At 71.7% G+C, this 56,900-nt stretch carries 54 protein-coding genes (2 of these 54 cut by a window edge); 43 read left to right on the top strand and 11 right to left on the bottom strand.

Features of this window, described 5'->3' with window-relative positions; all coding sequences use genetic code 11:
• From ABZ192_RS18560 to prcA, 3 genes are all read left to right on the top strand, one after another.
• Positions 1-9: the end of a ubiquitin-like protein Pup gene (locus ABZ192_RS18560; protein WP_010045349.1), read on the top strand. Its footprint begins 210 nt before the window's first position; the window shows 9 of its 219 coding nt (coding positions 211-219); its start codon lies off the left edge, out of view; the stop codon is at positions 7-9.
• 335 nt (positions 10-344) lie between these two features.
• Entirely contained in the window at positions 345-1,190 is an 846-nt protein-coding gene (prcB, locus tag ABZ192_RS18565; RefSeq protein ID WP_086564245.1) for a proteasome subunit beta, read from the top strand.
• Between the two features lie 69 nt (positions 1,191-1,259).
• The gene (gene prcA, locus ABZ192_RS18570) at positions 1,260-2,036 is read left to right on the top strand and encodes a proteasome subunit alpha (RefSeq protein ID WP_356925543.1); all 777 of its coding nucleotides are present in this window, start codon (positions 1,260-1,262) and stop codon (positions 2,034-2,036) included.
• Positions 2,037-2,480: 444 nt separating this feature from the next.
• Here the strand turns inward: prcA and ABZ192_RS18575 are convergent, their stop codons facing one another.
• Positions 2,481-3,497, bottom strand: coding sequence for a LacI family DNA-binding transcriptional regulator (locus tag ABZ192_RS18575; protein WP_356925544.1), 1,017 nt, complete (start codon positions 3,495-3,497; stop codon positions 2,481-2,483).
• An 88-nt stretch (positions 3,498-3,585) separates the two neighbouring features.
• Here ABZ192_RS18575 and ABZ192_RS18580 point away from each other — a divergent pair, with 88 nt between their 5' ends.
• From ABZ192_RS18580 to ABZ192_RS18660, 17 genes are all read left to right on the top strand, one after another.
• Positions 3,586-4,845, top strand: a complete 1,260-nt coding sequence (locus ABZ192_RS18580; protein WP_356925545.1) for an MFS transporter — start codon at positions 3,586-3,588, stop codon at positions 4,843-4,845.
• Positions 4,846-4,854: 9 nt separating this feature from the next.
• A complete protein-coding gene (pafA, locus tag ABZ192_RS18585; protein WP_119101884.1) occupies positions 4,855-6,216 on the top strand; it encodes a Pup--protein ligase in 1,362 nt (453 codons plus the stop codon).
• A 194-nt stretch (positions 6,217-6,410) separates the two neighbouring features.
• Positions 6,411-7,391 (top strand): FKBP-type peptidyl-prolyl cis-trans isomerase, encoded by a 981-nt coding sequence (locus ABZ192_RS18590; RefSeq protein WP_356925546.1) that lies wholly within the window; start codon positions 6,411-6,413, stop codon positions 7,389-7,391.
• Between the two features lie 55 nt (positions 7,392-7,446).
• Positions 7,447-7,818 (top strand): FKBP-type peptidyl-prolyl cis-trans isomerase, encoded by a 372-nt coding sequence (locus tag ABZ192_RS18595; protein WP_356041543.1) that lies wholly within the window; start codon positions 7,447-7,449, stop codon positions 7,816-7,818.
• Between the two features lie 129 nt (positions 7,819-7,947).
• The gene (locus ABZ192_RS18600; protein ID WP_356925547.1) at positions 7,948-8,925 is read left to right on the top strand and encodes a WYL domain-containing protein; all 978 of its coding nucleotides are present in this window, start codon (positions 7,948-7,950) and stop codon (positions 8,923-8,925) included.
• An 18-nt stretch (positions 8,926-8,943) separates the two neighbouring features.
• Positions 8,944-10,017: a WYL domain-containing protein gene (locus ABZ192_RS18605; protein WP_356925548.1), complete on the top strand. Its 1,074-nt coding sequence runs from the start codon at positions 8,944-8,946 to the stop codon at positions 10,015-10,017.
• Positions 10,018-10,117: 100 nt separating this feature from the next.
• Positions 10,118-10,411, top strand: coding sequence for a hypothetical protein (locus tag ABZ192_RS18610; RefSeq protein ID WP_356925549.1), 294 nt, complete (start codon positions 10,118-10,120; stop codon positions 10,409-10,411).
• A 45-nt stretch (positions 10,412-10,456) separates the two neighbouring features.
• Positions 10,457-10,651, top strand: coding sequence for a hypothetical protein (locus tag ABZ192_RS18615; RefSeq protein ID WP_356925550.1), 195 nt, complete (start codon positions 10,457-10,459; stop codon positions 10,649-10,651).
• A 259-nt stretch (positions 10,652-10,910) separates the two neighbouring features.
• The gene (gene tatA / locus ABZ192_RS18620) at positions 10,911-11,192 is read left to right on the top strand and encodes a Sec-independent protein translocase subunit TatA (protein ID WP_356925551.1); all 282 of its coding nucleotides are present in this window, start codon (positions 10,911-10,913) and stop codon (positions 11,190-11,192) included.
• A gap of 47 nt (positions 11,193-11,239) precedes the next feature.
• The gene (gene tatC, locus ABZ192_RS18625; RefSeq protein ID WP_356925552.1) at positions 11,240-12,202 is read left to right on the top strand and encodes a twin-arginine translocase subunit TatC; all 963 of its coding nucleotides are present in this window, start codon (positions 11,240-11,242) and stop codon (positions 12,200-12,202) included.
• 31 nt (positions 12,203-12,233) lie between these two features.
• The gene (locus ABZ192_RS18630; protein ID WP_356925553.1) at positions 12,234-13,124 is read left to right on the top strand and encodes a diacylglycerol kinase; all 891 of its coding nucleotides are present in this window, start codon (positions 12,234-12,236) and stop codon (positions 13,122-13,124) included.
• A gap of 56 nt (positions 13,125-13,180) precedes the next feature.
• A complete protein-coding gene (locus ABZ192_RS18635; protein WP_356925554.1) occupies positions 13,181-16,027 on the top strand; it encodes a DEAD/DEAH box helicase in 2,847 nt (948 codons plus the stop codon).
• Positions 16,028-16,398: 371 nt separating this feature from the next.
• Positions 16,399-18,039: an ATP-binding protein gene (locus ABZ192_RS18640; protein WP_356925555.1), complete on the top strand. Its 1,641-nt coding sequence runs from the start codon at positions 16,399-16,401 to the stop codon at positions 18,037-18,039.
• Positions 18,036-18,443 (top strand): roadblock/LC7 domain-containing protein, encoded by a 408-nt coding sequence (locus ABZ192_RS18645; protein ID WP_031141974.1) that lies wholly within the window; start codon positions 18,036-18,038, stop codon positions 18,441-18,443. The genes ABZ192_RS18640 and ABZ192_RS18645 overlap by 4 nt, the downstream gene beginning before the upstream one ends.
• Positions 18,440-18,838, top strand: a complete 399-nt coding sequence (locus ABZ192_RS18650) for a DUF742 domain-containing protein (protein ID WP_356925556.1) — start codon at positions 18,440-18,442, stop codon at positions 18,836-18,838. Before ABZ192_RS18645 ends, ABZ192_RS18650 begins: the two co-directional genes overlap by 4 nt.
• Positions 18,819-19,439, top strand: coding sequence for an ATP/GTP-binding protein (locus tag ABZ192_RS18655; protein ID WP_356925557.1), 621 nt, complete (start codon positions 18,819-18,821; stop codon positions 19,437-19,439). The genes ABZ192_RS18650 and ABZ192_RS18655 overlap by 20 nt, the downstream gene beginning before the upstream one ends.
• 61 nt (positions 19,440-19,500) lie before the next feature.
• Positions 19,501-21,024 carry a cytochrome P450 gene (locus tag ABZ192_RS18660; protein ID WP_356925558.1) on the top strand — a complete coding sequence of 508 codons (1,524 nt, stop codon included), beginning with the start codon at positions 19,501-19,503 and terminating at the stop codon, positions 21,022-21,024.
• Here ABZ192_RS18660 and ABZ192_RS18665 read toward each other — a convergent pair.
• Entirely contained in the window at positions 21,018-22,004 is a 987-nt protein-coding gene (locus ABZ192_RS18665; RefSeq protein ID WP_356925559.1) for an RluA family pseudouridine synthase, read from the bottom strand. The two genes, ABZ192_RS18660 and ABZ192_RS18665, sit on opposite strands and share 7 nt — an antisense overlap.
• Positions 22,005-22,084: 80 nt before the next feature.
• On the opposite strand from ABZ192_RS18665, the gene ABZ192_RS18670 reads away from it, so the two are divergent.
• Positions 22,085-22,666, top strand: coding sequence for a GNAT family N-acetyltransferase (locus ABZ192_RS18670; protein WP_356925560.1), 582 nt, complete (start codon positions 22,085-22,087; stop codon positions 22,664-22,666).
• A 65-nt stretch (positions 22,667-22,731) separates the two neighbouring features.
• Here the strand turns inward: ABZ192_RS18670 and ABZ192_RS18675 are convergent, their stop codons facing one another.
• On the bottom strand, positions 22,732-23,574 hold the full coding sequence (locus tag ABZ192_RS18675) for a siderophore-interacting protein (protein WP_356925561.1): 843 nt from the start codon (positions 23,572-23,574) through the stop codon (positions 22,732-22,734).
• Between the two features lie 125 nt (positions 23,575-23,699).
• Positions 23,700-24,656 carry a 5'-3' exonuclease gene (locus ABZ192_RS18680; protein ID WP_356925562.1) on the bottom strand — a complete coding sequence of 319 codons (957 nt, stop codon included), beginning with the start codon at positions 24,654-24,656 and terminating at the stop codon, positions 23,700-23,702.
• A 142-nt stretch (positions 24,657-24,798) separates the two neighbouring features.
• Here ABZ192_RS18680 and ABZ192_RS18685 point away from each other — a divergent pair, with 142 nt between their 5' ends.
• From ABZ192_RS18685 to ABZ192_RS18700, 4 genes are all read left to right on the top strand, one after another.
• Positions 24,799-25,890, top strand: a complete 1,092-nt coding sequence (locus ABZ192_RS18685; RefSeq protein WP_356925563.1) for a betaine/proline/choline family ABC transporter ATP-binding protein — start codon at positions 24,799-24,801, stop codon at positions 25,888-25,890.
• Positions 25,883-28,498, top strand: a complete 2,616-nt coding sequence (locus ABZ192_RS18690) for an ABC transporter permease/substrate binding protein (RefSeq protein WP_356925564.1) — start codon at positions 25,883-25,885, stop codon at positions 28,496-28,498. Before ABZ192_RS18685 ends, ABZ192_RS18690 begins: the two co-directional genes overlap by 8 nt.
• 373 nt (positions 28,499-28,871) lie before the next feature.
• Entirely contained in the window at positions 28,872-29,441 is a 570-nt protein-coding gene (locus tag ABZ192_RS18695; RefSeq protein ID WP_356925565.1) for an XRE family transcriptional regulator, read from the top strand.
• The gene (locus ABZ192_RS18700) at positions 29,438-30,157 is read left to right on the top strand and encodes a helical backbone metal receptor (protein ID WP_356925566.1); all 720 of its coding nucleotides are present in this window, start codon (positions 29,438-29,440) and stop codon (positions 30,155-30,157) included. The genes ABZ192_RS18695 and ABZ192_RS18700 overlap by 4 nt, the downstream gene beginning before the upstream one ends.
• Here the strand turns inward: ABZ192_RS18700 and ABZ192_RS18705 are convergent.
• Positions 30,069-31,229, bottom strand: coding sequence for a TDT family transporter (locus ABZ192_RS18705; RefSeq protein WP_356925567.1), 1,161 nt, complete (start codon positions 31,227-31,229; stop codon positions 30,069-30,071). The genes ABZ192_RS18700 and ABZ192_RS18705 overlap by 89 nt on opposite strands.
• A gap of 71 nt (positions 31,230-31,300) precedes the next feature.
• Between ABZ192_RS18705 and ABZ192_RS18710 the strand changes: the two genes are divergently transcribed.
• A complete protein-coding gene (locus ABZ192_RS18710) occupies positions 31,301-32,230 on the top strand; it encodes a LysR family transcriptional regulator (RefSeq protein WP_356925568.1) in 930 nt (309 codons plus the stop codon).
• Between the two features lie 223 nt (positions 32,231-32,453).
• Here ABZ192_RS18710 and ABZ192_RS18715 read toward each other — a convergent pair whose 3' ends face one another.
• The 3 genes from ABZ192_RS18715 to ABZ192_RS18725 all read right to left on the bottom strand — a co-directional run bounded on the left by ABZ192_RS18715 (position 32,454) and on the right by ABZ192_RS18725 (position 35,496).
• Complete coding sequence (locus ABZ192_RS18715; RefSeq protein WP_356925569.1) at positions 32,454-33,146, bottom strand: gamma-glutamyl-gamma-aminobutyrate hydrolase family protein; 693 nt, start codon at positions 33,144-33,146, stop codon at positions 32,454-32,456.
• Between the two features lie 22 nt (positions 33,147-33,168).
• The gene (gene eat / locus ABZ192_RS18720; RefSeq protein WP_356925570.1) at positions 33,169-34,614 is read right to left on the bottom strand and encodes an ethanolamine permease; all 1,446 of its coding nucleotides are present in this window, start codon (positions 34,612-34,614) and stop codon (positions 33,169-33,171) included.
• Positions 34,615-34,761: 147 nt separating this feature from the next.
• Entirely contained in the window at positions 34,762-35,496 is a 735-nt protein-coding gene (locus ABZ192_RS18725) for an FCD domain-containing protein (RefSeq protein ID WP_356925571.1), read from the bottom strand.
• A gap of 82 nt (positions 35,497-35,578) precedes the next feature.
• Between ABZ192_RS18725 and ABZ192_RS18730 the strand changes: the two genes are divergently transcribed.
• Genes ABZ192_RS18730 through ABZ192_RS18745 form a run of 4 tightly spaced genes read left to right on the top strand, consistent with a single transcriptional unit; the run spans position 35,579 to position 40,055 of the window.
• Complete coding sequence (locus ABZ192_RS18730) at positions 35,579-36,943, top strand: glutamine synthetase family protein (RefSeq protein WP_356925572.1); 1,365 nt, start codon at positions 35,579-35,581, stop codon at positions 36,941-36,943.
• Between the two features lie 8 nt (positions 36,944-36,951).
• Positions 36,952-38,325 carry an aldehyde dehydrogenase family protein gene (locus ABZ192_RS18735; RefSeq protein WP_356925573.1) on the top strand — a complete coding sequence of 458 codons (1,374 nt, stop codon included), beginning with the start codon at positions 36,952-36,954 and terminating at the stop codon, positions 38,323-38,325.
• Positions 38,322-39,107 carry a 3-oxoacyl-ACP reductase gene (locus ABZ192_RS18740; RefSeq protein WP_356925574.1) on the top strand — a complete coding sequence of 262 codons (786 nt, stop codon included), beginning with the start codon at positions 38,322-38,324 and terminating at the stop codon, positions 39,105-39,107. Before ABZ192_RS18735 ends, ABZ192_RS18740 begins: the two co-directional genes overlap by 4 nt.
• A 48-nt stretch (positions 39,108-39,155) precedes the next feature.
• Positions 39,156-40,055, top strand: coding sequence for a DUF2510 domain-containing protein (locus ABZ192_RS18745; RefSeq protein WP_356925644.1), 900 nt, complete (start codon positions 39,156-39,158; stop codon positions 40,053-40,055).
• A 13-nt stretch (positions 40,056-40,068) separates the two neighbouring features.
• On the opposite strand, the gene ABZ192_RS18750 is transcribed toward ABZ192_RS18745, so the two are convergent.
• Positions 40,069-41,271 (bottom strand): amino acid deaminase/aldolase, encoded by a 1,203-nt coding sequence (locus tag ABZ192_RS18750; RefSeq protein WP_356925575.1) that lies wholly within the window; start codon positions 41,269-41,271, stop codon positions 40,069-40,071.
• 1,059 nt (positions 41,272-42,330) lie between these two features.
• Here ABZ192_RS18750 and ABZ192_RS18755 point away from each other — a divergent pair.
• From ABZ192_RS18755 to ABZ192_RS18765, 3 genes are read left to right on the top strand one after another with little or no spacing between them, the layout of a single operon-like run.
• The gene (locus ABZ192_RS18755) at positions 42,331-43,251 is read left to right on the top strand and encodes a hypothetical protein (RefSeq protein WP_356925645.1); all 921 of its coding nucleotides are present in this window, start codon (positions 42,331-42,333) and stop codon (positions 43,249-43,251) included.
• A gap of 8 nt (positions 43,252-43,259) precedes the next feature.
• Positions 43,260-44,426: a type VII secretion-associated serine protease mycosin gene (gene mycP / locus ABZ192_RS18760; protein WP_356925646.1), complete on the top strand. Its 1,167-nt coding sequence runs from the start codon at positions 43,260-43,262 to the stop codon at positions 44,424-44,426.
• Between the two features lie 60 nt (positions 44,427-44,486).
• Positions 44,487-45,215 (top strand): SseB family protein, encoded by a 729-nt coding sequence (locus tag ABZ192_RS18765; protein WP_356925576.1) that lies wholly within the window; start codon positions 44,487-44,489, stop codon positions 45,213-45,215.
• 16 nt (positions 45,216-45,231) lie between these two features.
• Here the strand turns inward: ABZ192_RS18765 and ABZ192_RS18770 are convergent, their stop codons facing one another.
• Positions 45,232-45,588, bottom strand: a complete 357-nt coding sequence (locus tag ABZ192_RS18770; RefSeq protein ID WP_356925577.1) for a DUF1844 domain-containing protein — start codon at positions 45,586-45,588, stop codon at positions 45,232-45,234.
• A gap of 396 nt (positions 45,589-45,984) precedes the next feature.
• On the opposite strand from ABZ192_RS18770, the gene infC reads away from it, so the two are divergent.
• The 10 genes from infC (at position 45,985) to ABZ192_RS18820 (ending at position 56,786) form a co-directional block, all read left to right on the top strand.
• Entirely contained in the window at positions 45,985-46,644 is a 660-nt protein-coding gene (infC, locus tag ABZ192_RS18775; protein WP_356925647.1) for a translation initiation factor IF-3, read from the top strand.
• A 109-nt stretch (positions 46,645-46,753) separates the two neighbouring features.
• Positions 46,754-46,948, top strand: a complete 195-nt coding sequence (rpmI, locus tag ABZ192_RS18780; protein ID WP_059419477.1) for a 50S ribosomal protein L35 — start codon at positions 46,754-46,756, stop codon at positions 46,946-46,948.
• Positions 46,949-47,043: 95 nt separating this feature from the next.
• Positions 47,044-47,427, top strand: a complete 384-nt coding sequence (gene rplT / locus ABZ192_RS18785; protein WP_010045263.1) for a 50S ribosomal protein L20 — start codon at positions 47,044-47,046, stop codon at positions 47,425-47,427.
• Between the two features lie 90 nt (positions 47,428-47,517).
• Complete coding sequence (locus tag ABZ192_RS18790) at positions 47,518-48,378, top strand: RNA methyltransferase (RefSeq protein WP_356925578.1); 861 nt, start codon at positions 47,518-47,520, stop codon at positions 48,376-48,378.
• Between the two features lie 54 nt (positions 48,379-48,432).
• Positions 48,433-49,575: an ATP-binding protein gene (locus ABZ192_RS18795; protein WP_356925579.1), complete on the top strand. Its 1,143-nt coding sequence runs from the start codon at positions 48,433-48,435 to the stop codon at positions 49,573-49,575.
• A 129-nt stretch (positions 49,576-49,704) separates the two neighbouring features.
• A complete protein-coding gene (gene pheS / locus ABZ192_RS18800) occupies positions 49,705-50,832 on the top strand; it encodes a phenylalanine--tRNA ligase subunit alpha (RefSeq protein ID WP_150479873.1) in 1,128 nt (375 codons plus the stop codon).
• Complete coding sequence (gene pheT / locus ABZ192_RS18805; RefSeq protein ID WP_356925580.1) at positions 50,832-53,345, top strand: phenylalanine--tRNA ligase subunit beta; 2,514 nt, start codon at positions 50,832-50,834, stop codon at positions 53,343-53,345. The genes pheS and pheT overlap by 1 nt, the downstream gene beginning before the upstream one ends.
• Positions 53,346-53,522: 177 nt before the next feature.
• Positions 53,523-54,533, top strand: a complete 1,011-nt coding sequence (locus ABZ192_RS18810) for a PP2C family protein-serine/threonine phosphatase (RefSeq protein WP_356925581.1) — start codon at positions 53,523-53,525, stop codon at positions 54,531-54,533.
• 259 nt (positions 54,534-54,792) lie between these two features.
• The gene (locus ABZ192_RS18815; protein WP_356925582.1) at positions 54,793-56,133 is read left to right on the top strand and encodes a transcriptional regulator; all 1,341 of its coding nucleotides are present in this window, start codon (positions 54,793-54,795) and stop codon (positions 56,131-56,133) included.
• 107 nt (positions 56,134-56,240) lie between these two features.
• Positions 56,241-56,786 (top strand): NUDIX hydrolase, encoded by a 546-nt coding sequence (locus tag ABZ192_RS18820; protein WP_356925583.1) that lies wholly within the window; start codon positions 56,241-56,243, stop codon positions 56,784-56,786.
• A 1-nt stretch (position 56,787) separates the two neighbouring features.
• Here the strand turns inward: ABZ192_RS18820 and ABZ192_RS18825 are convergent, their stop codons facing one another.
• A protein-coding gene (locus tag ABZ192_RS18825) for a hypothetical protein (protein WP_010045250.1) crosses the window boundary here: on the bottom strand, positions 56,788-56,900 show its 3' portion. 145 nt of this gene lie beyond the right edge of the window; 113 of the gene's 258 nt are visible here — the last part of the coding sequence; its start codon lies off the right edge, out of view; the stop codon is at positions 56,788-56,790.

Raw genomic sequence — 56,900 nt, forward strand, 5'->3', positions numbered from 1 at the left:
GGCCAGTAAGGCGCCTGAGCCTTCACTCCGAAGGTGAACGGGGTGCCGTGAGTGACAGACGAGCCGAGCGCGGAGCGCTGCGCGCGGGGCACCGCAGGACGTGATGCCCTCGTGTGCGGCGCTCCGGGCGTCGGTGGCGCCCGGAGCGCGGCTCCCTGCCGGGCGGGAGGCCGGCAAGTGCGGCGTGGCTCCCGCGGAGTTGGATTCGCCGGGCATGTGGATCACCGCCGAAGGACGGGTAGGGTCCGTGGCATATCGAGCCCCCGGTCGCAACCGGGCCGGGGTTGTTCCAAGGATCGGCCCGACGTCACAGGGCGGGCTGTCGCATACGTGGAAGGAATCGCGTGGAAGCCAACACTCGTAGCACCGGGCGTCTACCAGCTGCCTTCCTGACGCCAGGGTCTTCCTCCTTCATGGACTTTCTCTCCGATCACCAGCCGGAACTGCTGCCGGGCAACAAGAAGTTGCCGCCGGTGCAGGGCGCGATCGAGGCGCCGCACGGCACGACGATCGTGGCCGTGACGTTCCCCGGCGGCGTCGTCCTCGCCGGTGACCGGCGGGCCACCATGGGCAACGTCATCGCGCAGCGGGACATCGAGAAGGTCTTCCCGGCCGACGAGTACTCGGCCGTGGGCATCGCCGGTACGGCGGGTCTGGCCGTGGAGATGGTGAAGCTGTTCCAGCTGGAGCTGGAGCACTTCGAGAAGGTCGAGGGCGCGCAGCTGTCGCTGGAGGGCAAGGCGAACCGGCTGTCGACGATGATCCGCTCGAACCTCGCCATGGCCATGCAGGGGTTGGCCGTCGTCCCGCTGTTCGCCGGGTACGACGTGGACCGGGAGAAGGGGCGGATCTTCTCCTACGACGTCACGGGCGGGCGCTCCGAGGAGCAGAACTTCGCGGCCACCGGTTCCGGGTCGATCTTCGCTCGCGGCGCCATGAAGAAGCTCTTCCGGGACGACCTGAGCGAGGCCGAGGCCACGACGCTCGTGGTCCAGGCACTCTACGACGCGGCAGACGACGACTCGGCGACCGGCGGTCCCGATGTCGCCCGCCGGATCTATCCCATCGTCACCGTGATCACCGAGGACGGCTTCCGCCGGCTCTCCGAGAACGAGTCGTCCGAGATCGCGCGGTCGGTTCTGGAGCGGCGGCTGGAGCAGCCCGACGGTCCGCGGGCCGCGCTGCTGTGAGCAGCGGGCTGTCTTCGTGAGGGTGGTCCAGTGAACCGACGGAATCTTCAAGAGAGGGACGGATAACCGGTGTCGACGCCGTTCTATGTCTCACCCCAGCAGGCGATGGCCGACCGGGCGGAGTACGCCCGCAAGGGCATCGCCCGTGGTCGCAGCCTGGTCGTGCTGCAGTACGCCGACGGCATCGTGTTCGTCGGCGAGAACCCGTCCCGTGCGCTGCACAAGTTCAGCGAGATCTATGACCGGATCGGCTTCGCGGCCGCCGGCAAGTACAACGAGTACGAGAACCTGCGGATCGGCGGCGTGCGCTACGCCGACCTGCGGGGGTACACCTACGACCGGGACGATGTGACGGCCCGGGGCCTGGCGAACGTGTACGCGCAGACGCTGGGCACGATCTTCTCCAGCGCGGCGGAGAAGCCGTACGAGGTGGAGCTGGTCGTCGCGGAGGTCGGGGAGACGCCCGAGGGCGACCAGATCTACCGGCTGCCGCATGACGGCTCCATCGTGGACGAGCACGGCTCGGTCGCGGTGGGGGGCAACGCGGAGCAGATCAGCAGCTATCTGGACCAGCGGCACCAGGACGGTATGACGCTGGCCGAGGCGCTGAAGCTGGCGGTGCAGGCGCTGTCCCGCGACACGAACGGCAGCGAGCGGGAGATTCCCGCGGAGCGGCTGGAAGTGGCGGTGCTGGACCGTACGCGGCCGCAGAAGCGGAAGTTCAAGCGGATCAGCGGGCGCCAGCTGGGGCGGCTGCTGGAGGCGGACGGGGCGACCACGGCGTCCGAGGCCGAGGCGGATGCCGCGGCGGAGTCGGAGGCGGAGGCGTCGGGGGACGGCGAGTAGTCGTCCGATGCCGCGCGCCCTTGCCGTTGTGTTGTGCGGTGTGGGCGCGCGGCTTGTGCCTGCGGCGGCCTGTGGCTGCTTCGGCGGGGGCGCGGGCGCCTGACGCCGGGTGGTGGGTGGGGGCCGCGCCGGGGGGTGTCCGTCCTCGGGACGGCGCGATGGGCTTGCGAACCAACTAACTCCCCGTTGACGCGCCAACCGCTGCGGGCGGACACCCCCCCGGACACGTCCCCTTCCGTGCGTGCGCGGGTGCGGGTGCGCTTAGCTGCGGGCAGAGTCGTGCCTCCCCCAGTGCCTTAAGGGCCTGGGAGGTGCCCCCAGGCGGCACGGGTGGGCGCAGCGGCACCTCGTCGCGCCGAGCTGCGCGCCCACCCGGCCTCAGTGGCCGTCGGCGGCACCCCCCAACGCCGGGTTGCGCAGCGCCCCGTCGGACACCAACGGCCGTTACGCCGCTCCCGGCGGTGCCGTAGAGCCCCGTTCCACCAGGCGCACCGGGATGTCCCCGCTCTCGGGCTCGCGGCCCTCCAGGACGGCCAACAGCGCCGCCATGCCCCGTTCACCGAACAGCTCGGCGTCGAAGCGGACCGTCGTCAGTTCCGGGTCGATCGCCGTGGCCAGGGCGAGATCGTCCAGGCCGGTGACCGACAGGTCGTCCGGGACGCGCAGGCTCAGGCGGCGAGCTGCCTTGTACGTGCCGGCGGCCAGCAGGTCGTCGTCGCAGATCACCGCCGTGGGGCGCGGGCCGGGCCCGGAGAGGGCGGCTTCGGCCGCGGTCACGGCGCCCTCGATGGAGATCGGTGAGCGGGCCGTACGGACGGATGTGCCGGGCACCCCGGCCAGGCGGGCCGCCAGCTCCCGGGCGCGTACCTCGAAGGTCCAGGACGGCACGTCAGCCGCCAGGTGGAGGAACCTCCGGTGGCCCAGGGACAGCAGGTGTTCCGCGACCTGACGGACACCGTCGGCGATGTCCAGGTTGACCGTCGCCGCTCCCAGGCTGCCCGCCGGGTCGCTGTCCAGCATCACCAGCGGCAGTGCCTCCCCGCGGATGGTGGTCAGCGCGTCCGCGGCCATGGAGGACGCGATGACGCCGTCGAGGGCGGCCTGCGCGGAGGCGAAGGGGTCCCGGGCGGGGCCGATGCCCTCGGGGGACGGGTAGAGGACCACGCCGAAGCCGTGCTCGGCGGCGACGCGGGTGGCGCCCGTGTAGACACCGGCGAAGAACTCCGTGGTCAGGGCGGGGACCACCAGGAGGACCGTGCGGGTACGGCCCAGGCGCAGGTTGCGGGCGGCCAGGTTCGGGCGGTAGCCCAGGTCGCGGGCCGCCTCGCGGACCCGCTGAGCGGTCGGCTCCGAGACGCGGCCGTGCCACTTGTCCCCCAGGACCAGGGAGACCGCCGCCTGGGACACGCCGGCGGCCTGGGCGACGTCCCGGCTCGTGGGGCGGGTGCTGCCTCGTGCCACCGTCGGGATGCTCCTTCGTCTGGACTCGTGAACAGCGGCCATGGTACGTATGGAGGCGGACGTTATACGTAAAACCTAGGCGGGGGACATGGCCACGGGATACCTGGAGATCCTTCGGGCGCGACACGCCGCCCGGTTGCTCGTCGGCACGCTCGTCGGCCGGCTGCCGAACGCGACGGCGGCCATCGCGATCCTGCTGTTCGTACGGGCCGAAGGCGGTTCGTACAGCCTCGCGGGGGCGCTCGCGGGTGTGTACGGCGTCGCCAACGCCGTGGGGCAACCGGTGCTGGGGCGGCTCGTGGACCTGCGTGGGCAGCCGCGCGTGCAGCTGCCGGCGGCCGTTCTCTCCGGGCTCGCCATGGCCGTCTTCGCCTTCGCCGGGATCGGATCACTGCCCCTCGCGTACGCCGCCGTGGCCGGTGCCGGGCTCTTCACACCGCCTCTCGAAGGCGGGCTGCGGGCCCTGTGGTCGTCGGTCCTCCGCAAGGAGGAACACGTGCACACCGCGTACGCCATGGACGCCGTGGCCCAGGAGGTGATGTTCACCGTCGGGCCGCTGCTCGTGACGCTGTGCGTGTCCCTGTGGTCCGCCCAGGCCGCGCTGCTCGTGCTGAACGCGGTCGGGGTGCTGGGTGCGCTGTCCGTGGTGGTGTCGCCGCCCTCGCGCGCGTGGCGGTCGGCGCCGCGTGAGGCGCACTGGCTGGGCGCGCTGCGCTCGGCGGGGCTGCTCGCCCTGCTGGCGGCGTTCCTGTTCATCGGGATGGCGTTGGGCTCCATCACGGTCGCTTCGGTGCCCTACGCCGACGACCACGGCGGTGACGTCGTGTACGGCTGGCTGATGGCGGCCCTGGGATTCGGGGCGCTGGTCGGCGGCAGCGTCTACGGGGCCCGGCAGTGGGCCGGTGAGCCCGCGCGGCGACTGCGGGTGCTGGTGGCCCTTCTGGTGGTGTGTTATCTGCCGCTGATGCTCATGCCGGACGCGGTGCTCATGGTGGCGCTGACCGCCCTCGCCGGGGTCTTCCTCGCGCCCGCCATCGCCTGCGCGTTCGTCCTGGTCGACCGGCACGCGCCGCGCGGCACGGTCACCGAGGCGTTCTCCTGGCTGGTGACGACGTTCACCGTGGGCCACTCGGTCGGAACGGGCGTCGCGGGGCCCGTCGTGGAGACGGGCGGAGCACTGTGGGGCTTCGCCGTCCCGGGTGTCGCGGGTGGCGTGTCCCTGCTGGTTTTGACGGCCACGGGACGGGTACTCGCAGCTCCCGGCGGGGGAGCGGTGGTTGCCGCCGGTTCGGAAAATGATCCAAACCGTGCCGTCGAACCCCGTTTCAGTTCAGGGGATCGGGCGTAATGTTCCCTCATGGACCGCCGCATTTTCGGGCTGGAGAACGAGTACGGCGTCACGTGCACGTTCAGGGGACAGCGCCGCCTGTCTCCTGACGAGGTGGCGCGGTACCTCTTCCGCCGTGTCGTGTCATGGGGCCGCAGCAGCAATGTCTTTCTGCGAAACGGCGCCCGCCTCTATCTCGACGTGGGTTCACATCCGGAATACGCCACACCCGAATGTGACAACGTGACCGAGCTGGTCACCCACGACAAAGCGGGCGAGCGCATTCTCGAAGGACTCCTGGTGGACGCCGAACGACGCCTGCACGAGGAGGGAATCGCGGGCGACGTCTACCTCTTCAAGAACAACACCGATTCGGCGGGCAACTCCTACGGCTGCCACGAGAACTATCTGGTCGCCCGGCACGGGGAGTTCTCCCGGCTCGCGGACATTCTGATTCCGTTCCTGGTCACACGGCAGTTGCTGTGCGGCGCGGGCAAGGTGCTCCAGACACCGCGCGGTGCCGTGTACTGCGTCAGCCAGCGCGCCGAGCACATCTGGGAGGGCGTCTCCTCGGCGACGACCCGCTCCCGGCCGATCATCAACACGCGTGACGAGCCGCACGCCGACGCCGAGCGCTACCGCCGCCTGCACGTCATCGTGGGCGACTCCAACATGTCCGAGACGACCATGCTGCTCAAGGTCGGCGCCACCGACCTGGTGCTGCGCATGATCGAGGCGGGCACCGTGATGCGGGACCTCACCCTGGAGAACCCGATCCGGGCGATCCGCGAGGTCAGCCACGACATCACCGGCCGCCGCAAGGTCCGCCTGGCCAGCGGACGCGAGGCCTCCGCCCTGGAGGTGCAGCGCGAGTACTACGAGAAGGCCGTGGACTTCTGCGAGCGCCGCGGCATCCGCACCGGCACCGTGGAGCAGGTCCTGGAGCTGTGGGGCCGCACCCTGGACGCGATCGAGACCGAGGACCTCGACCGCATCGGCACCGAGATCGACTGGGTCATGAAGTACAAGCTCCTCGAGCGGTACCGGGCCAAGCACAACATGACCATGTCGCATCCGCGCGTCGCGCAGATAGACCTCGCCTACCACGACATCCACCGCCGTCGTGGCCTGTACTACCTGCTCGAGAAGAAGGGGCAGGCGGCGCGCATCTGCAACGACTTGAAGATCTTCGAGGGCAAGTCCGTTCCCCCGCAGACCACTCGGGCCCGGCTGCGCGGCGACTTCATCCGTCGCGCTCAGGAACAGCGCCGTGACTTCACGGTCGACTGGGTGCACCTCAAGCTCAACGACCAGGCCCAGCGCACCGTGTTGTGCAAGGACCCGTTCCGTTCCGTGGACGACCGGGTGGAGAAGCTGATCGCCGGAATGTGAGCCGGTTCCGGCCAGTCCCGGGAAGCCGATGCCCGGAGGTTTTCGGACCTCCGGGCATCGGCCCTTTTTCCGTTCCGGACCCGCCCGTCCGGGAGCGGCCCGGGTGCGTCGTGTCGCGCGGTGAGGCGAGTGAGGAGCGTGTACGCCGTAGAGTGGCGGCCATTGCCCCCACACCACCGATCCCAGTTGGACTGATGAACTACAACACGAAACGACGCGTGGCCGCGCTGCTGGCCGTTCCCGCCCTGTTGTTCACCGCCGCGTGCGGGTCGGACGACGGGAACAACGGCGACACGGCGGAAGGCGTCGCCGAGGTCACGGGGAAGGTCGGGGCGAAGCCCGAGATCTCCGTGCCCAAGGACGGCAAGCCGTCGGACAAGACCGTGGTCAAGACGGTCTCGGCGGGCAGCGGAAGCCCGATCAAGGGCTCGGACTTCGTTCGCCTGGACTGGACCGTCGAGAAGTGGGGCGGTGGCCAGGATCTCGGCGGTACCTGGGCCGCGGGATCGACGGGTGACAAGGCGCCCCGACGGCAGTCCATCGAGCAGATCGGCAAGCCGAGCCAGCAGCTCCCCGCGAAGGTCCTCGACGCGGTGAAGGGCAAGAAGCCCGGCAGCCGGATCCTGGTGCAGGGCACCGCGGGTGACCTGATCGGCCAGAGCCTGAACACCTCCTCGGGGATCGCCGCGAAGGACGTGCTGATCTGGGTGGTCGACCCGGTCGGGGCCGCGAGCGTCGACTCCAAGGGTGAGGCCAAGGGTGAGCAGGTGCCCTCCGAGGCGGGCCTGCCCGAGGTGAAGTCCCCGTCGCAGAAGGCCGCGGTCATCACCGTCCCCAAGGGCGAGAAGGCTCCCAAGGATCTCAAGGAACAGGTGCTGGTCAAGGGCGACGGCAAGAAGGTCGAGGCCGGGCAGGGCCTCATCGCCCAGTACACCGGGGTCAAGTGGGAGGACGGCAAGAAGTTCGACTCCTCCTGGGACCACGGCGGGGCCACCGCCTTCCAGATCGGCAACGGATCCGTGGTGGCGGGCTGGGACAAGGGCCTCGTCGGCAAGCACGTGGGCGACCGCGTGCTGCTGGTGATCCCGCCCTCGCTCGGCTACGGCGCGAGCCCTCAGAGCGAGCTGGCCAAGAACACCCTGGTCTTCACGGTGGACATCCTCGGCACGGTCTGACCCGGCCGGTCTGTGAGACTGTTCCCGACGCAGGTCACGTAACAAGGAGAGACAAGTGAGCATCGACAAGCCCGAGATCGACTTCCCGGGCGGCGAGCCCCCGGCGGACCTCGAGATCAAGGACATCTGGGAAGGCGACGGTCCGGTCGCGCAGGCCGGTCAGACCGTCACCGTGCACTACGTGGGTGTCTCCTTCAGCACCGGCGAGGAGTTCGACGCCAGCTGGAACCGCGGTACCCCCTTCCGCTTCCCGCTGGGCGGCGGCCGGGTCATCAAGGGCTGGGACCAGGGCGTGCAGGGCATGAAGGTCGGCGGCCGCCGCCAGCTGACCGTCCCCGCCCACCTCGCCTACGGCAACCAGAGCCCGTCCCCTCTGATCAAGCCGGGCGAGACGCTGATCTTCGTGGTCGACCTGCTCGGGGTCTGAGCAGGATCCGAACAGACTCGATCACGTGGGGCCCATGCCTGTTCGGGCATGGGCCCTCGGCTTTTGCCGGGCCACCGTGGGGCGGTACGGTCAACGTCGTCAAGCACCATAGGGAGGCGAAGCGCGTCGATGGCCATTGCCAAGGCCGAGCGGCTGATGAACCTGGCGCTGTGTCTGCTCGGGACGCGGCGGCCGCTCAGCAAGCGTGAGCTGCGCGACTCCATCGAGGCCTACGTCGAGGCCTTCGGGCCGGGCAACGGTCCGGGCGGCAACGACGACTCCTTCAACCGCATGTTCGAGCGGGACAAGGACGATCTGCGCGAGCTCGGACTGGTCATCGAGACCGTCGAGAGCCTCGACGGCGAGGTCGGCTATCTGGCCCGCCGCGACAGCAACCGCCTCCCGCCCATCACCCTGGACGCCGAGGAGGCCGCCGCACTCGGGCTCGCCGCCAAGGTGTGGCAGCAGGCCCGGCTCGCCGGCGCCGCCAGCGGCGCCCTGCAGAAGCTGCGCGCCGCGGGACTCCCCGAGGACGTCGACCCGTACGGGTCGCACGGCGCGCTGGAGCCGCGCATCCCGGTGCACGAGGCGGCGTTCGAGCCGCTGATGCTCGCCTGCCGGGACCGTAGGCCCGTTGTGTTCGACTACCGCAAGGCCACCGCCGCCCACCCCGAGCAGCGGCACGTGGAGCCGTGGGCGCTGGAGTGCTGGCGGGGCCACTGGTACCTGGCCGGCTGGGACCGCGACCGGGGCGCCGAGCGGGTCTTCCGGCTGTCCCGGATCACCGGCAAGGTCCGCTCGCGCGGCGGCCGGTACACGGCTGACGTGCCGGACGTCGTCACCGTCCGTGAGACCGTCGCGAGCTGGGCCGGGGAGATCACCGACCGCTCGGCGCGGATCCGGCTGCGCTCGGACGCGGGGTACCCCCTTCGGGCGAAGGCCACCTCGGTCCGGGAACTCGGTGACGGCTGGGACGAGTTGGAGATTCCGCACGGCCACGGGCTCGACGCCTGGCTGGTGGAGTTCGGGCCGGACGTGGTCGTCCTGGAGCCCGCGGAGCTGCGGGCCGACGTGGTGGACCGGCTGCGGGCCGTGGCCAAGGGCTGAGGGGGAGCGGACGAGACAGTGGCAGGCAAACCGGTCAGGCCCGTGAACGCCATCGACCAGACCAGACGGATGCTCTCCCTGGTGACGTATCTGAGGGAGCGGCCCGGAGCCCGCGTCGAGGACGTCGCGCGCGCCTTCGGCATCACCGAGGACGAGCTGGTCTCCGACCTCGACGTGCTGCCCATGTGCGGCACCAGCTTCCGCGGCGGTGACCTGCTCGACATCGACACCGACGGCGAGCGCATCTGGTGGCACAACCCGGCCGCCCTCGCGGCGGAGGCGGCGGAGCCGCTCAGGCTCGCCGCCGACGAGGCCACCGCCCTGCTCGTCGCCGCCCGGGCCGTGGCCACGCTGCCCGGACTGCGCGAGAGCGACCGGCAGGCCCTGCTGCGGGCCACGGCCAAGGTGGAGGCGGCGGCCGGTGAGGCGGCGGGCGCCAGCTCGCGGCTGTCGGTGACCTTCGAGTCCGAGGGCGGGGTCTTCGCGGACGTCGACCGGGCGATCGCCGAGCGCCGCCGACTGTGGATCCGCTACTACTCGCCCGCGCGCGACGAGGTCACCGAGCGGGAGATCGACCCGATCCGCCTGGTCAGCGTCGGGCACACGTATGTCGAGGCCTGGTGCCGCCGCTCGGAGGCGCGCCGCACCTTCCGGCTCGACCGGGTCGCCGAGATCAAGATCCTCGACGAGCCGTCGGCGCCGCCCGAAATCGAGCTGCGGGACCTGTCCGAGGCGCTGGTGCAGCCCGCGGCCGAGGACCCGGAGGTCGTGGTCGAGGTCGGGCCCGGCGGCCGCTGGGTCGCCGAGTACTACCCGCACGACAGTGCGGACGAGCTCCCGGACGGCGGCCTGCGTATCACTCTGCGGACCCCTGAACCGGCGTCGCTGCGGCGACTGGCGCTGCGGCTCGGGCGGGACGGCCGCATCGTGTCGCCGCCCGAGCTGGCGGACAGCGCCCGGCAGGCGGCCCGCGAGGCGCTGGCGGCGTACGACGGGATCGAGGCCGTGGAGGCGGCCGCCGGGGCCGGTGACGCGGGCGGGCCGCGTGCGGTGCACGCCGTCGCGGACGGGCCGGACGGCAGACGCGAGTGAGCCGCGGGTGCCACCGGCGTCGACGGCCGGAGACGGTCGTCCCGCGACACCGGCCGTGGCGCCCGCGAGGCGAACGACCCGAGAAAGAGGAGCCAGGGCTGTGAGCGAGTCGGTGACGTCCGGTGCGGCGGGCATGACGGTGGAGTCCGCGTTCGCCGGGATGAGGAGCGTGGCCCCGGTGGTGTTCCGGGCGGGCTGCCCGAACTGCCGGGAGCGCTTCGAACTCACCGCGGGCGCCCTGCGCCTCGCCATCGGCGCCACGAGCCGCACCACCTTCTACTCCTTCACCTGCCCGGAGTGCGGCGCCGCCGTCCGCAAGCCCGCGGGGGAGCGGATCGTGGAACTGCTCACCGACGGCGGGGTACGCACCCTGCGGCTGCACTCCACCGTCTAGTGGGCCGGGGAATCCGGCCCGTGCGAAGGGTCTAGGCTCGGCGTCATGTTCTGGCCGATGTTCGCGATTGCCGTGGGATTCGTGGGTCTCGCCGTGCTCGGGGTGCTCGCCGTGCGGGTCTTCGTCGAGGCACAGCGCCTGGGCAGCCAGGTCTCGGACTCGGCGCGCCGTATCAGCCGGGCCGCTGAGGACCTGGAACGGGCGGCGGAGAGCACGGCCCGGTCCGTGGACGCCCTGTGAGCTGTCCGGCAGACGGCTGTGAGTCCGGCATTGGGACACTTCGCCCTGTCACCTCGGCGGTTCGGACAGGTACGCTGCTGGTCGCGGCCCGGTTAACGAGGCACTGGCCGCGGACGGGAGTACGCACAGGGGATGCAGAGGGATTGCCTCACGTTTACCCCTGAGCGTTACGATCGCTGTCAACACGATCGTTCGGACACTTGTCCGACCGGTCGGACAGCACCCCACCACAGCCGCCTCGGTGAGAAGGTAAAGACTTATGTTCGGAAGGCTCGGAGCCCCCGAGATCATTCTCATCCTCGTCGTCATCATCCTGCTGTTCGGCGCGAAGAAGCTTCCGGACATGGCTCGGTCGCTCGGCAAGTCGGCCCGCATCCTCAAGAGCGAGGCCAAGGCCATGAAGGACGAAGGCAAGACGTCCACGACTCCGGCCGGCCCGCCCAACAACGACGAGCCCTCGCAGCGCACCATCCAGGCAGCGCCCGGTGACGTGACCAGCTCCCGCCCGGTCAACGAGCCGACGGACACGACCAAGCGCTGACGCAGGGCCGGTGACCTCCGGCCCGCCGCACGAGATGGGAACGTGGGTTGCTGAAGTCTGCCCGCAAAAAGGAGAGGGATCCCGAGGGGCGGATGCCCCTCGCGGAGCACCTTCGCGAGCTCCGCAACCGGCTCGCCAAGGCGATTCTGGCGATCGTCGTCGTCACGGTCTTCGCCGCCTTCTTCTACAACGACATCATCAACTTGATCACCAAGCCGATCCTCGACTCGGTCGGCTGTGACAAGACCTTCGCGGAACTGGCCCAGTCGCAGCCGGGTTCGAAGCCGTGCGCGCAGATCACCATCAACGGCCTGCTCACCCCCTTCACGCTGGCGCTGAAGGTGTCCCTGATGGCCGGTGTCGTCCTGGCCTCGCCGATCTGGCTCTACCAGCTGTGGGCCTTCGTCGCGCCCGGCCTGCACCGGCATGAGAAGAAGTACGCCTACGGCTTCGTGGCCACGGGCGCCCCGCTGTTCATCGTCGGTGCCTACTTCGCGTACACGGTCCTTCCCACCACCGCGAAGGTGCTGCTCGAATTCACCCCGGGCGGCACGTCCAACCTCCTCCCGCTGGACGACCTGCTCGACCTGGTCATGCGGATGGTGCTCGTCTTCGGCCTCTCCTTCGAGCTGCCTCTGCTGCTGGTCATGCTCAACCTCACCGGGGTGCTCACCGGTAAGCGCATGCTCGGCTGGTGGCGCGGCATGATCATGGGCATCACGGTGTTCGCGGCCATCGCCACGCCCAGCACCGACCCGTTGACCATGCTGGCCCTCGCGGCGCCCATCTGGATCCTCTACTTCGCCGCGGTCGCCTTCTCCCTGGTCAACGACCGCCGCCGCAACCGTCGCGAGGCCCTCGGCCCCGACGACGACGAGGCCTCCGAGCTGGACCTCACCCCCGAGGACATCGGGGAGATCGAGCCCGTGACGACCAGCCGCGCCGCCCTGCCCGAGCAGGCGAGCGGGGACCGCACGGACCGGGTCAACGGTTATGACGACGTGACCTGAAGATCCGCGGGCAGCTCATAGGGTCGGTCGCGTGACCAGCGAGATCACCCTCTTCGTCAACCCCACCGCGGGTCGCGGCCGGGGCGCCCGCGCGGCGCAGCCGGCCGCTTCCGCTCTGCGGGCGGCCGGTTACTCGGTGCGTACGGTGCTCGGGGAGGACGCCGCGGACGCCCTCATCCGCGCGCGTGCCGCCGTCGCGGGCGGCACCGGAGCGCTGATAGCCGTCGGCGGTGACGGGATGGCCCATCTCGCCCTGCGGGCGGTCGCGGGCACGAGCACCCCGCTCGGCCTGGTCGCGGTCGGCACCGGCAACGACTTCGCCCGCGCCCTCGGTCTGCCCGTGCGCGAGCCGGCCGCCGCGGGCCGCATGATCGCCGACGCCCTCAAGTGCGGCCGGCTCCGCGACATCGACCTCGGCCGGGTGGGGGACCACTGGTTCGGCACGGTCCTCGCCTCCGGCTTCGACTCCCGGGTCAACGACCGGGGCAATCGCATGCGGTGGCCCTCCGGCCGCTTCAAGTACGACCTCGCGATGATCGCCGAACTCGCCGCGTTCCGGCCCGTGCCGTACCGGATCCGCCTCGACGACGGCGAGGTCCGCGAGATCGAGGCGACGCTCGTCGCCGTCGGCAACGGCTCGTCGTACGGCGGCGGCATGCGGATCTGCCCCGGCGCCGACCTGACCGACGGGCTGTTCGACATCACCGTGGTCGGGGACTGCGACCGTACGACGCTGCTGCGGGTGTTCCCGCGGGTGTACCGGGGGACGCACGTCGAACATCCGAAGGTGACCGTGCTGCGGGCGGCCCGGGTCGAGATCGCCGCCGACGGGATCACCGGGTACGCGGACGGGGAACCGCTCGGCCCGCTGCCGCTGACCGCGCGCTGCGTGCGCGGGGGCGTGCGGATCGTCGGCCCCTGAGCCGCGCTGCCCCTGAGCTGCGCCTATCCCCGGTTTCACAGGAACGGATCCGGATAATGATCGTCCTGTTGTCAGTGCGGCCCGGTACGCTCGAAAGCACGATGACAGAGGATCTCTCACCGGCCGAGCGGTACGCGGCAGCCCGTAAGCGTGCTGCCGAGCAGGCCACCGCGCTCGCCTCCTTCCGCGAGATGTACGACTTCGGCCTCGACCCCTTCCAGATCGAGGCCTGCCAGGCGCTCGAGGCGGGGAAGGGCGTGCTGGTCGCCGCGCCCACCGGCTCCGGCAAGACGATCGTAGGCGAGTTCGCCGTCCACCTCGCCCTCCAGCAGGGCAAGAAGTGCTTCTACACGACACCCATCAAGGCCCTGTCGAACCAGAAGTACGCCGACCTGTGCCGCCGTTACGGCACGGACAAGGTGGGCCTGCTCACCGGCGACAACAGCGTCAACTCCGACGCCCCGGTGGTCGTGATGACCACCGAGGTGCTGCGGAACATGCTGTACGCCGGTTCCCAGACCCTCCTGGGCCTCGGCTACGTGGTCATGGACGAGGTGCACTACCTCTCCGACCGGTTCCGCGGCGCCGTCTGGGAAGAGGTGATCATCCACCTCCCCGAGTCGGTCACGCTCGTCTCCCTCTCGGCGACCGTGTCGAACGCCGAGGAGTTCGGCGACTGGCTCGACACGGTCCGCGGCGACACCGAGGTGATCGTCTCCGAGCACCGGCCCGTGCCGTTGTTCCAGCACGTGCTGGCCGGTCGGCGGATGTACGACCTGTTCGAGGAGGGCGAGGGCCACAAGAAGGCCGTCAACCCCGACCTCACGCGTATGGCGCGCATGGAGGCGACCCGGCCGTCGTTCCAGGACCGCCGTCGCGGCCGGCTGCGCGAGGCCGACCGCGAGCGGGAGCGCAGACAGCGCTCCCGGGTCTGGACGCCGAGCCGGCCCGAGGTCATCGAGCGGCTCGACGCCGAGGGGCTGCTGCCCGCCATCACCTTCATCTTCAGCCGCGCCGCCTGCGAGGCCGCCGTCCAGCAGTGCCTGTACGCGGGCCTCCGGCTGAACGACGAGGAGGCACGCGAACGGGTCCGCTCCCTCGTCGAGGAGCGCACGGCGTCCATCCCGCGTGAGGACCTGCACGTCCTCGGCTACTACGAGTGGGTGGAGGGCCTGGAGCGCGGTATCGCCGCCCACCACGCGGGCATGCTGCCGACCTTCAAGGAGGTCGTCGAGGAGCTGTTCGTACGCGGCCTGGTCAAGGCCGTGTTCGCGACCGAGACCCTCGCCCTCGGCATCAACATGCCCGCCCGTTCGGTGGTGCTGGAGAAGCTCGTCAAGTGGAACGGCGAGCAGCACGCCGACATCACCCCGGGCGAGTTCACGCAGCTGACCGGGCGGGCCGGGCGGCGCGGCATCGACGTCGAGGGCCACGCCGTGGTGCTGTGGCAGCGCGGCATGAACCCGGAGCACCTGGCGGGCCTGGCCGGCACGCGCACCTACCCGCTGCGGTCCAGCTTCAAGCCCTCGTACAACATGGCGGTCAACCTGGTCGAGCAGTTCGGCCGGCACCGCTCGCGCGAGCTGCTGGAGACGTCCTTCGCGCAGTTCCAGGCGGACAAGTCGGTCGTCGGGATCTCCCGGCAGGTGCAGCGCAACGAGGAGGGCCTCGAGGGCTACAAGGCCTCCATGACCTGCCACCTCGGCGACTTCGAGGAGTACGCGCGGCTGCGCCGCGAACTGAAGGACCGGGAGAACGAGCTGGCCCGGCAGGGTGCGGCACAGCGGCGCGCGGAGGCCGCGGTCGCGCTGGAGAAGCTGAAGCCCGGTGACGTCATCCACGTGCCCACCGGCAAGTACGCGGGCCTGGCCCTGGTGCTGGACCCGGGCCTGCCCGCGGGCCGTTCGAACGGCCATCGCGGATTCGAGCACCACGACGGGCCGCGCCCGCTGGTGCTGACCGCCGAGCGGCAGGTGAAGCGGCTGGCGGCCATCGACTTCCCGGTGCCGGTCGAGCCGCTGGAGCGGATGAGGATCCCGAAGTCCTTCAACCCCCGTTCCCCGCAGTCCCGTCGAGACCTCGCGTCCGCGCTGCGGACCAAGGCCGGGCACATCCCGGCCGACCGGGCCCGCAAGCGGCGCTCCCAGGCGGCCGACGACCGCGAGATCACCCGGCTGCGGACCGCCCTGCGCGCGCATCCCTGCCACGGGTGCAACGACCGTGAGGACCACGCCCGTTGGGCCGAGCGGTACCACCGGCTGCTGCGGGACACCTCGCAGCTGGAGCGGCGCATCGAGGGCCGTACGAACACGATCGCGCGGACGTTCGACCGGATCGTGGCGCTGCTGACCGAGATGGACTACCTGCGCGGCGACGAGGTCACCGAGCACGGCAAACGGCTCGCGCGGCTGTACGGCGAGCTGGACCTGCTTGCCAGCGAGTGTCTGCGCGAGGGCGTCTGGGAAGGGCTCGGCCCGGCCGAACTGGCGGGATGCGTCTCGGCGTTGGTGTACGAGGCGCGCGTCGGGGACGACGCGCTGGCGCCGAAGCTGCCGTCGGGCAAGGCCAAGGCCGCGCTGGGCGAGATGGTGCGGATCTGGGGGCGGCTGGACGCGCTGGAGGAGGAGTTCCGGATCAGCCAGACCGAGGGGGTCGGGCAGCGGGAGCCGGACCTCGGGTTCGCGTGGGCCGCGTACATGTGGGCCTCCGGGAAGGGGCTCGACGAGGTGCTGCGCGAGGCGGAGATGCCGGCGGGGGATTTCGTGCGGTGGTGCAAGCAGGTCATTGACGTGCTGGGGCAGATCGCTGCGGCGGCTCCGCAAGGGTCTTCCGTGGTGAAGAACGCCCGTAAGGCCGTTGATCTGTTGCTGCGGGGAGTTGTCGCCTACTCGTCGGTGGGGTGATTGTCGCTGCGCGGGTGCCGGTTGTTCGTGTTTGCTCGCGCAGTTCCCCGCGCCCTTGAGGGGGCGTTTCGCTGAAGCCTCTCACTCGATGCGGTGAGGGGCTTTCGCATGTCCGTTCGCCATTACGGGCTGTATTCGAACGGTGTCGCAGCGTGTAAACGGCTGAGCGTACTATCCCTTCGCGTCCGGTTTCCGGCAGTTGCTGAATATGACACGGCGATGATCCGGTCGGACTAAGCTCGCCCGCAGCGCACCGGCTTGAGCTGAATTCGTGCGCTTGTTCCCCAATGTGCGGAAGAGTCCTACAGCTTCATGACATACCCCCCTGCAAGTCCTCCCGAACCCCAGCCGACTCCTTTCAGAAGGCCCACATGGTGAGTGTTCAATCCCCTCCCGGTCGCGGTGAACTTCCCTACGCGCGCGTGCTGCTGCTGCCGGCCATAGTGATGGCCGCGGCGACCGGAGCCGCTGTCGCCCTGGTGACGGCGCCGGCCCGGCTCGCCGTCGGCTGGTGCGGTGGTATCGCCACCGTGCTGGTGATCGCGACGGCGGCCGAGGCGGTGCGCCGCGGCCGTGCCCTGCGCAAGCAGCGGGGCGAGCACGCGCGTCACACCGTGCATCTGGAACAGCGGATCGCGGCCCACGAGAACGAGTTGGTCCGCTTCTCGCGGGAGATCATCCCCGCGGCGCTCCGGCTGCTGAGCACCGGAGAATCCCCCAGGGAGGTGATTCGCAAGCTCGGCCTCGCCAACCCCGAGTACCGCGACCTGCCCGCGCCGCAGGCCGAGACGCTGCTGACGGTGCTGAAGATCGTCGACCGCGAAGTGACCATGCGCGACGCCGCCGCGCGCTCCTTCGTCAGTGTCGCCCGCCGCGTCCAGGCGATCATCCACCAGCAGGCCGAGGAGCTCCGGGAGATGGAGGAGGATCACGGCCGCAACCCCGAGGTCTTCGACGACCTGCTGCGCATCGACCACGGCAACGCCCTGATCGGCCGCCTCGCCGACTCCGTCTCCGTACTCGGCGGCGGCCGCCCCGGACGGCAGTGGCCCGAGCCGGTGTCCCTCTACAGCACCCTGCGCGGCGCCATGTCCCGCATCCTGGAGTACCGGCGCATCCAGCTGTCCTCCATCGCCAAGGTCAGCGTCAAGGGCATCTACGTCGAGCCGGTCATCCACGCCGCCGCCGAACTCCTCGACAACGCCACGCGCTACTCGCCGCCGCAGACCAAGGTGCACGTCACCGCCACCGAGGTGCAGACCGGCGTCTGCATCGAGATCGAGGACGGCGGTGTCAACCTCAACGAGGAGGCACGCGCCCGGATCGAGGGCATGCTGGAGGCCGCCAAGGCGGGCGTCGACCTCCAGGACATCGGCGAGCACCCGCGCCTCGGCCTCGCCGTCGTCGGTCGCCTCTGCTCGGCGTACAACATGCAGGTCTCGTTGCGCGCTTCCGCGTACGGCGGCGTCCGCGCCATCCTCATCGTGCCGAGCGAGATGATCACCCACGAGCCCGGCGTCGGACTCGCCCACGGCATCGGCGCCACCGGCATCCCCATGCCGGTCGGCATCCCCGAGGGCCCGAAGCGCACGCCCAAGAAGCGCCGCCCCACCAACCCGCGCATCCCCGAGACGGTCTCCCTGGAGGACGACGACGTCCCTGTGGTCACCGAGTGGACGCCCAACGGCCTGCCGCAGCGCCGCAGCCGGGTGAAGACGTCCCTCACCGAGCGGATCGCCCAGCAGGCCGCCTACGACCGGGAGGACCGGGAGGCCGCGGCACGGGGCGAGGCGAACCCGTGGGCGACGCCCGAGCCGGAGCCCAAGCCCCTGCGCGACATGAACGCCCCCGACGCCCCAGGCAAGGGCCTCGAGGCCTTCTGGGAGGGGCTCAAGCAGGGCATCGAGCCCGGCACCCACCCCACCGACTTCATCCGGAACCCGACCAAGTACCTGCACCTGCTCAACGACCCGGCCCCCACCGAGGCCGATGACGAGGGGGACCTCAAGTGATCCAGCAGCGAGGCAACTTCGACTGGATGCTTAAGCAGCTCGCCGACGGCGTGCCGGGCATCGAGATGATCGTGGTGCTGTCGGCCGACGGTCTGCGCATCGCCCGCTACGGCGGCGAGCCCGACGCGGCCGACCGGGTCGCCGCGGCCTGCGCCGGCCTGCAGTCCCTCGCGGGCAGCGTCTGCCAGGAACTCACCGTCGGCGACGGCGAGATGAAGCTCGTCATGATCGAGATCGACCGCGGCTACTTCTACCTGATGAGCGCCGGAGCCAACGCCTTCCTCGCGGTGCTCTCCGACGTGCGGTGCGAACCCGGCCGGATGAGCGCGATGATGCGCGACCTCGTCGTCCGCATCGGCGGCCATCTGACCAGTCCGCCCCGGCGGAACGGGCAGATCGTATGACGCCTCCCCAACGCCAGAGGCGCGAGCCCGCTGCGGAACCGCCCAAGCCCGAGGAGGGCGAGGGCAAGGTCCGCAACCCGGAGCGCATGTACGTGGTGGCCGGCCCGGACGGTGAACGGGCCGAGCTCGACCTGGTGACGTTAATCGTGGCGCGGGCCACGGACCCGCCGCCCTCCGCCTCGCCCGAGCAGGCGGCGTTGCTCCGGCTCTGCGCCGCCCCCCTGTCCGTGGCCGAGCTGTCGGCCTACCTCAGCCTGCCGTTCAGCGCCATGGGCGTGCTGCTCACCGAGTTGCTGACGGCGGATCTGGTGACGGCGCGCTCCCCGATCGTCCGCCAGGCGCTCCCCGACCGTTCCCTCCTCGAAGCGGTGATGAATGGACTTCAACGGCTCTGACACCATCCCGGGCCCCCGGGCCGAGGACCAGTTGCCCCACACGGCACAGGCCGCGGCCAAGATCGTGATCGTTGGGGGCTTCGGTGTCGGAAAGACGACCATGGTCGGCTCGGTCAGCGAGATCAAACCGCTGACCACCGAGGAGACCATGACGCAGGCCGGCATCGGTGTCGACGACAACTTCGGTTCCGCGTCCAAGACGGCCACGACCGTGGCGATGGACTTCGGCCGGATCAGCATCACCGACCAGCTCGTGCTGTACCTCTTCGGCACACCCGGGCAGCAGCGCTTCTGGTTCCTGTGGAACGGCCTGTTCGAGGGCGCGCTCGGCGCGGTGGTGCTGGTCGACACCCGCCGTCTGGAGGTCAGCTTCGACGTCATGGGGCGTCTGGAGGAGCGCGGCGTGCCGTTCGTGGTCGCCATCAACTCCTTCCCGGACGCGCCCCGTTACGCCATCGAGGAGCTGCGCACGGCGCTCGACCTCTCCCCGGACATCCCGATCATGGAGTGCGACGCGCGGCGGCGGGCCTCCAGCCGCGACGTCCTGATGACCCTCATGCGCTTCCTGCACTCGCTCGCCATGACGGGCTCGCTCACCTGATCCGGTTCCGTCCCACCCCACACCTCCCCCCAGACACCTGGAAAGTTTCGGAGCGACCACTGTGACGCCTGAATCCCACGCCTCGACGGGTACGGACACCCCTCTGCCCGGCCCGCCCCCCGGCTGCCCCGCCCACGGCCTCGGGCCGGGCGGGCTGCACCGGCTGCACGAGTCGGAGGACCTGGCAGGGCTGTACGAGCAGCTGCGGAAGGAGCACGGCCCCGTGGCGCCCGTGCTGCTCCACGACGACGTACCGATCTGGATCGTGCTCGGCCACGCCGAGAACCTGCACATGGTGCGCTCGCCCACGCAGTTCTGCCGGGACAGCCGTATCTGGACCCCGCTCAAGGACGGCCTGGTCAAGCCCGACCACCCGCTGATGCCGCACATCGCGTGGCAGCCCATCGCCTCGCACGCCGAGGGCGACGAGCACAAGCGGCTGCGCGGCGCGGTCCAGGGCGCCATCTCGACCATCGACTTCCGCAGCCTGCGCCGCTACATCAACCGCAGCACGCAGGCCATCGTCAACCGGTTCTGCGAGGAGGGCGAGGCGGACCTTGTCGGCCAGTTCGCCGAGCACCTGCCGATGGCGGTGATGTGCGAGATCCTCGGCATGCCCGAGGAGTACAACGACCGTCTCGTCGAGGCCGCCCGCGACGCCCTCAAGGGCACCGAGACGGCGATCGCCAGCCACTCCTACGTCATGGACGCCCTGAGCCGGCTCACCACCCGGCGCCGCGCCCAGCCGGAGGAGGACCTGGCCAGCTACCTGATCACCCACCCGGCCCGGCTGACCGACGACGAGGTCAGGGAGCACCTGCGCCTGGTCCTCTTCGCCGCCTACGAGGCCACCACCAACCTGCTGTCCAACGTGCTGCTCACGGTGCTGATCGACCCGCGCTTCCGGGCCCAGCTCAACGGCGGCCAGATGACGGTGCCGGAGGCGGTGGAGCAGTCGTTGTGGAACGAGCCGCCGTTCAGCACGGTCTTCGCCTACTTCGCCAAGCAGGAGACGGAACTGGGCGGTCAGCGCATCCGCCGGGGTGACGGGCTGCTGTTCGCCCCGCTGCCGGCCAACGTCGACCCGCGGGTGCGGCCGGACCTGAAGGCGAGCATGCAGGGCAACCGGTCGCACCTCGCGTTCGGCGGCGGCCCGCACGAGTGCCCCGGTCAGGACATCGGCCGTTCCATCGCGGACGTCGGTGTCGACGCGCTGCTGATGCGGCTGCCGGACGTCGAACTCGACTGCGACGAGGACGAGTTGCGCTGGACGGCGTCCATCGCCTCCCGGCACCTCGTGTCCCTGCCGGTGGCGTTCGCGCCCAAGCCGCCGCAGGACGTGACGGAGACGCCGAACCACAACCACGTCCCCGCACAGCGCTCCGACTGGCAGATCGGCATCACGCAGCCGCAGCCCGTGCCGGTCGCCGCCGCGCAGCCGCAGCCGGCCCCGGCGCAGCACCAGCCGGCTCCGACGCAACCCCAGCCGGCCCCCGTACCGCCGCAGGCGCAGCCGGCCGCGGAGGAACCGGCCCGCCGCAAGGGCGTCTGGCAGCGCTTCCTGAGCTGGTGGCGCGGTTACTGACCGTCCGACGGGCCGTCGGACGCCCCGGCGGCCCACCGGTCGTACGACGCCCAGGCCGCGAGCACCCGGCCGCTGCGGAACCGGTGCTCCTCACCCGTGACCGGGTCGGTGAACTCCAGGGCCCGCGCCAGCAACTGGAGCGGGCGCCGGAAGTCACCGGCCGGCACCGGAGCGGTGACCTCGGGGTAGAGCGGGTCGCCGAGGATCGGCACGCCCAGCGCGGACATGTGCACGCGCAGCTGGTGGGTCTGCCCGGTGCCCGGCACCAGCCGGTACCGGGCGAGTCCGCCGGCCCCGTCCGGGCGGTGCGCGACGAGTTCGACGCGGCTGACGGCGTTGGGCTCGCCCGCCACCTCCCGGGCGGTGAGCTCGCCGCGTTCCTTCACGATCCGGCTGCGCACGGTCCGGGGGAGCGCGAGTCCGGGATCGTACGGGGCGACGGCCTCGTACTCCTTGTGCACGAGCCGGTCGCGGAAGAGCGTCTGGTACGCGCCGCGCTCCTCGGGGCGCACGGTGAACAGCACGAGTCCGGCGGTGAGCCGGTCCAGACGGTGCGCGGCGGCGAGGGTGGGGGTGTCCAGCTCGCGGCGCAGCCGGGCCAGCGCGGTCTCGGCGACATGGCTGCCGCGCGGGGTGGTGGCGAGGAAGTGCGGTTTGTCGGCGACGACGATGTGCTCGTTCCGGTACACGACCTCCAGCGGGAACGGCACCGGCACCTCGTCGGGCAGGTCCCGGTGGAACCACACGAACATCCCGGGCACGTACGGCGCGTCCGCCGGCACGGCCCGGCCGTCCGCCCCGACGACGAGTCCCGCGTCGAACATGCCGTCGACGACACCGGCACCGGCTCCCGAGAGCCGCTCCACCAGATGCTCACGCACCGTGGCCCACGTCCCCGCGGCGGGCAGCCGTACCCGCACCGGGTCCACCCCGTGGCGCTGCGGCAGGGGAGGGGGCGGGATGCGCGTCTTCCGTCTCATCGCGGCCCAGCGTACGAGGCGGCCGGGCGGCGGCGGAAAACCAGTGGGGCCGCCCGCCGCCCCCTTGCCAGGATGTGGCCATGCCCTTCCTCATCAGCCCGGTCCTGACCGCCGAGGCCTTCCCCGGCCGGCTCCAGCCCACCCTTCCCACCGGCGACGGACTCCTGCTGCGTCCCTGGCGGTCCGCGGACGCGCCCGCGGTGTACGAGGTCTTCCAGGACCCCGTGATGCACCAGTGGCACGCCCGGATCGCCGACTCGGAGGAGGAGGTCGCCGGCTGGATCCGCGACTGGCATCAGGCGTGGGAGGAGGGGCATCAGGCGCAGTGGGCCGTGGTCGACGCGGACTCCGACCGGCTGCTGGGGCGGGTGGCGCTGCGCGAGATACGGCTCGACGACGGCACGGCGGAGGTGGCGTACTGGACCGTCCCGGCGGCACGCGGCCGGGGCGTCGCAGCCCGGGCCACGACCGCACTCACCCACTGGGCGCTCGACGAGATCGGTTTCCACCGGCTCGAACTGCTGCACGCCGTGCGCAACGAGGCCTCCTGCCGGGTCGCCTCACGCACCGGATTCACCCTCGAAGGCACGAAGCGCAGCGCCATCCTGCACCCGGACGGCTGGCACGACATGCATCTGCACGCGCGCGTGCGGGGTGACTGACCGCGGTATGCCGGGAGGCCGCTGCACGCCAGAGGCCGGGTCGGCGTGACGTGCTCGCCTGTTGCTCAGGCGGCCGGGGTGCTCTCCTGCTCCGCCTCGATGCGGGCGTTCCACTCGCGCTTCGAGGCCTGCCAGCCGTCCTCGTTGTGGCCGCGGCGCCAGTAGCCGGAGATCGACAGGTCCTCGCGTGCGAGGCCGCGCTCGACGCGGAGCAGCCGGCGCAGTTCCTTCACGAAGTGCGCCTCGCCGTGGACGAAGGCGTGCACGCGGCCCTCGGGGAACGCGAGATCCCGCACGGCCTCGACGAGCGCCTCGCCGAGCGGCCGGTCGCCGCGGTGCAGCCAGACGACGTCCACGTCCGAGTCGATCTTCTGCTCCTCCTCGGGGCCGGACACCTCGATGAAGGCGTGGGCCCTGGCCCCGCGCGGCAGCGATTCGAGGGAGCGGGCGATCGCGGGCAGCGCGCTCTCGTCGCCGACGAGCAGGTGCCAGTCGGCGTCCGGGTCGGGCGCGTACGCCCCGCCGGGACCCATGAACCACATGGTCTCGCCCGGCTGGACGCGGGCCGCCCACGGGCCGGCCAGGCCCTCGTCGCCGTGGATGACGAAGTCGAGCGTCAGCTCGCGGTGTTCGGCGTCCCACTGGCGCACCGTGTACGTCCGGGTCACCGGCCACTGTTCGCGCGGCAGCTCGTCGCGGACGCGTTGCAGGTCGAAGGGTTCCGGATAGGTCACGCCCTCGGGCGGGAACAGCAGCTTCACGTAGTGGTCGGTGCACGTGCCCGTCTCGAAGTCGGCGAGGCCCTCGCCGCCGAGCACCACGCGCTGCATGTGGGGGGTCAGCCGCTCGGTGCGGACGACCTGAGCGGAATGCGGCTTGCGCGGCTGGCGTCCCGGTCGCTCTGCCATGAGGGCCTCCCTGATCCTTGTAGTTAGGCTTACCTAAGTTAGCACCTCGCCCCCACCTGACACCTCCCGCATGAGAACTTGTTGAGGGCCACCGGTCTCAGGACGGCCACCGGCCCCCACGTCCGTCACGCCGCGAGCGTCGTCAGCAGGCGCTCCAGTGACCCGCCCAGTCCCCAGCGCTCCGCCAGCACCTCCAGCTCCGCGGGGTCGCGCGGCGTCCGCGGCACGGCCGTCGTGACGTCCGGCAGCGGCACGTCGTCCGCGACCCGGACCACCTTCGGCGCGACCGCGAGATACGGGCGCGCCTCGTCCAGCCGCCTGCGCTGCGTCGGCGTCAGCTTCGACCCCCGGTCCTCCACCGCCGCCAGGATCCCGGCCAGGTCGCCGAACTCGGCCAGCAGCTTGGCGGCCGTCTTCTCGCCGATGCCCGGCACGCCCGGCAGGCCGTCACTGGGGTCGCCGCGCAGCAGGGCCAGATCCGCGTACCCCCTGCCGTCGACCCCATACTTCTCACGGAGCCATGCCTCATCGGTGAGCTGCAGCGTGCCCACGCCCTTCAGCGGGTACAGCACGCGCACCCCGCGCGCGTCGTCCACCAGCTGGTACAGGTCGCGGTCGCCCGTGACGATGTCGACCGGGCCCTTCGCCCGCGCAGTGAACGTGCCGATCACGTCGTCGGCCTCGTATCCCGCGACGCCCACGCGCGCGATGCCCACCGCGTCCAGCACCGCCTCGATGACCGGCACCTGCGGCGACAGGGTGTCGGGCACCTCCTCCTCGTCCGGGCCGGCCGCGTGCTCCTCGGCGACGCGGTGGGCCTTGTAGGAGGGGATCAGCTCCACCCGCCAGTGCGGCCGCCAGTCGGCGTCCATGCAGGCCACGAGATGGTCCGGCCGGTGGTCGCGGACCAGGCGTTCGATGAAGTCGAGCAGCCCGCGCACGGCATTCACCGGCGTGCCGTCCGGTGCCTTCACCGAATCCGGGACGCCGAAGTAGGCGCGGAAGTACAGGGAGGCGGTGTCGAGGAGCATCAGTCGTCCGGTCACGTCACGCATCATGCCGTACGCCACCGACAGCGACATGGCTCATATGTGACACGCCCCACTTGTGCGTTTGGGATCCGCGATCGAGGGGAGGCGCCGCCCCGCAGCGAGGCTGGTTGCGTAATTCAACTTTTGCGCCCCGCCCTCGCTCTGTTCCATTGCCGTCCAAATTGAGGTGCACGTGTCAGCAAGGCTTCAGGCAGAGAGCCTGTACAAGGTGTTCGGCAGGAGACCTGACCGAGCGGTCGAGCGGCTCCGCGCCGGGGCCGACCGGGAGGAGCTGCGCGCCGAGGGCGCCACCGCAGCCGTGATCGACGCGTCCTTCACGGTCGAGCCCGGCCAGATCTTCGTCGTCATGGGCCTGTCCGGCTCCGGCAAGTCCACCCTGCTGCGCATGCTGAACGGCCTGCTGGAGCCGACCGCCGGACACGTCCGCTTCGACGGCCAGGACCTGACCACCCTCGGCGACCGCGAGCTGCGCGCCGTGCGCTCCAAGAAGATCAGCATGGTGTTCCAGCACTTCGCGCTCTTCCCGCACCGCAGCGTGCGCGAGAACGCCGCCTACGGCCTGGAAGTGCAGGGCGTGCCCCGCGCCGAGCGCGTACGCCGCGCCGACGAGGCGCTCGCCCTGTGCGGCCTGGCCGGCTGGGAGAAGTCCTGGCCCGACGAGCTGTCCGGCGGCATGCAGCAGCGCGTCGGTCTCGCCCGCGCGCTCGCCACCGACGCCGACCTGCTGCTGATGGACGAGTCCTTCAGCGCCCTCGACCCGCTGATCCGCCGCGACATGCAGGACCAGCTGCTGGAGCTGCAGCAGAAGCTGAAGAAGACGATCGTCTTCATCACCCACGACCTGAACGAGGCCATGCGCCTCGGCGACCGCATCGCCGTCATGCGCGACGGCCAGATCGTGCAGATCGGCACCGCGCAGGACATCCTGCTGCGGCCGGAGAACGACTACGTCGCCTCCTTCACCCAGGACGTCGACCGCTCCCGCGTGCTGACCACCGGCGAGCTCATGGACACCTCGGTCACCGGCGACGCCCCCGGCTGTCACTGCGAGACCGCCACGGCCGAGACCCCGTTCACGGAACTGTGCGCGATCAGCGCCCGGCTCTCCCACCCCGTCTCGGTCGTGGACGAGGACAACAAGCTGATCGGCGTCGTCCCCCGGCAGCGCCTGGTCGGCTTCCTCGGCGACGAGCGGGACACCACCCCGCAGCCCTGCGACTCCCCGCGGGACAAGGGCGGAGAGAAGGTGACCGCCCGTGCCTAGGATTCAGCTCGGCACCTGGGTCAACGACGCGGTCGACTGGCTCACCACCCACATGGGGTGGCTGTTCGACTTCTGCAAGACCATCTTCCTCGGCCTCTACGACGGCATCAACGCCGTCCTCCAGGCACCCCAACCGCTGCTCCTCTCGGGCATCTTCGCCGTGGTCGCCTTCTGGCTGCGCGGCACCCTCGCCGGTGTCCTCACCTTCGCGGGCTTCGCGTTCATCGACTCCCTCGACCTGTGGGAGAACGCGATGATCACCCTGACGCTCGTCCTCGTGGCGACCGTCATCGCGCTGGTGATCTCCATACCGGTCGGCATCTGGGCGGCCCGCTCGGACCGCGTCAGCGGTCTGGTCCGGCCCGTCCTGGACTTCATGCAGACGCTGCCCGCGATGGTCTACCTCATCCCGGCGATCCTCTTCTTCGGCACCGGCGCCTCCGCCGGTATCGTCGCCACCCTGATCTTCGCGCTCGCCCCGGGCGTGCGCATGACCGAACTCGGCATCCGCCAGGTCGACAAAGAACTGGTCGAGGCCGCCGACGCGTTCGGCACCACACCGCGCAACATCCTGCTGCGCGTCCAGCTGCCCCTCGCCCTGCCCACGGTCATGGCCGGCGTCAACCAGGTCATCATGCTCGGCCTGTCCATGGCCGCGATCGCCGGCATGGTCGGCACCGGCGGTCTCGGCGGCGACGTCAACCAGGCCATCGGCCAGCTCAACGTCGGCCTGGGCGCCGAGGCCGGCGTCGGTATCGTGATCCTGGCGATCTACCTCGACCGCATGACCAGCGCGCTGGGCACCCAGGTCTCCCCGCTCGGCCGCCGCGCCGCCGCCCGGCTGCGCGCCGCCCAGGGGCTGAAGATCTGGTCGTACCGGCCCCGCCCGGCCGTCGCCGTGATCGGCGTCGTCGTGCTCGCCCTCGTCTCGGGCGGCATGGGGGTCTTCGGCGGCGGCACCACCTCGACCGCCGCGGCCGGCAGCAAGGACGTCGGCCAGGGCAAGAAGATCAGCATCGGCTACATCCCCTGGGACGAGGGCGTTGCCTCCACCTTCCTCTGGAAGGAGATCCTGGAGCAGCGCGGCTACCAGGTCGAGGCCAAGCAGCTCGACGCCGGACCGCTCTACACCTCCCTCGCCCAGGGCGACATCGACTTCCAGACGGACGCCTGGCTGCCCACCACCCACGCCCAGTACTGGAAGAAGTACGGCAAGCAGCTCGACGACCTGGGCGCCTGGTACGACAAGACGTCCCTGGAGCTCTCCGTGCCCTCCTACATGAAGGGCATCGACTCCCTGGCGGACCTCAAGGGCAAGGCGTCCGAGTTCGGTGGCAAGATCACCGGCATCGAGTCCAGCGCCGGCGAGATGGCCCTGCTGAAGAGCAAGGTCCTCAAGGAGTACGGCCTGGACAAGGAGTACAAGGTCGTCGACAGCTCCACGCCCGCCATGCTGGCCGAGCTGAAGCGCGCGTACGCCAAGAAGGAGCCGATCGTCGTCACGCTCTGGTCGCCGCACTGGGCGTACAACGACTACAAGCTGACGAAGCTCAAGGACCCCAAGGGCGCCTGGGGCGCGGGCGACGGCGTCCACACGCTGGCCCGCAAGGGCTTCGCGGGCGACGACCCGACGGTCGCCGGCTGGCTGAAGAAGTTCAAGATGAGCGAGAAGGAGCTCACCAGCCTCGAAGCCGAGATCAACAAGGCGGGCAAGGGCAACCAGCAGCAGGCCGTCCGCGCCTGGCTGAAGCAGCACCCCGGCTACGTCGACAAGCTCGCCCCCGTGAAGGGCGCCGGCGGCGGCACGCCCGCCGAGGCGAAGCGGCCGCTGGACGTGGCGTGGTTCCCCTGGGACGAGGACATCGCCGTCACGTACCTGTGGAAGAACGTCCTCGAACGGCGCGGCTACACGATGAACCTGAAGCAGATGGACGTCGGCCCCGTCTACACGGGCCTGGCCTCGGGCGACCTCGACCTCAACTTCGACGCCTGGCTGCCCTACGCCCAGAAGAACTACTGGGACAAGAACAAGGACCGGCTCAGGGACCTCGGCACCTGGTACGAACCGACCTCCCTGGAGATCGCCGTGCCGTCCTACGTCAAGGGCGTCGACTCCCTGGCGGACCTCAAGGGCAAGGCCGGCACCTTCGACGGGAAGATCATCGGCATCGAGCCCGGCACCGGCGAGATGGACCTGGCGAAGAACAAGGTCCTGCCCGCCTACGGCCTGGACAAGGAGTACGAGGTCGTCGACGGCTCCACCCCGGCCATGCTGGCCGAGCTGAAGCGCGCCTACGCCAAGAAGGAGCCGATCGCCGTCACGCTCTGGTCGCCGCACTGGGCCTACAGCGACTACGAGCTGACCAAGCTGAAGGACCCCAAAAAGGCCTTCGGCGAGGGCAACACGATCCGTACCATCTCCAACGAGAAGTTCCCCGAGGAGTACCCGCAGCTCACGAAGTGGATCAAGAACTTCAAGATGAGCGAGGACGAACTCGGCAGCCTGGAGAGCGAGATCAAGAACCGCGGCCAGGGCCATGAGGAAGAGGCCGTCGCCGCGTGGCTGAAGCAGCACCCCGACATGGTGGAGCGCATGACGCCGCAGTGAGGCCCGGTACGGGGCGGGACGCGACACACCGCGTCCCGCCCCGTACGCGTACCCTCACTCGTAGCCGGACCCCACCTCGGGGCCCGGACGCACGAGCAGGATCCGGACAACCACAGAGCGCCATGCCACCCCCCGAACCCCTTCTCTCCTCCCTGTTCCTCCCGTAGGAGGAATCCGCGCGCCGCCCCGAGAGCGGGCGGATCCCCTGGCGCGAAGTGTGAGGTCGCACACCGGCCGGTACGACGTCGATGTGACAGGCGCATGCACCGGTTTGCCGAACATGCGTAGGGTGCAGACAACTCAACAGAAGCAGTGCGCCGGGCCACCGGCGCACCGGGACCGGTATCGACGGGCGAAGGAGGGAGCCGGAGCGATGGGCGATCACAAAGAACGGCCCCTTCGGGTGGGCGCGGCCGTGCGGCGGCGGCGCCGCGCGCTGGAGCTCACCCTCGCCGTCGTGGCCGAGCGCAGCGGCCTGTCGGTCCCGTTCCTCAGCCAGGTCGAGAACGACCGGGCGCGGCCCAGCACCAGCTCCCTGGAGAAGGTCGCCGACGCACTGCGCACGACCGCGGTCGAACTCCTCGCCGCGGCCGACCCGGCGTGCAGCGTGGACGTCGTGCGCGCCGACGACCCCGACCCGCTGCCCCGTCCCCGGACCCGGTCCCTGGTGCGCGGTCACCACCAGATGCACGCCTCCGAGTTCACCGGCGACCACGACGCCGGCCGTGAGTTCCAGTACCGCAACGACCAGTTGATGTACGTCGCCGACGGCGCGGTGGAGATCGAGGCGGAGGGCCGCGCCTACCGGCTCGGCCGCGGCGACACGCTGTATCTCACCGGCGGTGTGCGGCACCGCTGGCGGGCGGCGGAGTCCGATACCCGGGTGATCGTCGTCGCCGTGGCGGAGCACATCGAGGCGGTCCGGGACCGGCCACGCCGGTGAGGGTCGTCTCGCTGGTCCCGTCGCTGACCGAGGCCGTGGCCCGGTCCGCGCCCGGCGCCCTGGCCGGAGCCACCGACTGGTGCACGCATCCGCCCGGACTCGACGTCGTACGCGTCGGCGGCACGAAGAACCCGAAGACCGACCGGATCGTCTCCCTCGCTCCCGACCTGGTGATCGCCAACGAGGAGGAGAACCGCGCACCCGACCTCGCGGCCCTGCGCGCGGCGGGCGTCGAGGTCCTGGTCACGGAGATCCGCGACGTGCCGCAGGCCTTCCGGGAACTGGCCCGGGTCCTGGACGCCTGCGGGGTGACGGCCCGCCCGCGCTGGCTGGACGAGGCGGAGGAGACCTGGTCGTCCCTGCCGCCGCCCCCGACCCGTCTGAGGGCGGTCGTACCGATCTGGCGCCGCCCCTGGATGGTCCTGGGCCGCGACACCTTCGCGGGAGACGTCCTGGCCCGCCTCGGCATCGACCACGCGTACGCGACGCACCCCGACCGCTACCCGCGCGTCCCGCTGGAGGAACTCCGTGCCGCCGCGCCGGACGTGGTGGTCCTGCCCGACGAGCCCTACCGCTTCACCGCGGACGACGGCCCCGAGGCCTTCCCCGGCCTGCCCTGCGCGCTCGTCAGCGGACGGCACCTGACGTGGTACGGGCCGTCGCTGGCCGAGGCGCCACGGGTCCTGGGCCGGGCCCTGCGAGCAGCTCGCCCCTGAGCAGCCCCCGTACGGTGCCCACGGCGGCGGTGCCCCACGCGGCGACCAGCACCGCGTACAGCACGAGAGCCGGCCCCGTGTAGGCCACGAGCCCGGTGTGGCGGCCCAGCGCCTGGGCGCCCGTGACACAGGTGCCGACCGGGAAGGTGAACGACCACCAGGTCATCGAGAACCGCATCCCGTGCCGCCGGGCGCGCAGCACATAGGCGGTGGCGAGGCAGAACCACAGCAGCGCGAACCCCATCACGGGCACGCCGTAGAGCACGGCGAGGACACCGAAGCCCTGGCTGTACGGCACCGGTACGACCCCGGGGGCGGCGTCCGCGAACGCGCCGACGGCGGTCGTGGACTGCCCGAGCGGGCCGAGCACCAGGAACACGGTCGGAGTGAGGGGGAGCGGCAGCGGCCCGCCGGTGATCAGCCGCCCGAAGACCAGCGGCAGCATGAGCAGGGTCGCGAGCAGGCTCAGCCCGAACAGCGCGACGCAGACGAGCAGCAGCGTCTCGCGGGCCTGACCGGGCGGCAGGTGCGGCACCAGCGGCGGCCCGACGGCGGCGGACACCATGGGCGCGACCAGCGGCAGCAGCCACACGGGGGTGGCCTGTCCCGGCTCCACCCGGTGGCGTACGGCCATCAGATACGGCACCGCGACGGCGGCGGCGAGTCCGAGAGCCGTACCGGCGCCGAACAGCACGGCGTCCAGCGCCACGGCCACCCGCACGCCGATCCAGTCCCGGCCGACGCCGAGGGCACCCCCGCCGACGGCCAGCAGGGCCATGGCGAGGCAGCCGTAGAAGGGGGCCGTCGCCGGATCGAGGAGGTGGGCACGGGCCTGGTCCCGGTGGCGGGCCCAGTGCGCGGCCCGGGCGCAGAGCAGGGTGACGAGCAGGACCAGTGAGAGGGCCCAGACACCGGCCAGGGCGCCGCGCAGCCCGGGGACGTGCGGCGACAGGGCGGTCCCGGCGGTGGCGACGACGGCGGTGCCCATGACGGTGGCGTACCAGTTGGGTCCGAGGGGACGGACGGAGACTGCGCACGGAAGGGGCCGGGTCGGCTGGGCTGCGGTGACCATGACTCCCACGGTCGGGCCGTGGGCACCCCGCCACCAGGGAGCATGTCTCTATGGCGACATAAGCTGGGTTTATGAGCAGGAGCGAAGAGCAGGGTGAGGTCCCGGCCGGAGGGTCTCTCGCGCACCGGGTGCCGGATCTGGGCGGCCTGGAACTGCTGCTGGCGGTGGCGCGGCTCGGCAGTCTCGGCGGGGCGGCGCGGGAACTGGGCATCACCCAGCCCGCGGCCAGCAGCCGGATCCGGTCGATGGAGCGGCAGCTCGGCGTGGCGCTGGTCGACCGCTCACCGCGCGGGTCCCGGCTCACGGACGCCGGTGCGCTGGTGACGGACTGGGCGCGGCGGATCGTCGAGGCGGCGGAGGCGTTCGACGTGGGGGCGCAGGCGCTGCGCGACCGGCGCGACTCGCGGTTGCGGGTGGCGGCGAGCATGACGATCGCCGAGTATCTGCTGCCGGGCTGGCTGCTCGCGCTGCGCGCCCAGCGGCCCGACACGGCGGTGTCCCTGCACGCCGGGAACTCGACGGTGGTCGCGGAGCGGCTGCTGGCGGACGAGGCGGACCTGGGGTTCGTGGAGGGGCTGACGGTGCCGACGGGGCTGGACTCGGTGGTCATCGCCCATGACCGGCTGATAGTGGTCACGGCTCCTGCCCATCCGTGGGCCCGGCGGCGGCGTTCGCTGGCCGCGCAGGAGCTGGCGTCGACGCCGCTGATCCTGCGGGAGAAGGGCTCCGGGACGCGGCAGGTCCTGGACGCGGCGCTGGGAGGTCTGGCCCGGCCGTTGATCGAGTTGTCGTCCACGACGGCGGTGAAGGCGGCGGCGGTGAGTGCGGCGGGGCCGGCGGTGCTGAGTGAACTGGCGGTGGGGGAGGAGCTGGCGATGCGGCGGCTGGTGCGGGTGCCGGTGGAGGGGGTGGCCCTGGCGCGGGACCTCCGGGCGGTGTGGCCGACGGGGCACCGCCCTACCGGGCCGGCGCGGGATCTGCTGTCGCTGACGCGGGGGTAGGTTTCTCGCCCCCGCCGCCCCTACCCGTCCCATCCCCAGGGGCTCCGCCCCTTCGACCCCGCCAGGGGGGTCCGCCCCCTGGACCCCCATCGGCCTGAACGGCCTCGTCCTCAAACGCCGGACGGGCTGGGGCCCGGTCTCCTGGCCGACTGATTCGGGTGGTGGGTGGGCATAGGCCGGGAGTCCAGGGGGCTTAGCCCCCTGGGACCTTGCGTTCACCGGCTCAGGGCACCATCGCCGCCTCCACCAACGCCCTCATCACCCGCACGTCCTCGCCCATCTCCGGATGCCACTGCACCCCGAGCACCCATCCCTCCCCGGACGGCAGTTCCAGCGCCTCCACCGTGCCGTCGTCCGCGTACGCCGACGGCACGAGCCCCTCGCCCAGGCGGTCCACGGCCTGATGGTGGTACGACGGCACCGACGTCTCCTCCGGCACGACACCCGCGTACAGACTCCCCGGCACCGGCTTGACTGCATGGTTGCCGAACACGCCCACGACCTCCGCATGACCGTCGAGGTGCTGCACCAGCGTCCCGCCCAGGGCCACGTTCAGCAGCTGCATGCCCCGGCAGATGCCGAGCAGCGCAACCCGCGCCGTGAGCGCCGCGTCGATCAGGGCCAGCTCCCACGCGTCCCGCTCCCGCGCCGGCGGCCCGGTGCGGGGATGCGGCTCGGCGCCGTACCGTACGGGCTCCACATCCGGCCCGCCCGCGATGACCAGCCCGTCCAGCCTGGCCACGGCCTCGGCCGCGTACGCGGGGTCGTCCGGCGGGAGCATGGCGGCCAGGCCGCCCGCCCGCTGCACGAGCCGGGGGTAGCCGACCGGCAGCAGCGCGGCCTCCAGTTCCCACACCCCCCAGCGCGCACCGGACTCCAGATAGGTGCTGACACCGATCAACGGCCTGGTCACCACAACTCCCTCGACAATCGACGCCTCAGTCCCGTGTCAACTCTGCCTCGGCCGCGGCCAACGCCGCGAACTCCTCCTCCGGCGCCTTCGCCACCAGCCGCTTCCGGCTGTACAGACCGAAGTACGCGAGAGCCACGACGTACACCGCGAGGGCGATGAACGCCGCCGTCACATCCACCAGGAACGTCGCCACCAGCGCCGCACAGGCCAGCACCAAGGCGACGGAGGAGGTCAGCACCCCGCCCGGCGTGCGGTACGGCCGCGGCAGCTCCGGCTCGCGGCGGCGCAGCACGATGTGCGACAGGGACATCAGGGCGTAGGAGATGGTCGCGCCGAACACGGCGATGTTCAGCATCCGCGCGCCGTTGCCGGACACCGCCGCCAGCAGGAAGCCGATCGTGCCGGGCACCAGCAGCCCCAGATAGGGCGCCTTGCGGCGGCTGGTGAGGGACAGGAAGCGGGGCAGATAACCCGCGCGGGACAGCGCGAACAGCTGGCGCGAGCCCGCGTAGATCAGGGAGAAGAACGACGCCACCAGGCCGGCCAGGCCCGCGTAGTTCACGATCCGGCTCAGGGTCGTCGCCTTGCCGTCCGGCTGGAGCGCCTCGACGAGCGGGTTGCCCGCCTCCTGGATCGCCGCGGAGCCGCGTGCTCCCGCCGCCGCGACGAAGGTCACGACCGCCAGGACCACCAGGATGCCCATCGACCAGCGGATCGCCTTCGGCAGCGTGCGGGCAGGGTCCCTGGTCTCCTCGGCGGCCAGCGGCACGCCCTCGACGCCCAGGAAGAACCACATGCCGAACGGGAACGCCGCCCAGATGCCGAGCAGGCCGAACGGCAGCCAGGAGCTCGACCCCGCGGCGGAGGAGTCGACCGGGATGTCGTCCAGCGCGGCGACCGAGAAGTCGGGCAGGGCCGCCAGCGCGAACACGACCAGGGCGACCACCGCGATGCCGGTGACGACGAAGCTGAAGCGCAGCGCCTCGCCCACGCCCCACAGGTGGATGCCGAGGAAGATCGCGAAGCAGACCAGGTACATCGGCCAGCCCGACTCCAGGCCGAACAGGCCCAGCGACTCGACGTAGTCGCCGATGAAGATGACGATGGCGGCCGGCGCGAGGACGTACTCGATGAGGATCGCCGTACCGGTCAGGAAGCCGCCCCACGGGCCGAGCGCCCGCCGGGCGAAGCCGTAGCCGCCGCCGGCCGTCGGCAGGATCGAGGACAGCTCCGCGAGGGCGAAGACCATGCACGCGTACATGGCGCCCATGAGCACCATGGCGATCGCGAGGCCGCCGAAGCCGCCCTCGGCCAGGCCGAAGTTCCAGCCCGAGTAGTCACCGGAGACGACGTAGGCGACGCCGAGTCCGGTCAGCAGCACCCAGCCGGCGCTGCCGCGGCGCAACGCCCTGCGTTCCAGATAGTCGTCCGCCTGCGCGGCGGCGGGTGGGCTGGTGGATTCCTGGGACATGGGCAGACTCCCCACGGGAGGCGGACACGGGGTCGAGAGGGCTCGACTCAATGGAATGGATCCATACCTTTGCCGTGCCGCCACAGGAAGGCAATACCCTTGCGTTAATCGCCAGTAAATCCTCGCAACGCCGGGACCCGTCCCGGCTCAGCCGAGGAAGCCGCGCAGCAGCGCCGCCGTCCCCGCGCAGTGCTCGCGCGTGATCTCCCGCGCCTGGTCCGCGTCGCCCTCGATCACGGCCTCCACCAGGGCCGTGTGCTGCCGTTGCGAGTGTTCGAGGTTGCGTACGAGCAGCGGAATGCAGTCCAGCAGGTCGTTCACCGTGGCCCGCACCGCCGCGTACTGCGCGGTCAGCGTCGGGGAGCCGCACAGCTCGGCCAGCGTGAGGTGCAGCAGCGTGTCCAGGCGGCGGTAGTCGGCGAGCGGGGCGTCGTGCGTGCGCGCCAGGGCCTCCCGCAGCCGCCGCGCCTGATCGTCGTCCAGCCCGTGCACCGCGCACAGCCCGGCCGCGCCCACCTCCAGCACCTCACGGAACCGCAGCACGTCCTCTATGTCGACCTCGGCGATCCGGCGCCGCAGCTCGTCCTCGCCGCCGGCGTCCGTGCGGGGCAGCACGAACGTGCCGCCGTAGCGGCCCCGCCGCGACTCCACCAGCCCCTGGTCCTGGAGGACCTTCAGCACCTCGCGCAGCGTCACCCGGCTGATCCCCAGCCGCTCCGCCAGCTCCCGCTCGGCCGGCAGCCGCTCGCCCCCCGGCACCAGGCCCAGCCGTACGACCTGCAGGATCTGCTCCAGTGCCTCCTCGAAGCCGTTGCCCGCGCGCACCGGCCGCAGCACCGGCGTCAGCCCGTCCCGCATGTCGCCGCCAGCTTCCTCCGGCATGTGGCCGTACCCCCTTCCCAAGCAATGGTTCTCAGGAATACCTTATGGCTTCCGGCGGAACCAGAGCCAAGGAGGCCCTCCCGTGGCAGACCGCACACCCCCGCTGAGCGTCGAGGAACTGCACGCCCTCGTCGCGGGCGGTGAGATCGACACTGTCGTCCTGGCCTTCCCCGACATGCAAGGGCGGCTCCAGGGCAAGCGGTTCGCCGCGCGCTTCTTCCTCGACGAGGTCCTCAAGCACGGCACCGAGGGCTGCAACTACCTGCTCGCCGTCGACACCGAGATGAACACCGTCGACGGCTACGCGATGTCCTCCTGGGACCGCGGCTACGGCGACTTCGCCATGCACCCGGACCTGGCCACCCTGCGCCGCGTCCCCTGGAACGAGGGCACGGCCATGCTCCACGCCGACCTCGCCTGGAACGACGGCTCGCCCGTGGTCGCCGCCCCCCGCCAGATCCTGCGCCGCCAGCTGGAGCGCCTCGCCGAACTCGGCTACACCGCCCAGGTCGGCACCGAGCTGGAGTTCATCGTCTTCAAGGACACCTACGAGCAGGCCTGGGACGCGAACTACAGAGGACTCACCCCGGCCAACCAGTACAACATCGACTACTCGGTCCTCGGCACCGGCCGCATCGAGCCTCTACTGCGCCGCATCCGCAACGAGATGGCCGCCGCCGGCCTCACCGTCGAGTCCGCCAAGGGCGAGTGCAACCCCGGCCAGCACGAGATCGCCTTCCGCTACGACGAGGCCCTGGTCACCTGCGACCAGCACGCCGTCTACAAGACCGGAGCCAAGGAGATCGCCGCCCAGGAGGGCATGTCGATCACCTTCATGGCCAAGTACAACGAGCGCGAGGGCAACTCCTGCCACATCCACCTCTCGCTCGCGGACGCGGACGGCACCAACGCCATGGCAGGCGGCGGCGAGGACGGCATGTCGGACGTCATGCGCCACTTCCTCGCCGGCCAGCTCGCCGCGCTGCGCGATTTCTCCCTCCTCTACGCCCCCAACATCAACTCCTACAAACGCTTCCAGCCCGGCTCCTTCGCCCCGACCGCCGTCGCCTGGGGCCACGACAACCGCACCTGCGCGCTGCGGGTCGTTGGCCACGGCCGCTCGATGCGTTTCGAGAACCGGCTGCCCGGCGGCGACGTCAACCCCTACCTCGCCGTGGCCGGGCTGGTCGCGGCCGGTCTGTACGGCGTCGAGCACAAACTGGAGCTGCCGGAGCCCTGCCCCGGCAACGCCTACGCCGGCGACTTCGCCCACGTCCCCACCACTCTGCGCGAGGCCGCCGAGCTCTGGGAGAACAGCCCGATCGCCCAGGCGGCCTTCGGGGACGAGGTCGTCGCGCACTACCGCAACATGGCGCGCGTCGAACTGGACGCCTTCGACGCCGCGGTGACCGACTGGGAGCTGCGCCGCTCCTTCGAACGTCTGTGAGGCCCCTCTTGTCCTCCGAGCACCTTCTTGAAGTACTGAACCCCGCGACCGAGGAGGTCGTCGCCGCCGTCGCCGGGGCGAGTCCGGCCGACGTCGACGCGGCCGTCACCCACGCCGCCAGGGCACAGCGCATCTGGGCCGCCCTCACCCCCGGCGACCGCGCCCGGCTGCTGCGCCGCTTCGCGGCCACCGTCGACGAGCACCTGGAGGAACTGGCCCGCCTGGAGGTCCGGGAGGCCGGCCACACCATCGGCAACGCCCGCTGGGAGGCGGGCAACGTCCGGGACCTGCTGGACTACGCGGCCGGGGGAGTGGAGCGGCTCACCGGCCGGCAGATCCCGGTGCCCGGCGGCCTCGACGTCACGATCCTCGAACCGCTCGGCGTCGTCGGCGTGATCGCGCCCTGGAACTTCCCCATGCCGATCGCCGCCTGGGGCACCGCCCCCGCCCTCGCGGCCGGGAACGCGGTGCTCCTCAAGCCCGCCGAGACCACCCCGCTCACCGCGCTGCGCCTCGCCGAACTCGCCCTGGAGGCCGGGCTCCCGGAGCACCTCTTCCAGGTCCTGCCCGGACACGGCGCCATCACCGGCGACACGCTGGTACGCCACCCCGGGATCGCCAAGATCGTCTTCACCGGCTCCACCAGGACCGGTCGGCGGGTCGCGGCACTCGGCGCCGAGCAGGTCAAGCCAGTGACCCTCGAACTCGGCGGCAAGAGCCCGAACATCGTCTTCGCCGATGCCGACCTGAAGGCCGCCGTCGACCCCTTCTCCTTCCTGGACAACGCCGGCCAGGACTGCTGCGCCCGTACCCGCATCCTGGTCCAGGAGGCGGTGTACGACGAGGTCCGCGAGCTGCTCGCAGAGGCGCTGGCCGCCGTGGTGGTGGGCGACCCGGCCGACGAGAAGACCCAGATGGGCCCACTGATCTCCCGGCAGCAGCTCGACCGCGTCAAGGAGTTCGTCTCCGAGGACGCCCCGGCCCTGCGCGGCAGCGCGCCCGAGGGGCCCGGCTTCTGGTTCCCGCCGACCGTGCTCACCGGGGAGCGGCCCGACTCGGCGGCGGCCTGCGAGGAGATCTTCGGCCCGGTCGCCGTCCTGCTGCCCTTCACCGACGAGGCCGACGCGATCCGGCTCGCCAACGACACCCCGTACGGCCTGTCCGGCTCCATCTGGACCCGGGACGTCGGCCGCGCCCTGCGCGTCTCCCAGGCCGTCCGCGCCGGCAACCTGTCCGTCAACTCCCACGCCAGCGTCCGCTACTGGACCCCGTTCGGCGGCTACAAGCAGTCGGGCGTCGGCCGTGAGCTCGGCCCCGAGGCCCTGGCCGCCTTCACCGAAACCAAGAACGTCTTCATCAGTACGGAGGGCCCCGCACAGTGACCGCTCAGGAAAGCATCTGCCGCCGGCTGGTCGGCCGGACCGCCGTCGTCACCGGAGCCGGCAGCGGCATCGGCCTCGCCGCCGCCCGCCGCCTCGCCTCCGAGGGCGCGCACGTCGTCTGCGCCGACGTCGACGAGGTCCGCGGCAAGGCGGCCGCCGAGGAGACCGGCGGCACCTTCGTGAAGGTGGACGTCACCGACCCCGAGCAGGTGGAGGCCCTCTTCAAGACGGCCCACGACACCTACGGCAGCGTCGACATCGCCTTCAACAACGCCGGCATCTCCCCGCCCGACGACGACTCCATCCTGGAGACCGGCCTGGAGGCCTGGAAGCGCGTCCAGGAGGTCAACCTCACCTCCGTCTACCTCTGCTGCAAGGCCGCCATCCCGTACATGCGGCGCCAGGGCAAGGGCTCGATCATCAACACGGCGTCCTTCGTGGCCAGGATGGGCGCCGCCACCAGCCAGATCTCGTACACGGCCTCCAAGGGCGGCGTCCTCGCCATGTCCCGCGAGCTGGGCGTCCAGTTCGCCAGGGAGGGCATCCGGGTCAACGCCCTGTGCCCCGGCCCGGTCAACACCCCGCTCCTCCAGGAGCTGTTCGCCAAGGACCCGGAGCGCGCCGCGCGCCGCCTGGTGCACATCCCGCTGGGCCGGTTCGCCGAGGCCGAGGAGATCGCCGCCGCCGTGGCCTTCCTCGCCAGCGACGACTCCTCCTTCGTGAACGCCACCGACTTCCTGGTCGACGGCGGAATCGCGGGGGCGTACGTCACACCCCTGTAAGCCCGTGCCCGGCGGGCCCGGGTCGCGCCCTACAGTGCCGGGATGAGCATGACGCCTCCACCCGGCTGGTATCCCGACCCGCACGGCCCCCATCTGGAACGCTGGTGGGACGGCACGGCCTGGACCGAGCACCGCCGCGCGCCCGAGGCCCTGGACGCTCCGCCGCCGGGTGGCGGCACCGGCCGCACGAAGGTGGTCGCCCTGACCGCCACGGGCCTCGTTCTGGTCGCGGCGATCATCACCGGAGCCGTCGTCCTCGGCGGGGGCGACGGCGGCGGCACGGAGACCAGGACGGCCCCCACCTCCACCGTCGAGCCCACCCCCGACTCGCCGGAGCCGACCCCCGAGGCGTCCGCCTCCGAGCCGTCCACCGACGACCCCGCGATCGTCGAGGACCAGCTCAACGGCGTCACCTTCCCGCTGCTCGACGGCTGGGTCCGCCCCCAGTACGTCGCCCAGGACGACGTCGTCATGACGACCGACGGCACCTACGACTGCCCCGGCGGCGTGGGCCTGTGCCGCCACGGCATGGTCTTCTCCCGCACGGTGACCGAGAACGACGAGAGGTCCCCCGAGGCCCTCGCCAAGGCGGACATCCAGGACGCGGCCGACGAGGCCTACGACCGCGACGAGCTCGGCCGTGAGCTGTACGGGGGCATGACGTCCCACCAGGTCGTGAAATCCGGGCCGGTCGCGGTGGCGGGCCGCGCCGGGTACCTCGTGCGCTGGCGTGTCGAGACCGCCAAGGGGCCGGGCGGCTACGTCCAGTCGCTCGTCTTCCCCTCCAGCGTCGGCACCGAGTCACCGGTCCTCGTCCGGTACGTCTTCGACGCGGGCGAGGACGGACCGCCGCTCGCCGACATGGACCGCATCACCAAGGGCATCCGGCCGTTCGGCGACGCGGACACGGGCGGCGGCGTCGGCAGCAGCATCGGCCCGGCGGACTGACGACGCACACGTCCTACAGAAATGTGTGGCCCTCGCCGCGGTAGGTCGGCACCGTCGCCGTCACCGCGTCGCCCTCGATCAGGTGCAGCCGGTCGAACCGCTCGCACAGCTCACCGGCCTTCGCGTGCCGGAACCACACCTTGTCACCGATCAGCAGGTCGTCGGCGGGCGAGCCGAGCAGCGGCGTCTGCACCTCGCCGGCCCCCTCCTGAGGGTCGTAGCGCAGCCCCTCCGGCAAGTACGGCACGGGCAGCCGGTCGGGCCCGGCCGCGCCGGAGGCGGGATACCCGCCACCGAGGACCGTCACCACTCCCACCCCCGGCCGCCGTACGACGGGCTGGGCGAAGAGGGCCGCCGGACGGCCGCTGAACGACGTGTAGTTGTCGAACAGCCGCGGGACGTACAGCCCCGACCCGGCGGCGATCTCGGTGACCGCGTCCTCGGCCGCCGTGTGCTGCACCGAGCCGGTGCCGCCGCCGTTGACGAACTCGAGACCCGGCACCACGGCCCGCACCGCGCGCACCACCTCCGCGCGCCGCTCGGCGAGTTCACGCTTGGCGGCGGCCTGCATCAGCCGGACGGCACGGGACCGCAGCGGACGCCCGGCCACGGCGTCCCCGACGCCGGCGACATGCCCCTCGTACGCCATGATCCCCACGACCTCGAAGCCCGGCCGGCGGGCCACGGCCCGGGCCACGTCGGCGACCTGGGCGGGGGAGTGCAGCGGCGAACGCCGGGCCCCGATCCGCACCCGCCCGCCGAGCAGCTTCAGGGAGGTGTCCAACTCCAGGCAGACCCGCACGACTTCACGCCCACCACCGCGCGATGCGTCGATCAAGTCGAGCTGGGCGACGTCGTCGACCATCACGGTCACGGCGGCCGCGAGCTTGGGATCACCGGCGAGTTCGGCGTACGCGGCCCGGTCGGCGGACGGGTAGGCGAGCAGTACGTCGTCGAACCCCGAGCGCGCCAGCCACAGCGACTCGGCGAGGGTGAACGACATGAGCCCCGCGAAACCGTCCCGGGCCAGGACGCGTTCCAGCAGCGCCCGGCACCGCACGGACTTGCTCGCGACCCGGACGGGCTTGCCCCCGGCGCGACGGACCAGGTCGGCGGCGTTGGCGTCGAAGGCGTCCAGGTCCACGATCGCGAGGGGGGCGTCGAGATGGGCGGTGGCCCGGTCGTAACGGGCCCGGTCGGAGGCGCGCGCAGTCATGAACGCAGCCTGCCAGACTGGATTACCGCAGGGTAGGGGGACGTTCCGGGCAGATGCCCCGGGCTCATGGACTGGTTCCCGTTCACGCAGGGACAAGCCGTAGAGTGACGCGCACGTACGGCGGAGCGACGCCGGCCGGACTTCCGCGCTGGGATGACGCTCCATCCGTACGGGTATGTGTGCCCGGGACGACTCAGTGCCGGGCCTCGGGCAGGACGACACGGCCCGCGCAGTACGCAGCGGCCCGGGTACGAGGAAACGGGGGGGTGCATGAGCACGGAAGCGCAGCGTGCCTCTTTCCCTCCCCGCCCCACCATCCCGCCCCGCCCGTCCCACCCCCCGGCACCGCCCGAGGACGCCCGGACGGCATCGTCCGACGCGGCCACGGGTGACAACCCGTCGGGTGAGGACGAGCGGGGGCGCTCCGGTGTGCGTGGGCCGAGTGCGGGGACGCGGCGCCCGTCGCCGGAGGGGGACACGGACTCGTCAGGCTCTGCCGCCGCCGGGCAGGAATCGGCTGCTCGCGGTGGTGCCGCGGCCTCCGGCGGGTCCGACGGCTCGAACGGCCGCCCCCGTTTCCCCAGCTTCGGCGACACGCTGGCCCGTCGCAGCGAGCCCGCCGCACCCCGGCGTACCGAGCCCGCCCCGCCCCCGCCCCGCGCCTCCGACCGTTTCCCGGACACACCGCCCGGCGTCGGCCGTGTGACCCGACCCGAGTCGAACAGGCCGTCCGCCCCGCCCGACGCACCCCCGCGGCCGCGTCACCTCCCCACGCCGGGCTCGTCCGGCCGGCCGGGGTACGCCCCTACGTCACGCCGTACCGGCGCCCCTTCCGAAAGCTCTTCGGAGGCGACCGCACGCCTGCGACCGGTTCCCGCCGACCCGTCACCCTCGCAGCGAGCCGAGCGCCCGTCCTCCGATCCCGCTGAAGCCTTCGGCCGCCCCGGTTCTGCGCGGCCCGGAGTCCCGCCCCGCCCCTCGCGGGAGCCGCAGGCTGGTGCCGGTGCCGGTGCCGGTGCCGGTGCCGACACCGATGCCACCACCGGGCGTGGCATGCGCATGTCTTCGGCACCGGTCCACCGGCCCACCAAAGCCTCCCCGGACCCGTCCCTCTCCTGGACGGCCCCCCTGACCCCCGGTCCCGCTCCCGCCGGCGCACGCCCCGTCGTCTCCTTCGGGGAGCCCGAGGGATACGACGGCGACGCGCGGCCCCGGCCGCTCGGGCGGCGCGGGGCGTCCCAGACCGCCGCTGCCGCCGTGTGTCTCGTGCTCGGGCTGGGGCTCATCTCGGGCGCGGTCACCGGAAGCTGGCTCGTGGGGGACTCAGGGGCGGAGGGCTCGCCCTCCACCTTCGCCGCGGCCGGCAGCCTCTGGCACAGCGTGCCCGTCGACCAGCTGTTCCCGCCCACCGTGCAGGGGCAGGGCGCCGGCCCCGGCGGAGCCGACCGCACCTGGACCCGGATCGCCGTCGCCCCGGACAGCGGCTGCAAGGACGCCTTCGACCCCCTGTTGCGCAAGGCCCTCGCCCCCGTCGGCTGCGAGCGGCTCCTGCGCGCCACCTACACCGACGCCACCGAGAGCTACGTGACCACCGTCGGCCTGCTCTTCACCACGGCCGACGCCCCGGGCATGACCTCCCTCGCGAACCGTTTCCGCAAGGAGCGCCTGGACCGCCGCAGCGACCTGATGCCCCTGCCGTACGCCGCGAAGGACACGCCCGCCGCCCACTTCGGCCCGCAGCAGCGCGCCGCCTGGACCGTCTCCGTGCTGACCGAGGCCCCGGTCGTCGTCTACGCCGTCTCCGGCTGGGCCGACGGCCGTACCGTCGACGACCCCCAGCCCGCCGGGGACGCCATGGAGTCCGGCGCCACCACCGCCCCCGCGCAGGCCGGCCTCGGCAACGAGGCACAGGGCCTCGCCGACCGCGTCGAACGCGACCTGCGCAAGAACGTCCGCTCGGCAACGGAGCAGCCGTCGTGAAAGCCGTCATGTCCCGCGCGGGCGGGTTCCTGAGCGTTCTCCTCGCCACCGGCCTCGTCCTGGTCCCCGCCACCACCGCCCACGCCGACGGCATCCGCGCCCAGCAGTGGGCCCTGGAGGCGATGCACACCCAGGAGGCCTGGCAGACCACCAAGGGCGAGGGCGTCACCGTCGCCGTCCTGGACACCGGCGTCGAGGCCGACCACCCCGACCTGATCGGCAACGTCCTCACCGGCAAGGACCTGGTCGGCTTCGGAGCCGAACCCGGCGACCGGGCCTGGGCCCGGCACGGTACCGCCATGGCCGGCATCATCGCCGGGCACGGACACGGCCCGGGCGACTCCGACGGCGTCCTCGGCATCGCCCCCGAGGCGAAGATCCTCCCCGTCCGCGTGATCCTGGAGGACGGCGACCCCTCCCGCGCCAAGGCCCGCAGCACCCGCGGCAACGCCCTCGCCGACGGCATTCGCTGGGCCGCCGACCACGGCGCCGACGTCATCAACCTCTCCCTCGGCGACGACTCCGCCTCCGCGCACCCGGAACCCGCCGAGGACCAGGCCATCCAGTACGCCCTGAAGAAGGGCGTGGTCGTCGTCGCCTCCGCCGGCAACGGCGGCGAGAAGGGCGACCGCATCTCCTACCCGGCCGCCTACCCGGGGGTCATCGCCGCGACCGCCGTCGACCGCGCCGGCACCCGCGCCCCCTTCTCCACCCGCCGCTGGTACGCCACGGTCAGCGCCCCCGGCGTCGACGTCGTCATCGCCGACCCCGACCACAAGTACTACGAGGGCTGGGGCACCAGCGCCGCCGCCGCCTTCGTCTCCGGCGCCGCCGCCCTGGTCAAGGCCGCCCACCCCGATCTGACCCCGGCCCAGGTCAAGTCGCTCCTGGAGGACACCGCCCGCAACGCCCCGGCAGGAGGCCGCGACGACTCCCGCGGCTTCGGCTTCGTCGACCCGGCCGCCGCCATCAAGGCCGCCGACCGGCTGAAGCCGCAGGGCCTCGACTCGGCGTCGTACGGCGCGAAGTACTTCGGCAACGGCCCGGACGCCACCGGCTCCGACGACGACACCGCCGACTGGGCCGCCCCCCTCGCGGGCAGCGTCGGCGGCGTCCTGCTGGTCGCGGCCGTGGTCCTGTGGCGCGGCCGTCGCGCGAGCCACGACGAGTTCTGACCTGCGGCCGGCAGGACCGCCCGCCGACGCGGCGGCACCCGGCCGATAGGCTCGACGACCGTGGCGAACAAGAACATCCCCGACTCCGGCTTCTCCGACGACGACGGCTCCGCCGACCCCCGGCTGAGCGCGGCACTCGCCGCCTGGTCGGAGGACCGCGGTGCCGTGGGCCCGGTCCTCGACGCACTCAAGGGCGCCCGGCTGCTCGTCCCCGTCGTGGCCGTGCTCGGCGAGGTCGAGGAGGACGAGCGGGGACTGCGCCGCGAGAAGACCAGCGACATGGCCGTACCGACCCTGAAGGCCGGAAACCGCACCGCGCTGCCCGCCTTCACCTCCACCGACTCCCTCGCCCGCTGGGACCCGGCGGCCCGCCCCGTCGCCGTACCCCTGCACCAGGCCCTGCAGGCCGCCGCGCACGAGCAGGCGGACACGGTCGTGCTCGACCTGGCCGGGCCCGTGCCCTTCGAACTGACCGGCCCCGCCCTGCTGGCCCTCGCGGAGGGCCGTTCGACCACCGACCCGCTCGCCGACCCGGCCGTCGTCGGGGCCGTACGCGACGCCGTGGCCGCCGAGCCCGCCGTGCTGCGCGCCCACCTTGGGCCGGGCCAGGCCGACGGCACGCTCGCCCTGGTCCTCGACCCGGCCGCGGACCCCGCCGAAACCGCCCAGGCGGTCGCCCGGCGGCTCGCAGCCGACGAGACACTGAGGGCCCGCCTGGTGCGCGGCCTCGACCTGGCACTGCTGCCGGCCGGGGCGACGCCACCGGGCGAGCCCTTGTACGAACGCTGAGGGACCTGCGTACCGGCTAGCCGTAGACCGGGCCCGTGTACTTCTCGCCCGGGCCCTTGCCCGGCTCGTCCGGGACGAGCGACGCCTCGCGGAACGCCAGCTGGAGCGACTTCAGGCCGTCGCGCAGGGGCGATGCGTGGAACGAGCTGATCTCGGTGGCGGACGCGTCCAGCAGGCCGGCCAGGGCGTGCACCAGCTTGCGGGCCTCGTCCAGGTCCTTGTGGGTGTCGCCCTCCTCGGTCAGACCGAGCTTCACCGCGGCGGCGCTCATCAGGTTGACGGCGACCGTCACGATCACCTCGACCGCCGGGACCTCGGCGATGTCGCGGGCCATGGCGTCGAAGTCGGGGGACTCAGGAGGGGTCTCACTCATGCCCCACACGATAGGCGCAGGCCGGGCGTGTGCCGTACCGGGCCCCGGGTGGCCGCAATTAGCCGTTCCTGGCCGATGCTGGTAATCTCGTGTAACGACCGGTCGGACCCGTATGCCTAGCGGCCCGCGAGCCCGACCCACAAGTGGAGGCTTTCGAACTCCCACCTGACCGCCCCCAGGGCGGCGGGTCACCGGTCAGACGGTCCCGTCCCAGCGGCGGTGATCCGTCCGAAAGCGCGCCCCGCGGTTCCCCGCGACGGTGCTCCGGTAGTTCGAGGAGCCCCGCCTGGGAATCGTCCGGGGCATTTTTTGTGCTTCGGCGCGGTTAGGTCTATCGAATAGAGACGTTACGCGGCCGTCCGCCAGACCGTCGCGTGGTGCTACCGAGGAGGATCCATCAGCGCCGAGCCCCGCATCAACGACCGGATTCGCGTTCCCGAGGTGCGACTTGTCGGTCCCAGTGGCGAGCAGGTGGGCATCGTCCCCCTGGCCAAGGCACTGGAGCTTGCGCAGGAGTACGACCTGGACCTGGTCGAGGTCGCGGCGAACGCCCGTCCGCCCGTGTGCAAGCTCATGGACTACGGGAAGTTCAAGTACGAGTCGGCCATGAAGGCCCGTGAGGCGCGCAAGAACCAGGCGCACACGGTCATCAAGGAGATGAAGCTCCGGCCGAAGATCGACCCGCACGACTATGACACCAAGAAGGGTCACGTCGTTCGGTTCCTCAAGCAGGGCGACAAGGTCAAGATCACGATCATGTTCCGTGGTCGCGAGCAGTCCCGGCCCGAGCTGGGCTACCGACTGCTCCAGCGGCTCGCGGAGGACGTCGCAGACCTCGGTTTCGTCGAGTCGAACCCGAAGCAGGACGGCCGAAACATGATCATGGTTCTCGGTCCGCACAAGAAGAAGACCGAGGCGATGGCCGAGGCTCGCCAGGCGCAGGAGGCCCGCAAGGCCGAGGCGAAGGCCAACCCCGGCAAGTCGCAGAACGCCGCCGAGGCCGAGCTCGCCGAGGACTCCGCCGAGGCTCCGGCCGAGGCTTCCGCCGACGCGTGATCCCGGGGGGCGCGAGTCCCCAGGAAGCAACCGAAACAAGACGACGCTCCACCGTGCCCGGTTTCACGACCGGGCACCGGAGCGCCACCGACGAGGAGAGTACGGCGCTATGCCGAAGAACAAGTCGCACAGCGGGTCCAGCAAGCGCTTCAAGATCACCGGCTCCGGCAAGGTGCTCCGCGAGCGTGCCGGCAAGCGCCACCTGCTCGAGCACAAGTCGTCCCGTGTGACGCGTCGCCTCACCGGCAACGCCGAGATGGCCCCGGGCGACGCCAAGAAGATCAAGAAGCTTCTCGGCAAGTGACGCTCCGGCGCCTGAGCGCCGTACGTCAGGACCGGGACCCAATCGATTTCGGGCCGTGTGCGGACCACCGCGGCCCCGCTACAAGGAGTTAAAAAGTGGCACGCGTCAAGCGGGCAGTGAACGCCCACAAGAAGCGCCGGGCGATCCTCGAGCAGGCCTCCGGCTACCGCGGTCAGCGTTCGCGCCTGTACCGCAAGGCCAAGGAGCAGGTCACCCACTCGCTGGTCTACAACTACAACGACCGCAAGAAGCGCAAGGGTGACTTCCGTCAGCTGTGGATCCAGCGCATCAACGCCGCTGCCCGCGCCAACGGCATGACCTACAACCGCTTCATCCAGGGTCTGAAGGCCGCGAACATCGAGGTCGACCGCAAGATCCTGGCCGAGCTGGCCGTCAACGACGCCGGTGCGTTCGCCGCGCTCGTCGAGGTCGCCCAGAAGGCGCTGCCGAGCGACGTCAACGCCCCCAAGGCGGCCTGACGCCGGCTCCGAGCCGATGTGACTCAAGGACCCGCAGGCCACTGGCCTGCGGGTCCTGCTGTGCAGCCAGCTACTGAGAAAGCGAACGCGATGCCCCCCGCCACCCCCGAGCTCATCTCCCCCCGTTCCCCCCGCGTCCTGGCCGCGCGGCGGCTGGCGAAGCGGAACTTCCGGGGGAAGGAGCGTCTGTTCCTCGCGGAGGGGCCGCAGGCGGTGCGTGAGTCGGCCGGGCACCGGACCGGGGAGGCGGCCACGCTCGTGGAGCTGTTCGCCACGCTGGAGGCCGCCGAGCGGTACGCCGACATCGTGGGGGAGGCCCGGGACGCCGGCGCCCGGGTGCACCTCGCCGCCGAGCAGGTCATCGCCGACATCTCCACCACCGTCACCCCGCAGGGCCTCGTCGGCGTCTGCCGGTTCCTGGACACGCCCTTCGAAGAGGTCCTCGCGGCGCGCCCCCGGCTCGTCGCCCTCCTCGCCAACGTCCGTGACCCCGGCAACGCCGGGACCGTGCTGCGCTGCGCCGACGCCGCCGGTGCCGAGGCCGTCGTCCTGACCGACGCCTCCGTCGACGTGTACAACCCCAAGGCCGTCCGCGCCTCCGTCGGCTCCCTGTTCCACCTGCCCGTCGCCGTCGGCGTCCCCGTGGAGCAGGCCGTCGAAGGGCTGCGGGCGGCCGGTGTCCGGGTCCTCGCCGCCGACGGGGCCGGCGACCGCGACCTCGACGACGAGCTCGACAAGGGCACCATGGGCGGGCCCACCGCCTGGGTCTTCGGCAACGAGGCCTGGGGCCTGCCGGAGGAGACCCGCGCCCTCACGGACGCCGTCGTCCGCGTCCCGATCCACGGGAAGGCCGAGAGCCTGAACCTCGCCACCGCCGCCGCCGTATGTCTCTACGCGTCGGCGCGTGCACAGCGCGCCGCCGGAGGGTGCCGCTCCGTCACCGGGAACTAGTAGGGTGACCAGCTCAGGGACCCCTCTGTGGAGCCTTGGAGGTGGGGTACGGGGATGAGCGTCGGCACGAGCAGCGCACCAGGGGCCCAGGACGCCGGGAGCCCGCCCGCCGCGTCCCGGCCACCCGGTGATCTCGCCGACATCGGCATCGACCCCGACATGCTGCCCGACGGACTCGTCATCGCCGACGAGCAGGGCCGGATCGTCTGCTTCAACGCCGCCGCCGAGCGCATCACCGCCGTCCGCGCCCGGGACGCCCTCGGACAGCCCCTGGAGAAAGCCCTGCCATTAGAGGATCTGGAGGGGCGGCGCTGGTGGCAGCTGACCGACCCGTACGGCGGTCTCGCGATCCGGGTCGGACAGCCCGAGCGTAACCTCCTCCTCCCCGGCGGCCGTGAGGTGCTGGTCTCCGCGCGCTACGTCCGCACCCGCCCCACCGGCCCCCTCCGCCGCCTGGTCGTCACCCTGCGCGACACCGAGGCCCGCCGCCGCACCGAACGCAGCCACGCCGAGCTGATCGCCACCGTCGCCCACGAGCTGCGCTCCCCGCTGACCTCCGTCAAGGGCTTCACCGCCACGCTGCTGGCCAAGTGGGAACGCTTCACCGACGACCAGAAGCGGCTGATGCTGGAGACCGTCGACGCCGACGCCGACCGGGTCACCCGGCTCATCGCCGAGCTGCTCGACATCTCGCGGATCGACTCCGGCCGCCTGGAGGTGCGGCGCCAGCCCGTCGACATCGGCGCCGCCGTCGGCCGGCACATCCAGGCCTACGTCGCCGCCGGGCAGCCCGCCGACCGGTTCCTGCTGCGCGTCCAGCAGCCACTGCCCGACCTGTGGGCCGACCCCGACAAGATCGACCAGGTGCTCAGCAACCTCCTGGAAAATGCCGTGCGGCACGGCGAGGGAACTGTCACGATCGACGTCACGGCCACGGCGTCCCCCCGCGAGGGCGAGGACATCGGCACGTCGGTCACGGTGAGCGACGAGGGGCCCGGCATCCCGGAGGAGTCCATGAACCGCGTCTTCACCCGCTTCTGGCGGGGCAGCAAGCGCGGCGGCACGGGCCTCGGGCTCTACATCGTCAAGGGCATCGTCGAAGCCCACGGCGGCACCATCACGGTCGGCCGCGCGCCCGGCGCCGGCGCCGAGTTCCGATTTACGTTGCCCGTGAGCGCTCCGGCCTATCTCGCCTGAGCAGCCCGCGGGCGCATTCGTACACCTCCACCCCGTTAGACTCGGCCCTTGGCACCTTTGTGTCCCGCAGACGGCCGTCGGAGTCGGTGACGGGGACCTCCAGCCAGCCAATCGGAAGCACGGGAAGAGATGTCGGCACCGAATAAGTCGTACGACCCTGTAGAGGTCGAGGCGTTGAAACCGGAAGAGATCGAGCGCATGCGGGACGAGGCGCTCGCCGCCTTCGCCGCCGCGGACTCCCTCGACGCGCTCCACGAGGCCAAGGTCGCCCACACCGGCCCCGCCTCCCCGCTGGCCCTCGCCAACCGCGAGATCGGCGCCCTGCCCCCGCACGCCAAGGCCGACGCCGGCAAGCGCGTCGGGCAGGCCCGCGGCGCCGTGAACAAGGGCCTCGCCGCCCGCCAGGCGGAGCTGGAGGCCGAGCGGGACGCCCGTGTGCTGGTCGAGGAGGCGGTGGACGTCACCCTGCCCTACGACCGCGTACCGGCCGGCGCCCGGCACCCGCTCACCACGATGATGGAGCGGGTCGCGGACGTCTTCGTGGCCATGGGCTACGAGGTCGCCGAAGGGCCGGAGGCCGAGGCGGAGTGGTTCAACTTCGACGCCCTGAACTTCCTGCCCGATCACCCGGCCCGGCAGATGCAGGACACGTTCTTCGTGCAGGGCCCGAAGGGCACCGAGGAGTCCGGGTCCGGCGTCGTGCTGCGCACCCACACCTCCCCGGTGCAGGCCCGCGCCCTGCTCGACCGTGAGCTGCCGGTCTACATCGTCTGCCCCGGCCGCGTGTTCCGCACCGACGAGCTGGACGCCACGCACACGCCCGTCTTCCACCAGATCGAGCTGCTCGCCATCGACGAGGGCCTGACCATGGCGGACCTCAAGGGCACCCTGGACCACATGGTGCAGTCCCTGTTCGGTGAGGACATGAAGACCCGGCTGCGGCCGAACTACTTCCCCTTCACCGAGCCGAGCGCCGAGATGGACATGCTCTGCTACGTCTGCAAGGGCGAGTCCATCGGCAACCCCGACCGGCCCTGCCGCACCTGCTCCTCCGAGGGCTGGATCGAGCTCGGCGGCTGCGGCATGGTCAACCCGCGGGTGCTCACCGCCTGCGGCGTCGACCCCGAGAAGTACAGCGGCTTCGCCTTCGGGTTCGGCATCGAGCGGATGCTGATGTTCCGCCACAACGTCGAGGACATGCGAGACATGGTCGAGGGTGACGTCCGGTTCACCCGGCCGTTCGGGATGGAGATCTGATGCGGGTCCCGCTTTCTTGGCTGCGGGAGTACGTCGACCTGCCGGCGACGGAATCCGGCCGCGACGTCCAGGAGAAGCTCGTCTCGGCAGGGCTCGAGGTGGAGACCGTCGAGCACCTCGGCGCCGACCTCAAGGGCCCGCTCGTCGTCGGCCAGGTGGCGACCATCGAGGAGCTGACGGAGTTCAAGAAGCCGATCCGCTTCTGCACCGTCGACGTCGGCCAGGCCAACGGCACCGGCGAGCCCCAGGAGATCGTCTGCGGCGCCCGCAACTTCGCCGTCGGCGACAAGGTCGTCGTGGCGCTGCCGGGTGCCGTCCTGCCCGGTGACTTCCAGATCGCCGAGCGCAAGACCTACGGCAAGATGTCCCGCGGCATGATCTGCTCCAGCGACGAGCTGAACATGGGCGACGACGGCACCAAGGGCATCATCGTGCTGCCAGCGGAGACCGAGGTCGGCAAGGACGCGATCGAGCTGCTGGAGCTGGTCGACGAGGTCCTCGACATCGCCGTCACGCCCGACCGCGGCTACTGCCTGTCCATCCGCGGCGTCGCCCGCGAGACCGCCATCGCCTACGGCCTGCCGCTGCGCGACCCGGCCCTGCTCGACGTGCCCGCCCCGAACGCGTACGGCTACCCGGTGCGGATCTCCGACCCCACCGGCTGCGACCGTTTCACGGCCCGCACGGTGACCGGCCTGAGCGCCGAGGCCCGCTCGCCGATCTGGCTCCAGCGCCGGCTGCAGAAGGTCGGCATGCGCCCGATCTCGCTCGCCGTCGACGTCACCAACTACGTGATGATGGAGCTCGGCCAGCCGCTGCACGCCTACGACCGCGGCCTGGTCCAGGGCACGATCGGCGTGCGCCGGGCCGAGCCGGGCGAGAAGCTCACCACCCTCGACGGTGTCGAGCGCACGCTGGACGCCGAGGACCTGGTGATCACCGACGACCGCGGCCCCATCGGCCTCGCCGGTGTCATGGGCGGCGCCAATACGGAGATCGCCGACCACGACGACACCGAGAACGCCACGGCGGACATCGTCATCGAGGCCGCCCACTTCGACGCGGTGTCGATCGCGCGCACGGCCCGGCGCCACAAGCTGTCCTCCGAGGCGTCCCGGCGCTTCGAGCGCGGCGTCGACCCGCAGGCCGCCGCTGCCGCCGCGCAGCGCACGGTGGACTTGCTGGTCCTGCTCGCGGGCGGCACCGCAGAGGCCGGCGTCACCGAGGTTCTCGCCCCGACCGCGCCCCGCACCATCACCATCCCGGCCGACCACCCGGACAAGGTCGCGGGCGTCGCCTACGGCCGGGAGACCGTCGTACGGCGGCTCCAGGAGATCGGCTGCGACGTGTCCGGGCAGGACGAGCTGATCGTCACCGCTCCGTCCTGGCGCCCCGACCTCACCGACCCGAACGACCTGGCCGAAGAGGTCATCCGCCTCGAGGGCTACGAGAACCTGCCCTCCACGCTGCCCAAGCCGCCGGCCGGCCTCGGCCTGACCGACCGGCAGCGGCTGCACCGCCGCGTCGGCCGCGCCCTGGCCGGTGCCGGGTATGTCGAGGCGCTGAACTACCCGTTCATCGGTGAGCAGGTCTTCGACCAGCTGGGCCTCGAAGCGGACGACCCGGCCCGCCGCGTCGTGAAGCTCAGCAACCCGCTGAGCGACGAGGAGCCCGCGCTGCGCACGACGCTGCTGCCGGGCCTGCTCACCGCGCTGCGGCGCAACGACGGCCGGGGCTCGCACGACCTCGCGCTGTTCGAGACCGGCCTGGTCTTCCGGCCGCGCGAGGAGCAGCGGATCGCCGCCGTGCTGCCCGTCGACCGCCGCCCGACCGACGAGGAACTCGCCGAGCTGAACGCGGCGCTGCCCGAGCAGCCGCGGCACGCCGCCGTCGTCCTCGCCGGTGCGCGGGAGCAGGCCGGCTGGTGGGGCAAGGGCCGCCCGGCCGACTGGGCCGACGCGGTGGAGGCGGCGCGTTCCGTCGCCCGTGAGGCCGGCGCCGAGCTCATCATCCGCAAGGGGCAGTACGGGCCGTGGCACCCCGGGCGGTGTGCCGAGCTCGCGCTCACCGTGGACGGCGCCGAGCGCGTCGTGGGCCACGCGGGGGAGTTGCACCCGCGTGTGGTGAAGGCCCTGGGGCTGCCGGAGCGCACCTGCGCGATGGAGATCGACCTGGACGCGGTGGAGTCGGCGGGTGACGCCACGGCGCGGGCGCCGCGGATCTCCACGTTCCCCGTCGCCACGCAGGACGTCGCCCTGGTCGTCGACGCGGTCGTTCCGGCGGCGGAGGTCGAGGAGGCCCTGCGCGAGGGGGCCGGGGAGCTGCTGGAGTCGATTCGGCTGTTCGACGTGTACGAGAACGCCGAGCAGTTGGGGCAGGGGCGCAAGTCCCTGGCGTACGCGTTGCGGTTCCGCGCGGCTGATCGGACGCTGACCGTGGATGAGGCCTCCGCGGCTCGGGACGCGGCGGTGGCCCTTGCCGGTGAGCGCGTGGGCGCCGAGTTGCGGAGTTAGTGCTCCCCTCGCCCCTTGAGGCGGATCACCTCACTCGTTTGAGTGGTAAAGGTAGGTAAGCCTGCCCTTCCGGGTGTGCTGTCGACAGAATCGGACCGGCCATATTGGGGCCGGTCCGATTCTGTGTGTCAGGGGCCTATTGGGGGGGCCATCGGCATGATCCGCATCAGGGGTCGGGTGCGAAGTCTCGGTCTGCCGACGGTGTGGGGCGCCGCGGCCGTCACGTACAAGCTGGCCTGTCCGCTCGCCCAGGAGACCGGCCTCGAAGCGCGGATCGTCACCAGTGCCGTGTTCTTCGCGGTCGGCACCGGGCTGATCCTCCATGTCCGGCAGACGCTGATGCGCGAGCTGCGACAGGTGCGCCGCGTCGCGGGTGCCGCACAGAGCGCGCTGCTGAGGCCGCTGCCCCCGTGTGTCGACGGACTGGACGTCGCCGCCGCCCAGTTGCCCTCGGAGCGCGGGGCGGCCATCGGCGGCGACCTGTACGAGGTCGTCGCCACCGAGTACGGCGTACGGGCCGTGATGGGTGACGTCCGAGGGCACGGCATCGGGACGTTCGGGACCGTCGCCGCCGTGCTCGGCTGTTTCCGTGAGGCCGCGCACGACGAGAAGGATCTCGGCGGTGTGCTCCACCGGCTGGAACGCGCCCTGGCCCGGCATCTGCGCCAGGAACAACCGGCGGGCGCCGCCGAGGAGTTCGTGACCCTGCTGCTCGTGGAGATCCGCGCCGACGGGGAGACGACCGCCCTGAACTGCGGGCACCCGTGGCCCTACCGGCTCAGCGGCACGGACGTCGCCCAGCTCGCCCCGGCCGACCCGTACCCGCCCCTGGGCCTGTTCCCGCTCCCGGCCGACCTGCCCACCGTGGGGCTGGGGTACCTGGACCACGGTGACGCCCTGTTCCTCTTCACGGACGGTGCCCAGGACGCGAGGGATGCCCGTGGCCGGTTCTTTCCGTTGCCGCAGGCCCTGACGAGGGCGGTGCGGGACGCGCCGTTCTCCTCGCAGACGATCCTGGGCAGGATTTCCACGGCCCTCCGGGATCACACCCGGGGTGGACCTGCGGACGACATCGCCCTGATGATCCTCACGAAGAGCGGGTGCACGTCCCTCAGGGGCGCGGGGGACCGCGCGACCGGCCACGACGCACCCGCGGTCGACGACGCACCCCTCACCCAACGGCGATGAACCACCCGGCGTGGCCGGCGGAGCCGTCCGCCCCGCCACGGAGTGTCGGGCAGGCAGCCGGGCGGACGGCGGAAGCGGGCCGCCGCACTGTACGAGGGGGAGCCGGCGGCCCGGCCGGCCTCTTGCGAGGCATTTCAGTCAACCGGCTGACGACTCTCCGCGACAGTGCGCACACAGCCCGGATTCGAGCACTCCGTTCACACCCCGTGTGAAGGCGGAGCCACTAATCTGGCGGCACCGAGCCACCCGGGGGGCCCACATGCAGCCCAACACTCTGCTCGACGCGATCCTGGACGAGGCCGGGATCTCGCACGCGGGGCTGGCCGCACACGTCAACCAGGCGGGACGGGCGCGTGGTCTGTCCCTGCGGTACGAACACACCGCCGTCGCCCGGTGGTTGAAGGGGCAGCGTCCCCGGGGCCAGGTGCCCGACCTGATCTGCGAGGTGCTCGCCGCCCGGTTGCAGCGGCAGGTGACCCTGGACGACATCGGCCTGGGCGTACCCGGGGAGCCGTCCGCGCCGCACACCGGCTCGCTGTCCGGCTTCGTCGAGCGGGCCACCGCCCTGTGGCGCTCCGACCAGCAGCAGCGCCCGCACATCCTGGGCGCGCCCGCGCTCACCGGTACGCCCGCCGTCATGCCCGTGTGGGAGTGGGAGAACCCGCCCGAGGACGTGGACGTCTCGCGCGGCGGCAGACACCGGGTCACCCCGGGCGACCTCGACATGCTGCGGGCCGCCCGCACCCACTACGAGCAGCTGTACCGCAAGGCCGGGGGCATCGCGACGCGGGCCCGCATCGTCGGCTTCCTCAACTCCGAGGCCGCGCCGCTGCTGCGCGGCAGCTACACCGACGAGACGGGCCGTCACCTCCACCGCGCCACGGGCGGACTGGTGGCCGTCGCCGGGATCTGCGCCTACGACTCCGACGCGCACGGCCTCGCGCAGCGCTACTTCCATCAGGCCCTGCGGCTGGCCAAGGCCAGCGGGGACCGCGGGCTCGGCGCCTACGTCATCGCACTGCTGGTCAACCAGTCGCTGTTCATGCGGGAGTACCGGCAGGCCGTGGCCTTCGCGGAGGCCGCGCTGCGGGCCGCAGGCAAGCACATCACCCCGGCGCTCGCCTCCGACCTGTACGCGATGCAGGCCAAGGCGTACGCGCATCTCGGGGACGGCACGAGCGCCCTGTCCTGCATCCGGCGGGCCGAGCAGGCCGCGGCCCGCATCCGGCGCGGCTACGAGCCCGACGAGACGGGGTATGTCCAGCCGGGGCTGGTCAACGTCCAGGTGGCGGAGGCGCTGCTGAGCCTCGGGGAGATCGCGGCCGCCGGGGAGCACGCCGCGGCCGCGGTCGACAACCCGGCGCACGACCGCGGCCGGGTGCACCGGCTGGCCATGCTCAGCACGATCGAGCTGCGGCAGGGCAACGCGGACAAGGCCGTGGCCATCGCCGTGCAGATGGCCGAGCAGGCCCGCGGCATGGAGTCCCAGCGGCTGCGCGACCGGTTGCGCGCGGTGCGGGAGCACCTGGTGCGCAGCGGCTGCTCGGGCACGGCCGAGGCCGCGGAACTCATCGACGGGGCGCTGCGCGTACCGTTGTAGACCCGGGCGGCGGGCGACCGCGTCATCCCGAGCGACTTCCTGTGCGCCTGCTGTCACTCCATCCCTGCTGCGATATTGCCACTTACTCGACGGAAGGTGGCAGAACCGTGCAGTGGACGAAACGCAACGAACAAAATGTGTACTCAAACCGCTGGTTCAGCGTCAATCTCGCGGATGTCGAACTGCCGGACGGCCGGCACCTCGACCACTTCCTCATACGGCTGCGGCCCGTTGCCGTGGCCACGGTCGTGAACGCGGCCAACGAGGTCCTGCTGCTCTGGCGGCACCGCTTCATCACCGACAGCTGGGGGTGGGAACTCGCGGCGGGCGTCGTCGAGGACGGCGAGGACATCGCCCGCGCGGCCGCCAGGGAACTGGAGGAGGAGACCGGCTGGCGGCCGGGACCCCTGCACCACCTCATGAGCGTGGAGCCGTCCAACGGGCTCACCGACGCCCGGCACCACGTGTACTGGGCCGACGAGGGCGAGTACGTCGGGCACCCCGTGGACGACTTCGAGTCGGACCGCCGGGAATGGGTCCCCCTCAAGCTCGTACCCGACATGGTCGCCCGCGGGGAGGTCCCGGCCGCCAACATGGCGGCCGCGTTACTGCTGCTGCACCATCTCAGGCTCGGACAGGACACCTTGCCCTGAGCTAGCGTCCCAGTGCCTGCCAGATCGCCACGACGAGGGCACCCACGGCGGTGAGGGCGGCGACCGCGGGCAGCGGCCAGCGCGCGTGTTCCAGTGAGTTGATCCGGGTGTTCA

The organism is Streptomyces sp. NPDC006235 (assembly GCF_040613735.1).
Classification (GTDB): Bacteria; Actinomycetota; Actinomycetes; order Streptomycetales; family Streptomycetaceae; genus Streptomyces.

What these genes read in the sequence shown, in the direction of transcription:
- mycP (WP_356925646.1), top strand. Translation starts at nt 43,260, where the DNA reads ATGTCCCGCGCGGGCGGGTTCCTGAGCGTTCTCCTCGCCACCGGCCTC.
- ABZ192_RS18635 (WP_356925554.1), top strand. Translation starts at nt 13,181, where the DNA reads ATGATCGTCCTGTTGTCAGTGCGGCCCGGTACGCTCGAAAGCACGATG.
- ABZ192_RS18640 (WP_356925555.1), top strand. Translation starts at nt 16,399, where the DNA reads ATGGTGAGTGTTCAATCCCCTCCCGGTCGCGGTGAACTTCCCTACGCG.
- ABZ192_RS18695 (WP_356925565.1), top strand. Translation starts at nt 28,872, where the DNA reads ATGGGCGATCACAAAGAACGGCCCCTTCGGGTGGGCGCGGCCGTGCGG.
- ABZ192_RS18655 (WP_356925557.1), top strand. Translation starts at nt 18,819, where the DNA reads ATGGACTTCAACGGCTCTGACACCATCCCGGGCCCCCGGGCCGAGGAC.
- ABZ192_RS18790 (WP_356925578.1), top strand. Translation starts at nt 47,518, where the DNA reads ATGCCCCCCGCCACCCCCGAGCTCATCTCCCCCCGTTCCCCCCGCGTC.
- ABZ192_RS18675 (WP_356925561.1), bottom strand. Translation starts at nt 23,574, where the DNA reads ATGGCAGAGCGACCGGGACGCCAGCCGCGCAAGCCGCATTCCGCTCAG.
- pheT (WP_356925580.1), top strand. Translation starts at nt 50,832, where the DNA reads ATGCGGGTCCCGCTTTCTTGGCTGCGGGAGTACGTCGACCTGCCGGCG.
- rpmI (WP_059419477.1), top strand. Translation starts at nt 46,754, where the DNA reads ATGCCGAAGAACAAGTCGCACAGCGGGTCCAGCAAGCGCTTCAAGATC.
- ABZ192_RS18745 (WP_356925644.1), top strand. Translation starts at nt 39,156, where the DNA reads ATGACGCCTCCACCCGGCTGGTATCCCGACCCGCACGGCCCCCATCTG.
- eat (WP_356925570.1), bottom strand. Translation starts at nt 34,614, where the DNA reads ATGTCCCAGGAATCCACCAGCCCACCCGCCGCCGCGCAGGCGGACGAC.
- ABZ192_RS18815 (WP_356925582.1), top strand. Translation starts at nt 54,793, where the DNA reads ATGCAGCCCAACACTCTGCTCGACGCGATCCTGGACGAGGCCGGGATC.
- ABZ192_RS18770 (WP_356925577.1), bottom strand. Translation starts at nt 45,588, where the DNA reads ATGAGTGAGACCCCTCCTGAGTCCCCCGACTTCGACGCCATGGCCCGC.
- ABZ192_RS18650 (WP_356925556.1), top strand. Translation starts at nt 18,440, where the DNA reads ATGACGCCTCCCCAACGCCAGAGGCGCGAGCCCGCTGCGGAACCGCCC.
- ABZ192_RS18580 (WP_356925545.1), top strand. Translation starts at nt 3,586, where the DNA reads ATGGCCACGGGATACCTGGAGATCCTTCGGGCGCGACACGCCGCCCGG.
- ABZ192_RS18750 (WP_356925575.1), bottom strand. Translation starts at nt 41,271, where the DNA reads ATGACTGCGCGCGCCTCCGACCGGGCCCGTTACGACCGGGCCACCGCC.
- pheS (WP_150479873.1), top strand. Translation starts at nt 49,705, where the DNA reads ATGTCGGCACCGAATAAGTCGTACGACCCTGTAGAGGTCGAGGCGTTG.
- ABZ192_RS18590 (WP_356925546.1), top strand. Translation starts at nt 6,411, where the DNA reads ATGAACTACAACACGAAACGACGCGTGGCCGCGCTGCTGGCCGTTCCC.
- ABZ192_RS18795 (WP_356925579.1), top strand. Translation starts at nt 48,433, where the DNA reads ATGAGCGTCGGCACGAGCAGCGCACCAGGGGCCCAGGACGCCGGGAGC.
- ABZ192_RS18755 (WP_356925645.1), top strand. Translation starts at nt 42,331, where the DNA reads ATGTCTTCGGCACCGGTCCACCGGCCCACCAAAGCCTCCCCGGACCCG.
- ABZ192_RS18705 (WP_356925567.1), bottom strand. Translation starts at nt 31,229, where the DNA reads ATGGTCACCGCAGCCCAGCCGACCCGGCCCCTTCCGTGCGCAGTCTCC.
- ABZ192_RS18680 (WP_356925562.1), bottom strand. Translation starts at nt 24,656, where the DNA reads ATGTCGCTGTCGGTGGCGTACGGCATGATGCGTGACGTGACCGGACGA.
- ABZ192_RS18725 (WP_356925571.1), bottom strand. Translation starts at nt 35,496, where the DNA reads ATGCCGGAGGAAGCTGGCGGCGACATGCGGGACGGGCTGACGCCGGTG.
- ABZ192_RS18600 (WP_356925547.1), top strand. Translation starts at nt 7,948, where the DNA reads ATGGCCATTGCCAAGGCCGAGCGGCTGATGAACCTGGCGCTGTGTCTG.
- ABZ192_RS18615 (WP_356925550.1), top strand. Translation starts at nt 10,457, where the DNA reads ATGTTCTGGCCGATGTTCGCGATTGCCGTGGGATTCGTGGGTCTCGCC.
- ABZ192_RS18710 (WP_356925568.1), top strand. Translation starts at nt 31,301, where the DNA reads ATGAGCAGGAGCGAAGAGCAGGGTGAGGTCCCGGCCGGAGGGTCTCTC.
- pafA (WP_119101884.1), top strand. Translation starts at nt 4,855, where the DNA reads ATGGACCGCCGCATTTTCGGGCTGGAGAACGAGTACGGCGTCACGTGC.
- ABZ192_RS18670 (WP_356925560.1), top strand. Translation starts at nt 22,085, where the DNA reads ATGCCCTTCCTCATCAGCCCGGTCCTGACCGCCGAGGCCTTCCCCGGC.
- ABZ192_RS18665 (WP_356925559.1), bottom strand. Translation starts at nt 22,004, where the DNA reads ATGAGACGGAAGACGCGCATCCCGCCCCCTCCCCTGCCGCAGCGCCAC.
- tatA (WP_356925551.1), top strand. Translation starts at nt 10,911, where the DNA reads ATGTTCGGAAGGCTCGGAGCCCCCGAGATCATTCTCATCCTCGTCGTC.